Genomic DNA, 56961 nt, shown 5'->3' with positions numbered 1-56961 from the left:
TGCTCTCTTCGGCGCCAGCACTTTTCTGTTGGACCCAAGGGAACCGTCGAAGCTCGATTTGGCAAGATTCCAGTGGCACTTCCGGGGCCAATCGCGGCGCTCGTGTTGCAACACCTCGGCATCGAGGAACGGCGTCGCGGTCGACCGCTAGTTGACGAGGACTACCTGTTCCCTGGCAGGATGAGCGGCCAACCCTTGCATCCTGGTTCCTTGCGCCCGTTCACCATCCGCGAAGGGGTATCCGCGCGGTCGCTCTATACGACCTCCCTCGCGAGCTACTACCGTGAGGGGCTTCGCTTGCCGTCCATCCTGTCGCAGACGCTTGGCATCACCAAGACCACGGCGATTCGGTACTACCAAGCATTCGCACCAGAGCAGACCGAGGAGGCGCTGTTCCATGCTGGGCGACGTTAGGCCTTGCAGGCCGTGCTGCCTCTACCTTCTCATCTGTCAGAGTGGCAGGAGCTACATCGGCATTTCGGAGTTCCCGGCCGTTCGCCTACAGGCGCATCAAGCGGGTCGAGGGAGCTTCTTCACGCGGCTCAATAGACCGGCCGCTCTGCACCATCTGGTGTGGTTGCCCAGTCGGAAGATTGCCGCTCACCTTGAGTGGCGTCTCAAGCGCAAGCGCCGCTCAGCTAAGTTGGCTTGGTTCGCTGCGATGGCCGATACCAGCCCCTCTCAGCCAGCCAGTCTTGAAGCTGCTTGCGAAGCGTTGGAGCGCTGTAGTCGAACGCTGCGTGGCGATGGCTGAGTCGGTCAATTAGTTTCAGACCGATGGTCGGCGTCATGTCGCCCACGCCTTCCTTGAGCTGCACCCATGCACAAATACTGCCGTCGGCGTCCAACAAGAGGAAGTCGCTAAGCTCATTCATCGTGCCGCCACAACACTCAGCAGATGCAAGCCGAACGCCTTCCGCCTCGAAGAGGAAGCGCACCGCCTCCACGGCGGCTTCAAGGCCGAAGGACGGAGACGTCGATGCACTGAGTCGACCTTCGAAGCAGTTCGCCCTGCCGTCGCCCGCCGGTAGAAGTACTGGCGGGTCGGCATCCTCCAGCCACGCTCGAATCTCGGTCATGCCTGCACCGGCATCGACAAGTACGGCTAGGTGAGTCACCCACTCCGCAAAGACACCCACCTGGTCTGCATCTTCAGGAAACATCGCCACGAATGGCCGAGGGTCGACCAGTTGCCCACCCTCGATTCCAAGACCCCGTATATGCGCGTCACTCGAGGTATTGATTTCCAGCACCGGCTCAACACCTTCGCCTCGGAGAGGCACGTACGCCAAAGACAGCGAGCTCATCTTGAACCTCCGCTTCCTTGTAAAACGGCGCGACACAACCCACGCAGGTGCCCGAGCCGATGGCTCAACGCATAAGCGATTGCGCCTTGCATCCACAGCTCCGCGCCATTCACGGAATGCCCAACGACGCAACAGCGAACGAGGTCTGCACGCAATGCCTGCGCTTTTGCAATCCAGGGCTCCAGCGTGGACTCGAGAAGGTAGGCGCCAAACAGATGGCGATGAAGGATAGGGCTACCCTCCGCCGCAAGCAAACCCACGCTTTGAAGCGGCTCCTCGCCCGCCATCAGCAACGAGTTCGCATGGTCAAAACCAAGAATGAAGCCAGGCACATGTGCACGTAGCCCAGCTTTCACATTGCCATATCGGTCCCAGTTTCCAATCAAGACATCGAACACTAGCAACCCGGCGCACTCCGCCGGATAGCGGTCAACGACGGCTTGGGCTTGACCACCTTCTACATGCGGAAAGCGGGCGCCAGGTTGGCCTATGAGGAGGCTTGCGAATGCGAGGCTGTCTGGGAGTTCGCATAGGGCTCCCGGAGCCACCGGCACACCCAGAAGGGCTCCAATCCGAGCGGCAGCGAGCTCGCAGTACACGGCGAAGGGAGCTTCCGACGAGTCGAACTTCAGGACCGCGGCCACGCTACCGAGCCGCGCCCCTGTAGCCCCTCGGGCCATCGCCGGGCCAATTCTCGTAGCCCGTGCCGGCGACGACAGGACTTGCGCCCGCCGCGACGTGGAGCACATGTCCGGTTCATCCAGGTGTTTCAATTCTTCAGGCACATCATTCTTCGAGCGGAACGTCACATGCACGCGGCGGCAGCGACCAGCGGTGCCCCAGAGCCCAGTTAGCACCTTCAAAGAGCTCGCTGTCACGGCCCCATTTCGCCGCTCGAGCGACGTACTTCAGCCGTTTCTCGCATCAGAGAAGAGGGGTCGATTCAAGCAACTAGCCGACCGTTCTCCCCGCCAAATGCAGGAGGCCTCGGTGATGCAGGACCCAGCGTTGCAACCAGTCGTCGATATAGAGGAAGTCGGCCAGCGGGTCTTGCAATAGGCGGTGATACCCACGGGCGAGCACGAGCGCCCGATACTCCCCACCAGACAGAACACCCACCCCATCCGGTGGTTCCTCTGCGTCGTGCCAGGCACGCCCGAGTTCCTCCAGCCGCTGGTAGGTGTAGGCATGCCAGCCCTCCGTGCCCAAGAGAGGAGCCCTCATTGCTCATCCCTACTAGTCGCACGACTCGCCGGCGGCCGCGCATGGCGGAGGCGAGCAGTTGGAGTCACTTCTAGCCCGCAGGGAGCGGAGGTCGGACTGGAACGGCGCCAGCTCGTAGGCTTGCTATCGCCGGTCATTGGTCCGCGGCCCCAGTCAGCCCGCCGTCTTCGAGCTTAGTGGTGGGAACACGGTGCAACTTCTCGCTAGCAGAGCGTTCCGCGACTTGGGTCCCGACTGCGTGAGGGCAAGCATGAACGAGGAGCGCATCGTCGACCAAGTCGCTGCAGTGATAGTTCACCATCGTCAGCAGCTTGAGTGCGTTGACTTCTTCGCTCGTAGATGGTGGACGCCCGTGCATCTTGATGACGACGTCGACCACCTGGGCAAGGCCAGAGAACCCTAGGCGCCACGCCTCATCATCGAACCCCCACGGCCAGAACTCGCTAGGCTTCGAATCCATGCCCTGGTCCGACCCGGCTGTACTTTGCTCAATCTTGAGCGCGTCAGCGGCGGGCAACGCTGACGCTTCAAGCTCACGCCAGCTGTTGAACCCCTCGGCGAGGGCAACTAAATTCAGCGCCTCCCCGTGCGTGAAATTTCGCTCAGTGGCGCCTTTCTTCAGGCGGCCTGCATTGCGCCGAAGCTGCTCCACCCGTCCCTGAGTCAGTGCCATCTTGACCTCATCTGGTTCAACTGCTCGTCGCGCTCACAGAGCAATCCATCACCAGCCTGGAGCTGGCAAATGGAAGATGAACCGCTGCCGAGAATCCGGCTTCGCCAACATGAGCGTATGAAGCCTACGGGACGGCTTCATCCGAAAGCTAACGTCCCAACCAAGTGCCGTCAACTGTCGCCAACATGGTGTTGTTTTCCGCTTCTTTGTCGCAAATTGCCACAAAGCCTCAGTAGTTCCGAGTGCGTCATAGGGCGTGCCGGAGCTACGGTTTGGTCAAGCCATGGCATCGAGTGCTTCAATGAGCCGACGTACCTCGGGACTGTTCACGGAAGAGGGCGGCGGCGCCTCCCTCGCTTCTGGCGGCATCGGCCAGAGCCATAGGACCTGCACGTAGGCGGTCCGCTGCTTCCGGTTCCAGACCTCTTCGTGGCCACCGATGAGGATGCCGCGGTCTTCAATCCGGAGAACCCTCGCGGAGAACAGTTCGACTATGGGAACTACACCGCCCGTCGTCGGCATGAGAAGGCACACCTGCTTGCCACGGCCGTCCCGTCCCTGGTAGGCGCTGTCTCGCATGCGAAGCAGGCCTGTGAGCGGTACCGCCGCTCGCAGTTCGGCTTCAGAGAGCCGGACGCCCCGCCGCCGAAGTCGAAGTGCCTGAACCAACATGAGCAATACTGTATGCGCATACAGTATAGTTGGTGACCAACTTCAAGGGGCGTGCATGCTTCTCGACTTGAATGACGCATCGACCATCGTTGAATGGTGGGCGGTCTATCCTGAGCGCCATGGGGCGTTGCTTGCAGATTGGTCGCATCGCAGGCCGGAGCACCGCGGGGCCATCATGGAAGCCGGCAGCCGCATCAAGGCTGACCCTTCGAAGCGACTCCTGCTTGAGAACTCGCGGGCCGAACAGAACCTGGAAGTTCACCTGCCGCTGCCGCCCACGCATGATGAGCAGGCCGCTGGTGAGGTCAGCTTGGTAACGGGGCAATGAGTCAGCTCGAGCGTTCGCCGGAGGACCTGCTAGTGGGCGCCGCAGCACAGCTCGAGTTCGAGTTCACGCTCCAGATGGAGCTAGCCGAGCATGACCCACTCCTTGAATCGCTGCTGCAGCGGCTTGATGATGCTGGTTGTTCAGAGTCGCTGGTTGGCGCCGGCGCCATCTGCTCTGTGGAACTTCAGTTCATCACCGCAGCCCGGACAGCCGAGGAAGCCCTGCAGGTGTCGTCAGAGGCTGTTGAGCGAGCGTTCCAAGGTGCGAGAGTCACTCGCATCGTTGCAGCGCCAGATACGCCGGTGGCGACAGTTCCTGCACCAGGTGTAAGGACGACGCTCTAGTCATCGCGCCGTGGGGCCTATCCTTGATGAGAGGGAATACTCGAAGGAGCGCCCGCATGAATGAGTGGGATGCCGACATTGATGTCGAGCTGCTGCCTAATGGCAAATATGGGGCCGTCCTCGTGCTCATCCCGCCGGCGTCGGTCGGCCGACCGATTCGCCGAAGGCTAGAGGGCGAATACGAGCATGAGGAGCTTGCCCGCATCGCGGTCCTCGATGCCATGGTTGCCATGGCGCACGCGCCGCCAGGCCCGTAGCGCGACCCGCGCCCGCCCGGGTGTCCCAAGTCCTCAAACGCACCCGCGCCTACGCGTCCTGGCTCGTTGTCTGCAGCAGGTTCGTTGCCCAAGCATCTGTAGCGTCACGCAAGCGTTGGGACAGCGTCGACAGCAACAGAGTTGCAGCGCGCGTGGTCATGTCCAATCGGCTTTTCTCGCACCGTAGCTTCAGGTCTCCACAGGCCCGGGCTAGGCTCCGCGCAGCATCCGAGATGGATGCTGCGTCGTGCTCAAGAGAGATTGCAAGACGCATCGCTTGGCAAAGCGCATCCACATCTTTACCCAGTTCTCGAATCGAGGCCGTCTTGGACCGCGTCAGCGCCGGCCGTAATCCGGTCGCAAGAGAGTCGACCTCGAGCAAAAGTAGCACTAGCCGCTCGCTTGCGTCAACGCCGACCGCATGGGCTGGGGCATCGGCATTTTGGGGTTGGATGACCGGCGACATATCAAATCTTGGGCAGGCTAGGACGTTGATTGACTTCCGCCGTCTTGGTCGACTCCTGGACGCGCCAACTGCTCCGATTCATCAATGGCGGCGCTGATACCTCGCCCTAGCTCCACTTCCAACAGCGCCTTGTTCACGCGATGGAATCCGCCCATCCAACCACGGGGAACGGGGTCGCCGAACAGGTCGGCAGCCTCCCCGGCCGCTACTGCGGCCTCCTGGTCAGGCGCTGGCGTTGCAGGGAAGAACGGACGGTCCTCCAGGAGAAGCGGCAAGCCTAGGACGTGGGCCACGTCTTCCAGCCGCAGTCGGTAGAGGTTATGCCGGTAGAAGAGGCATTTGAGCGCCAACGCATACACGAACGCACCAGCCAAGAGGTGGTCATGTTGCAGCCAATCCTTCGGCGCCGAATCCCCGGGCTTTCCATGTCCGGTATGGCCGCGCAGCTTATAGAGCCCTGCAAGCCATGCGCGGACGGTGTCCTGCTCAGCGTCAATCTGCAGTCGCTGAAGCACCTCATTCGAGGCCGGATGAGCCAACGCGGCCGAAAGGATGTCGGCCACCTTCGCCTGAAGGTCCGGGAGCTTCTGGGACGCACCCGACAGCCGCTCGAGGGCTGCATAGGTCGCAAGGCTTTCCGCGTCTGAGGGGATGTCTGGTGAGTCGCTGTTCGCGACCAAGAACTGGGCAACAGAGTCGCGCACGCGTTCCTTTAGGTCACCGCGCAGTGTCCCAACGTTCTGAAGCGCATGAAGCAGCCCAATGTCGACTGGCGCATGAGTCCGGTCCACTAGGTGCGGAGGCAGAAAGAACTTCGCCGCCTCGCCGGACATCATGACGTTTATCCAACTGCCCTTGCGCCGATACGCGATGGATGTGCCTCCGGTGTACGGTTCCGTGAAGGACTGGATGATGAGCTGGTAATGGCCTCCGCATGAAGGCCGGTCCAGGATGTTGCTGGTGAAGCGTCGGCTGGCAAGCGAACTGACGGCGAGGTTCTGCGCGAAGGCGAACAGCTCGATGCGGGTCTGCTCATCAAGGTCCGTGCCGATGGGGTGCCCATCAACCTCCACGAGCGTGTGGACGGCAATGCCCGTTGTCGGCGAGACCCTGTACTGAGCAAGGACCTTCGTGATGGCGTTGAGCTCTACGCATCGCAAGACCCCATCGGGCATCTCGTGGCCATGTCCAACCGGGAAGACATGGAACCGCCCCTCGCGCAGCGGCGTACGAAGCTGCATCCACGGGAAGAAGGCAATCATCGGCATGCCGGAACTGTATCGGGCATCCGCAACCGGTGGCCGCACCTGCGGCCCGATGCGGGCCGCGTCGGCCTCGCTTCATTTCGTGCTGCGTGCCCGCCTGACCTTCCAGAGGAAGTAGTAGGGGTCCATAGCAACCTCATCGCGCTTGGCAAGGTAGTCAGCGCCTTGGTTGGCGAGAATACCCACACCACTGGCTGAAGCCAGCGTGAGTAAACCGGACACGAGCTCCGCGCTCCTGAACGCGGAGAAGGCCAAGGCGAAGGTACCCACGGCGGCGCCAGCCACTTTCAAGCCATGCACGCGCCGCAAGGACTTCAACTTCCGGTCAATCTGAGCGACCTTCGGCTGAACTACGTCCGCAACGACTTCGGCGGCCGTCAACGACGATTTCTTGCTCTCGCGAATCGCGGCTCGGATGGCGGCTCGGAAGGCTAGGATGAGGTCTTGCTCCTCTTGGTGCATGCCGTGCAGATGACGCAGCGGAATGCCGGACAGGAACGGCAGCGTGACCTCGAAAAGCGTCTCTACATCCGTGCCGGGCCCCTCTATCTCCATGCGAGGAGGTCGAGCCGCGGCCACACCAGTTGCTTCAGGGTCTGGTTCCCAAACGTCAAGCGGCTGCTTCGCGTCGACACCCATAACATGCCAAGAGTTCGGCGCGGCCTTCTTCGACACTAGTCCGCGGCTCGGTTGGAACATGACGTTGCCGGACTCGATGAATTCTGCGGTCGCCGTCATCAGCGGTCGCTGGGCAGAACTTCCGGAGTAGAGGAAGCAAGGACCCAACATCGGGTTCTCCAAGTCCAGAGCGTTCGCTTCCATCACCTCCCGGCTGACGTTGAAACGCAGCTGCTCTGTTCCGAACATATCGAGGTACCGCTGCGGCTCAGGGAGGGTGACCTTCCAATCGCCAGGGCCGTTGAATCCGACGCTGGTGTAGTCGTTCAAGATGACGGACACACGAAGCAGGTCCTTGAGCCTCGCCACGTCGCCTCCGTAAATCCGCGCGGCTAGCTTGTCCGGTGCCGTGAGCCGGGCGTGTATTTCCCTCGTCGCTTCGATAACCGCCGGGTAGTAGGCGGCAGGCCCAGAACGCGCAGCCTGTGCAAGTCGTTCGTCAACGGCACTCGACGTCATAGGAACTTCATCCCCAAGCCAACCACGGTGAGGAAGGTTCCAGCCGCCCAGATGAGGAACTTGTTCCGGTCGTACCACGCTTCGTATGAAGGGCGCGGTTTCCACATCTCAAGTTCCGCTTGGACGTGGCGGTCCAAGAACGCCTGCACTTGCGCGAGCTCCTTTTCTACCGGGCGTAGTTGGACTTGCGATGGATAGCCGCCACCTCGAAGGCGCTGGTCGACATCGGCCATCTTGGCGAACACCCGGTGGAGCGCCGAAGTCAGCAGGCCTTTTACCTCGACCAGGACTTCGCTTCCATTGACCTCCCGTTCCTTGGCCAACGTCCGCGCCTCTTTCAGCTCCTGTAAGACCAAGTCCTGCAGAAACGGTTCGATGTATCCGCCCCAGAAGACCATTCGGGGAGAGCCGTCGAAATGGACACCACTGTAGGCAATCGTGCGGCCGTCGTGACGCTGAACGGCCAAGCCTTGGTTCATGAAGAGCCAAGGCTCGACTTGCCGGGTAACGATGCGGGTGGTCGCGTCGTCTATCCGCTTCTCAAAGGTCGGATAAAGAGGGGTCGTCATGCAGCGATTACACCTAATGAGGACGTCTCTGAAGAGGTAGCGGCGGCGGGGGCCAGCCAAGAGTTCAACGCCTCCCAACTTGGCCCCGTCGCAACGGTCAGCAAGCCATGCTTGTCGTCACGCCCCCCAACATTGGGGGCCTAACACAGCGTCGATATCTCGTAAGTCTCCCATCTCGCGCGTGTCATGTACATTCGAACAAAGAACGAAGAACATGCAATGAACTGGGAGGAGTTATGGCAGCGGAAGAGTCCGCAATTAGCGTCGAACACATCAGCCGGGAGGCGGGTGACAAGACCAAAGGCTTTCGCTTTCAGAAGCTTCGAGCAGCAATCCGCTTCCTCCAGCGTGTGCAGGAGAATAGGGATGGTCAAGTCTATTGCGCGATGGAGTTACTGGAAGACTCGGTCCTGTATGACGGAAGTAGCGATTCGCCAATCACGGCGGAAGAGAATAAGTACTACGGCTCGCGTATTAGCCTTAACTCAAAAGCCGTAAAGAATACGCTGGTCGCGTTCCTAGACTTGTACTTCTCGTTCATGCGCTCTAACGACGTCAGGCTCGGCATCTATGCTTCGGCCGAGGTCGCTCAAGAACGCATATCTGCCGAACTCAGGAAACAGCTTGGCCTCGACGCCACGCAAAAACATTACGACATCCTAAGCCACCTGAGTTTTGGCATTCAGCTAGACGACGAAGAGACGTTGGTAGCTTTCGGAATCGTGAAGAACGAATATTTTGAACAGTATCCCGACACGAGCAAGGGATACAAAGCACTCGTGGAAGCGATGACCCTCTCGGAATTTTCAAAATTCTTAGAATCAATCGACTGGACCATTACCAACGAGTCAAACGAAAGCCTTGAAGATACAGCCCTCCACCAAATTCGAAGCTGTCGCCTGTTCAACCACCGTCATACCGGACTTGAACGATTCATCCTTTCGGCGCTTCTTGACGAATTAGAGAGACGCTCAGGCGCAAAGAAAAGCATTGACCGCCTTATCAGCACCGATTCTCTCAAAACCATATTTCAGCAAATTCTCCTCTCCCCCGCCCAGGACGAACGCTACGAAGACCCGGTGTGGAAACAATGGGACGAACTAGACACCGAAGATTTCCGTAATCTTGCTGAGAAAATAACAACTGTTTGCCCCGACTTCGACCCCCGGCTTTTGAAGGCTCTCGCGCGCAGTTGCAGCCTAGCTAGAGCTGTGGAGCCAGAAGGCGAGCGCGAGATGAAGAGTCTATTGCGCCGGATTCTAGGAGTATGTGAAGACCATCTGTTGATGAAGCATCCGCCCTCAGCGTCGCTAACCCAACTGCAGATAACAGACATACTCGGCGAACTAACAAAATTGGCAGAAGACCATATCTCCTCTTTGAGAGGTCGGTATCGATACGCTCTTCGTGACGCCCACTCAATCAAGGGTTCAGTGCTCACCCTTTTTGACGACTGCTTCCTAGCATTCGACGAGGCAAAAAGTGTCGAACCATAACGAACCAACATCATCTGAGGGGCGCCCAGGTCCGCACAAGAGTAAGCGCCCCTTATTCTTCATCTCGGGTGAGGACTTCTACTTCGTCGCGTACTCCATTCTTCTAGTACTTGAATACCTCGGCGGCACCGCGCGGCGCGTGAAGGACCACCGCAAGATTGCATATTTGATTCAGTTTCTTGGCGACCCTCGGCTAATCGACCTCTTGGAACGGACCAATGGGGCGAAAGTGGCCAATCCTGTTGACCGCGAACTTCTATTCTCAAGCTATGCGAATGCAGAACTGCATAAGCGGGAAGTATTCAAAATCATCTTCTCGATGGAGCGCCGGGGGTTTCTAAAGATGCAGCGAACAGATAACGCGCAAATCTTGGATATTTCCCTCACCAATAATCAGATTCCACAGAGCTTCTTCAGCAACGACGCATTTTCCGAAGAGAAGGCTAACGCTGAAAGACTCAAGAAACTGCTGCCACGGTTATCCATGTTGACGTTCGACACACTCTTGGAACGCCTTTACCAAGATAGAGGGGTACGCGTATGGGCTTCCTGAGCATCCGAAAGGTTGAATACATCGGCGACCGATATTACTTTGAGTCTCCGACGTTTGCAGACGGCATATCGATTATTGAGGGCCCCAACGGGACGGGGAAGTCGACATTTTTCAATCTTATCTATTACGGACTCGGCGGAAGAGTCGAGGAATTTGACCCAGCTTCGACCGAGGTTCACAAAGAAGTCGTGAACGACTCGAACAATCTGGTTCGACTAGTAATCGGCATTGGAGGTCAAACATTTACCCTTAGCCGGCGCTTAGGTGATAATTCCATTACAGTTATTAAGTCAACTCAAGAAGTAGATGGGGTCTCAGAAGAACTGCAGGCACAGACTTTCCCCATCTTCCGTCGCGAAGAGGCTGCAACTTTCTCCGACTGGCTGCTTGCTGCTCTGAACATTCCGGTAGTGGACATCTTTCAGGGAGGTAAGCAGTTCAAACTAAACTTCACTGACCTCGCACGCCTTGTCTATCACAACCAGAGCCCGGACCCCAACGGAATCTATAAACCCGCGGATACCGCAAGCTTCGTCTCTGATTCACTAGAAATTCGTCGGGCTATCTTTCAAATTCTTGTCGGCAAGACTCTGATGGAACTATATGCCGCTATTGGCGTGCAAAAGAATGCCGAGCGAGACCATTTGGCCGCAAGGGCGGTTCATCAAGAATACAAAGACATAGTTGACCATTTACTCCGCGCCAGCGGTGCGAAAGAAATATCAAACTCCAAAGCATTGACCGAGCGTATTGCGGAGCTGGAAAACCAAATCTCATCATTACTTGATACTCGCAAAGCATTCTCACGTGGACACCTCGGAAACGAGCAAGCTCAACAAACACTCGCGGCGGAACTGCAGCAGGTTCGCGAGCTGGAGGTGCAGCGACGAGATATCGATGAGCAACGAGAGCAGTTGTTTAACGAAGCGGGCCGGCTTGTTGATGTCGAACGAGCGCTAGAGGCTGACATTCAGAGAATCAATAAAGTCATCTACGCTCATGGCCAGCTCAACCTATTCTCACGCGACACCTGCCCCTACTGCCTGAACGATGTTTCCCGGACTCCAGGGCATTGTGTTTGCGGCCATGCCGTAGAAGAGTTGGACTATCAAAGATTCTTTTATAGTCCCGCGGAGTACCTAGAAATTCTGAAGGGCAAAACAAAAGCTTTGGGGACGCTCCGCCTGGCAATTCGTGGAGTCCGAGACGAACACGCACATTGGAACCAGGAGCGTGAAGGTATCCTCCGCAAAATTTCCGACAGGCGGGAAAGAATTTCAGACGCGGGAGCCGGCCCTGAGCGCGTTGAGGCGGCACTTGAAGAACTCGACGACAGGCTTCTGGAGGTGCGGGAACAACTCGCCAAGTGCCAAGAAGCTCTTCGATTGGAGAATAAACTTGGCACGTTACTGAACCGCGTTAGCGATAAGAAGAAAGCGCTCGATATCGCGAAGCTGGAGGTTCAGCGCCTAGACAGCGCCTCAAAGGTCGAATTGCAGAATCAGATTTCCCAGTTCGACCGCGTGTACAACAATTTCATGACCTCAGCAGTTGCTGACTGCAGAAGTGCCGTCATCGACACGCAAACCTATCTGCCAATCATCAATGAGGGGCAATACCGCGAGCATAGTGCCAAGGTGCCAAAGCGCTTCCTTTACTACCTTGCCCTGCTGCAGCTCGCATTATTGTCGGACATTCCCTTCCCCCGCCTGCTCTTAGTTGACACGCCCGAGACGGCGGGCATCGACCTTGAGGCCTTGGTAAAAGTGCTGCGGCAGATTAATGAACTCGAAAACCCATTGGATAAGCCCTTCCAAATCATCTTCTCTACCGGTGTCGGCAAGTTCCCCCCTGAGTTCGCTTCGAATGTAGTTCTCAGGCTGTCCAAGGACGAGCGTCTCCTGATTGCGAAAGACTTAAGTACTCCTTCTTCTTGATACTTCTCCATGAGGAACGAAAAGAGTCGTTTTCGATTCGATTTAAGCACCAAGCGCATCAATTAAAGGGGCGAGCCCCTGCCCGCATTTGAATCGCCAGTCTGGGAGTGAACCATATGAAATGTTACAAGGGGGCTGTTCTTTTCATCGACATGCTCGGATTCAGCGCACTCACGAGAGGGCGGGTTAAGCTCACTAGCGAAGCCTGCGAGCCTTGGGAAGTGGACTTCGCCAAGCCTTCACCTCATCAGATACTCGCGGCCCGGCTTCTAATGAAACTTCGAGCCGTTCTGATTGAGGCCGGGAAGACCTTCCCGGCGGTAAAGATTGCCCAGCTCTCCGACTGTGCGTTCCTATGGAGTGAGGACGTCGGAGCAGTGACGGACTGCGGCCGGTTGTTGCTGGAGGAGTCAGTAGCTCAAGGCCTATTGGTGAGGGGCGGCTTAGCATACGGAGACATTGTGGAGCCCGACAGGACCCGAAAGTCGCTCGGGGCATTCGTGGCGGGCGATGCGGTGACTCGAGCAGCCACGTATGAGACGGCTGGCAAAGGTATGCGCGTGTTCACCGACGTGGAAACTGCGGCGGAGGTTATGGAAGCGAGAAGCGGTGAATGCTTCAGGGAGCTCCGCAATCCGCTTGATGGGAAGTCTGTCGACGAGTGGTGTTGGTACCTCCCGAACAGAAAACTGGACGACGAAAGAAGGGCTGCCGTTGTGAGGGACTCCCTAGGGGGCGCAGCTCTTCGCCTCGCCATGCTTTGGCGTTCGCCCAAATACGAGTGGAACGCGAGCTCAGACGAAGGGAGAGCCCAACTAGCACTAGCTGCGGAAGCCGTGTCCGAAGCACTGTTCCAGTTGGCGAAACAGGACAACAACTACAAATTCAAGGCGGCTCAGTTCGAGCAACAGAGCAAGCGCTCAGACAAGGCGGTCACCAGGCTCACTGACGAATATCAACGCGAGTTGTTGAGGCTGTATCCCCGGGCCAACAAGTAGCGGTTCGCATCGCCCAAGCCCAAGCCGAGCAGGGACAGACTACTTCGCTCCAATGCGCCGCGCCACCTTCTGAGCGTCGAGCATCTTGAATTCAGCGCTCGGGCAGACTGCTTCGAAGAAGGCTTCAGCAGAACGCGACCTTGCACCGGACGAGCTGGCTTTTAGCGCTCGAATGGCTCTTCTGCAGGCGCCTTGGGTTCAACCCGAGTTCCGAGCCAGCGGAGCACCAGTTCCACAGCGTCCGGCGGCCCCAAGTCGTCCAACGCCGAACGCGCAATTACGGCCGGCTCTGGTAGGAAGAGCTGGAGACAGGAATGCTGTGCAGGCAGCAGTGAGCAGACGGCCTCGCGCAGGGCTGCGCGCTTACCCGTTGCCAGAGCAAGAAGGACCAGAAAAACACGGCGGCGCGGCGATGACCCCAAGGAAACTGCCAACTCTTCAACCGCTTCCGAAGTCCCGTGTACTCCCACTAGAAGCACGAGAGCACTTGCGATGTGCAAAGGCTGAGCCGCGATAAAGGGAGGCGTCAATCCGACGACGAGCGCTGGACTAAAGCGCTGATGGAACTCGACGCATAGCTTTGCCGTCGCTGCCCCGAGCCCTTGCGGAGTACGTTCGCTGACGAGGGCAAGAACCGCGGCTAAATCCTCATCCCGCCCCCACTCGAGGTTGAGCTTCAGCAACCTACTTCTTAGGTCATAGTCCTCCGTCGACTTCGCAATCTCCAGAAGTTCCTTCGTTCGACCGGCGACAGCCGCACCTAGCTGCGCAAGGAGCCTAGCTGCTCGACGCGCGTAGGGATAGTAGAAGTCGTTGTTTGGGTCGACCTCCTCCCATTTATCGCCTGCCAGCGCGACAAGGTCATCGAGATAGCGCGGCTCTATACGGCTCTCGATTGCATCGAGAAGCGCCGACTTCACGAACCGACTCCGACTCGACCTTAGCGCTAATACGCCGGCAGACAGCTCGTCGCTGTCGCGGCTCGCAATAGCCTTTATTGCAGTCGCTTGGGCTTTGGAGTACGGATGCGACAACGCTTCTTCAACCACTACCCACTCGCCTGCTCGGGCTGCAAGCTCGACGCATCTGGTCACCTGCGCGTTTGACGAAGCGAATTCGAGCGCGTTACGGAAGTCGGCCGCACTGCTGCACCCATTCTGCGTCGCGGTCTCAAGCCTCCAAAGTCGCCCTTGCTCTGAGCCGAGGCGCAAGGTTCGCAGCAACTCCCGAGCTTCCTCGGAGAGTGTTCGTCCTGGTCCGGGCGGAGCAACGACCGCGCGAAGGAGTTCGGCCACAACAGCCTCGAATCCAGATAGCCACTGGCTCAGCAAAGCTCCGTCCAGCTCGCGCACCCGCTCCTTATCCTCCCAGTCCTCGTCAGAGTCGAACGAACGCCTAGCGTGGGGATGTTCTGGGTGACCCAGCACTTCATCGAGGGCAACCACGACCTCCACCAATTGGTTGTCGTTTCCTTCTTCCGTCAAACGCACCTTCAATCGTTCAAACAGATGTGGCGCGGCCTTTACCAAGCAACTAGCTGCGCTATGAAACAGCCGAACATCTTCGGGCGGCGAGTACAGCCGATGCAGCAAAGCGGTGTCGGCGGACGCATACCAAGCGCCACTCGCCATTTCCCAGAACGCTGATTCATGCGTCGTGTTAAGCGTTCGCTCCAAGAGAAAGTGGAACTCCTCCTCTCCAGGGTAGAGCAGACTTCCAGCTTTGATGCCGCTGGCGGACCTGAGCCACCAGTTGAGAACCTGCAGCGCATACGGCTTCTTGGCCAGCTCCCTCCAATCGCGATGGCTGCGCCATTCGCTTACGAACTGGTCTAGCCAAGCGGACAGCCCGTACCAGCTCTCTCCGGCAAATTGGTCGTGATACTCCTCATACTGTTCGTTGTAGAAGCCATTGCGAATCCCTTCTTGGTCGCCCCACTCTTTGAAGGACTGCGCTTCGGCTACAGCAACATGAACTACCTGCTCCGCGAGGTCCAGGTCCTTGACTGCTTCGGCAAACACATCACCTGACCCGTCGGTGTAGTCGCCGCCCTTAACGCAGGCGATGGCTGCGTTGATATAGGCGTTCGGTGTTGGGCCCGCCAAGTCCTGGAGGACTTTCGTCAACCCATCTCTGAAGGGCCCTCGGTCAACTGGGAGCACTTCTTCGATGTAGCGCTCGACAATTCGAGCCGTGGAGGGATGTTCTCGAAGAAGCGCGGCCTCCGACGGCTCCAGCGCGATTGGCGCTCTTGGCTTCTCAAACGGGTTGTACGTAGTCCGCTCCAACAAAAGCCGCGAAAGGTGCGATAGAACCGTATCCGGGGAACCAGCATCCACCATCAACTTGAGAGCCTCCGTCAGGTCGCCGTTTGCTGAAATCAGCTGACGTTCAAGTAGAGCATCGACGTTCGCTTGCACAGCGACAGGCAGACTGAATCTGAGCTTGTCCAAACGCCGAGCGGCCACTGCAAGTCGCGCTGCCGCAGACTCCCCCCAGGCCGCGCCCAGCTCTGGGTGGCTCGTGGCCATCAAGGCTTGCAAGAGGTCTACCAGCACCCCCTTGGCCGGCCGAGGGTTCTTCAGGACTACCTTCTGCAAACCAGACTCGACGCTCGGGTGATGGAAGTCCAGGACGTTCTCGACTTGCCTCAGTCGATGTCCTGCGGCAAGGAACGAAACAACATCCTCAACCTTCTCGTAGGCCTCGTCGCGCAACTCGCAAAGCGAGTCAACCACAGTACCCAGCTCTTCATACGTCAACGCCTTAAAGGCAATAAAGATGCCCCATACACAAATGGCTTCACGCACCTCATTACGCTGCTCCATCTGGCTGGCAATGAGCTCTTCAATCCGCTGTCGTTGGGAGGCCTTGATGGCGCCCTCCACGTGCTCTTTGTTCACTGAGCCTCGGGGGCTCGGTCTCACCTTGCGCAACTCATCGAAGAAGACCTGCATCTCAAACGGAGTTGTTAGCTTTTCAAGCGGGAGGTATTGGTAGGTGTGAGCGATTTCCTGAACGTCCCTCGGGAGCGTAGATAAGCGCCGTTGGTACATGTCGTCCCATTGGCCCTCCGAATATTGCTGCCGCTCGAGAGCAACCTGCCACTCACCTACAACCTGCGAAGCTCCTGCGGCGTACATGACATCGTCTCTACTGGTGACGATGAACTTGAGGTTCTCCCGCGCAGCGCGCAGCATGTGCGGCAGGTCTTCGTTCCAGGCTGCGGTGTGAGCCTCGAAGCCGTTCTTTCCCCAAGGGTCGTCTACGACGTAAAGCGTAGGAGCGCTCCGATGTAGGTCCACCTCATGAGCCTCGCGGACACGCCTCACCTCTAGAGCATCGCCCGCTACCCTTAGCTCCGCTTCAAGCGCGCGACTCGTGATGGACTTGCCCGTACCTGAAGGACCATGCAGAACAACGGCGTGCTGCACCTTAAGACGAGTAATCAATTGCGCCCAGTTGCTTGGGCGAACGTAGAGGTCAAGCTCGGCCGAGGGAGCAAGATACCCCTCGTGGCGATGTATGACCTCCTCGACTTCCTCCCGCGACCATCCTCTACCAATTGGCCTGGCCATGCGAGCCAGCACCTCATCGTTGAGTTCGTTGAAGCAAGCTTTCCAACGCGACCAAGGCACCTTACAAGTCTCGGTTAACAGGCGCTGGATAAAGGCGTCTAGCTTCTCCTCATCCATCATCTCGCGGATGGCGACTCGCCCGGAGACCGCCCTGTCGGGGTGACCTTGCAAAAGTCCCTTCGCGACCTCCGCACTGCCCGGCAGGCCGTCAAGTCGCCGCACAACGTTGCCCTTCGCCTCACCATTCACGGCGGCGTTCGTTATGAGCAGGTAGCTGACCGATGCGTCCTCAAGCAGCTTTGAGGCTGATGCGCGGTCCTTGCCATTTCGCAGCAGGGTGTTGAGCGAGGAGACGTTCCAGACTGTGGTGCTTCGCCACTTAATCTGAACCTGTAGAGTGCGAGATGCGACCTTGACCTTGCCACCCACCGCAGCCGGGGAGTCCTCATCTCCGAGGTCCGCACGGATATCCTCGTGGTTCGCTGGCTCAAGCTCAATGCTGTCCGTAGAACGAGTACGCAGCAGCAAATCCAGCGCTACCCAAACCGACACCTTCGCTTGGTAGAAATAGCCTACGAGCGAGGCACTTCCACCCGCCTCTGGCACATCCCGCCCAGCCCCATCTTCCGCAATCATGCCGTCTCCCCGTGGCGGATTACTGATGGCCGAGCTCGTGGTCGACCAATTTCGCCGTGGCTAATTCTTGCACCGGTGGTCCCAATGACCCGCCCGACTGCGAGGTGTGGGACTATCGATTTTGATTTGCCAACGATGCGCGGGTCATAGCCAGTTTCGCCTTCCGAGTGCGAGGCGGAGGGGCCTGTTGGACGTCGGCCGTAGACTGGGCCGCGCCTGGACAACGCGGCTACTTGAAGCGCTCGAGGTACCGCGAGAACACCCACCCTTGAAGTTCTGCTTTGCCGTCCTCGCTCTTCCAAACAATCAGCGTGAAGTCACGCTCCTTCTCAACCACGCGCACGACCTGGCCGAACCGAAGCTGACCGACGACGGCACCTCGGGCGCGTGCGCTCGCCATCACCTGCAGGCGCTTTGCGCCGACGAACCGCAGCTCCTTGAGCAGACGTACGTCTGACACGGCTTGTCGAGCCACAACTTGCACGCCCTTCTTGTTCTCGGGCTTCGTTGCCTCCAGCGCTTGTTTGAGATGAAAGTCCGCAACCGGCGCAAGTACGAGGTTGAACGCCATCAGAAGAATGGGAAGGAGAACGCCGACAAGGTACAGCTGGAGCCTAGGCTGCTGGTTCCGGTCGATAGCAGCAAGAATCTGATTCAAGGCATCTTGGAGAGTCGGCTGCGCTTCGACACTTGCCGTCAGTTCATGAACCGCTGCATCTTCGGTTTCTCGCTTCGCCTGGTCATCAGACGAGCCTTGTCCCTCCTCCAGCTTCTCGCTTAGACCTGCCACGCTCGGCGCGCGCACGAACATATCGAGTATCTGCCGAGCAGACGACCAATCGAGGGGCTCGCGAAACTGGCTGAGACTTCGCAGCAGGTCCTCATGCGAGGTGCTCCAGCGCGAAGCTTGCTCGGCGAACTGCTTGTGCACGGATTGACCGGCCAGCTCTCGAAGGAAACTCTGAGAGGTCCAGCCTCCCATCAACTGCTCCGTATCCAGCCCGGTAGCGGTCTTGAGGAACGAGGCCCGCACGTCGTCGGGGCGTCCCATGCCGCCGATGCTTTCCATCAGAGACTTCATCTGGCGACGGAAGGTTTCTCCAACGGCATCTTCGGAGAGTTTCCGGACGTTCATCCCGAAGTCTGCGCGCCAGTCGTGGACCAGCGTCTTCCGAATCTCTCGGAAGGGGTCGGAGTTCGCGACTTGCCTCATCATTTCTTCAGACCGAGTTGTCATCCCCCTCATCGCCTTGAGTAACTCTCCCTCGAACGCCGGCGGCTTTATCGCAGCCGCCGCCGCTCGGGCTCGCGCCGCCTCGAAGCTGGAGGATGTCATCTTGAGGATGGGCTGGTCTGTCATGAAAGCATTCTCCCCTCGGCCAGCGGTTCTGCGCGCTTGCGTTTTCCTTGAGGAGATGTCGACCGGCTGCCAACGAGGGAAGGTCAGCGGCGTCGAGGTGCATCGCGTCGAGCAGCCAAGCAGTGACATCGGCGACGACTTTCCACAAGGTTGCTCGACATGCCGCGCAAATCGACCATCTCAGCGCGAGGGTAGACGCGCCTGATGTCCTCCGCGACCTTCACGGACATTCGGTCTCTCGGGCTCGAACATCGGCTTCATCCTGCATGCGCCGTCGAAGGTCTTCGGGGATGAAGTGGCCGGCACTGACGCTCTGTCGGTTCTGTCGCACAGCTTCGTCGATAAGCTCACGCTGGTGCGCGTCCGGCACGAATCCGGAATCGTGCGCGTCGCCTGTCAGCTTGGTGTGGTCATCGGCTGATGTCACGAATGGTCTCCCTGAGGCGCTTCCCACGATGGCTCATCGCAGTCTGGGCGGCGGGTTCCAAACGCTCCGCGGACCGAAGGGCGTTCGAAATGCAGCGCGCGCAGCGTCTAGCAAGCCGTTGTGGAAACCCACGCCCTCCTGGCAGAGCAACACGTGACCCTGTCGCATCCAGGGCGTTTCCCTGAGTGTGGCGCCCGAGCAGTCGTCATCGAGGATGAGGACGTCTTCGCCCCGATAGTGCTTGGCGAGCCAACGCTGAATCGAGGCTCCTCGTCCAAGGCCGTAGATTTCTGGCGCTTCCCACACCGGATGAAGGTCATCAGCGCCGACATGGACGCCGCCATGCTCGAAGAGGGACAGAAAGCCATTCCTCTCTAGAAGCCGCAACCACGATGTCGTAAGGACCACCCGAGGACGGAATTCGGACAGCAGCTGGTTCAGGGCGGCAACGGCCCCACGTGCAAACAGACGCTCATGGAAATCCGGTGGCACCCTGGTGGGCTGATTGACCGCTCGTGCCGCATCGCGCCCGGTGTAATGCGTATTGAGCGCGATGACGTCATCCAAGTCCAAGAACAGGAGTGATGAGGAAGGCGTCTCTGGCGTAGCCCTGCCATCAGCTACTGAGCTCATCTCGTTGCCTCCAGAACCTTCTTGAGCCGCTTGATGATGCCGGGGTCGGACAAGCCCATTGCTGGGTCGCACTTCACCAGGCGCGAGCGCATGTACTTGTCGTGTTGCCAGCCGTCATCGTCATCGTCCAAGGCGGCCCACCATCGCAGTCCATGCTCCTTAACGTAAGTGCGGACCACGCCGCAGCTCGAGTTGAGCTTCCTCGATTCGTAGAGCGTGAGCCAGACGATGGTGTCGCCCGTCTTGCCAACAATCCGCTCCTGGAGCCAGGAAGGAGCCATTGCCTTCACCTTCTCGAAGCCCAAGACCATGGTCGCTGAGGTGCGGAGAACCACGTCAGCGTCCAGTTCGTCTGCCAGAGGCCGCAGAGCATGTACCCACTCGAAGGGCTTCGGCACCTCTGGCCCGGACACACCCATCGGCAGGAGGTAAGCCATTTCCGCTCGATGTGCGACGCCGTCAAGGTTCAGGAAGATGGTGGGACGTTCGCTTGCACTCATGACCTCGTCCATCAATCACCGGCTCGTCAAGTCTTCGCCCGATAGATGGACCGGGACCTCTTGAGCTGAAAGACATCGAGCGAGTTTTCACGCCCATCAACGGTCCCCGACGCACCGGCCTGCCGTGGATGCAGTGCTCCTCGTGGATTGATGAGGCAGGTCGGCAGCCGGTTATCGCTCATCGCGTCCGCCCTGGATAGATTCGGTAGAAAGGTTCGAAAGTAGCGCCCGGCATCGCCGCTCCGCAAGTTAGCGTCACTTCAGGAGCGCTGGCGAATCGGAGTGCGATGGCATCTGACGTCCGAGACTTCAAAGCTTCGACGACCAAGCCGTAAAACATCGCGTCTGTGCCGAGTCCGATTGGCGCAAGGAACGCGTTGAACAGAGCAGCCCGCCCATCGATGAACTCGACAGCGGCCTCGATGTCCGTGAACGCCCGTCGTTCAGGATTTGAGCCCGAGAGCCTGTCCACATTGACGTCAACGATGAACAAATTGTTCGACGTCAAACTAAGGCCCTCGGGGGGCAGTCCGTCGTGACTGGTCATGATTTCACGCGATAGAAGTTGAAGGCATCGCGAGACGTATGCAGCGACGGCGCACCACACGCAACGCGACCCGTAGAAATATAGCACTTTAAAATAACTAATTTATAGCATCTGTATTTCGGAGGGTCTTTTGGGAACACTCCGACGCTTTGTGTGAGCGAAGCGGGATGGACCCGGTAGACAGGCTAAAGATTGCTTTGGGACTCGTACTCGCCACGCGACGAGCTGCTGCAGGTTGGAGTCAACAGTCACTTGCGCTTCGCGCAGGCGTAAACCTGGCCTACCTGGGCAAGCTAGAACGGGGTGAGGCGAAGGTGTCCCTCGAACAGCTTTCGGCCATTGCCGCGCCGTTTGCTCTCTTTCCCGAGGAGCTCATCGGCGAGGCTCGTCGCAGACTTGGAGAAGTCGCCGACGACGGTTCGGTGGAACGTCCCGCAAAGCCAAGCGGGAGACCCAAAAAACATTCCTCGGCGCCCAGCTAATAGGTTGTTCACTACCAAGCCTTCCGGTTGTCCGGCCCCAGCCGCCGCCGGTGGATAAGTCGAAAGATTCCAGGCGCCAAAAGTCCAAACTTGCCCGCCCCTTCGACCTCACGATGCTTTCAAGTGGCTCGGCTCACTCTCAAAGGCCCGTCTCACGCACTCAAGGAACGTTGACCCATCAAACGTTCCTTTCGAACATCTGTTGTCGTTCGTTCGGAGCTGACTAGCTGCGAAAAAGGGGGACCTTCAGGCTTTCAACATGAAGATTGCTTCTTTCAACTGAGTTCTCGTCCGGTATCAAGCTTCCCAGTACGAGTTCCAGCGCATGTCGTTGGAAGCGCTGCGTGAGCCGCTGGAGACTGGTCGCGTGCACATCTCGCGTTCCGCTCACCAGGCCGAGTTCCCCGCGCGCTTCCAACTGATCGCCGCGATGAACCCCTGCCCCTGCGGACACCTCGGCAATCCGACCAAGGCCTGCCGGTGCTCGCCGGATCAGGTGACGCGATATCAGAACCGGCTGTCCGGACCGCTGCTCGATCGCATCGACCTGACGGTGGAGGTCCCGGTCCTGTCCCCGGCCATCCTGTCGGCCGTCGCGGACGGCGAGACCAGCGCCACCGTCGCCGCCCGCGTCGCGGCGGCGCGTGACCGCGCCGTCAGGCGCCAAGGATGCTCGAACGCGATGCTGGCTGCCGGACAGCTCGACGGCCATCTGAGCATGTCGCCCGAGGGCGAAGCCATGCTCCATCGCGCCGCGGCCCGGCTGGCCTGGTCCGCGCGCAGCTTCCATCGCGTCCTGCGCATCGCGCGTACCGTCGCCGACCTCGCGGGCAGTGACGTCATCACAGCCCTGCATGTCTCGGAAGCGATCCAGTGGCGCCGGGCGCTGCCGGGGCGCAATGACTGACCCTCGCGTCCGCTGGACTGAGCCCACCCAGAAACGACAACGCCGGCGATGCCGGCGTTGTCGATGAGCTCGCGCGAGACCGCGCCGCGCTTATTGACGGATCAACTGGCCTTCGCTGGCGCGCACGACGTCGCCGCTCTGCACGCCCGGGTCGTGGCTGAAGGTCATCGTGCGGTTGCTCTGGTCGGCGTTGCGCATCTTGACCACCCACACGGTGGTGCTGCGCTGGCGCTTCTCGATCTCGTTGCCGGCGTAGCCGCCCGCGACCGCGCCGCCAACGGTGGCGATCTTCTTGCCTGTACCGCCGCCGACCGCGCTACCCAGCAGGCCGCCGACCACCGCGCCGCCGACGACGCCGATGCCGGTGCCCTGGCCTTGACGGGCCTCGGTGTGGACCGACAGCACCGTCGCGCACGCCGAGCAGATCCGGGCTTCGCGGGGTTCGGACTGGGCGGAACCCGACGAACCGTAGTTGTCCGCGGAACCGGTCGAGCCGACGTCGCGCGGCGCCTGCTGCGCCACGCGGCGCGAATCGTTGCCCGAACGCTGGACGGCGTCATCGCCGGAACGACGGGCCGCGCGGGCCTCGTCCGCGGCGTTGGCGCCGTTGCGGTCGACCACGTTGCCCTGCTGCTCCATCGCCGCCGTCGGCGCATCGGGCAGGGACGGCGCGGCTTGACGCCCCGCGAAGAAGGCCGCCACGACCAGCACGGTCGCTCCCACGGCCCCAGCCGCGATCTTCTGATTGGTATTCAACGCCATGATTCACCTCTTATGGTTTTCCCCTAGCAACGGGGGATGGGCGAAGAATGCCACGCTGTTACAAGTCGCGGGGGCCGAAAACTGTCCCGTTTGTAAAGGGGTGAAACGCGGCCTGTAGGACAAGGCCGCGTGATGCGGTTTTCGTTGCGCCGGCGCGTCGCCGCAGCCTCGCGACAACGGGCTGTCGAGCCCGCCGGATCTGCCGGTTCAGCCCAGCAGCGGCGCCAACGCCCGCTGCGCGGCCTCGTGGTCCAGCGCCATGCGCGCCGCCCAGTCCGCCACCTGGTCGTCCCCGATGCGGCCGACGTTGAAATACGCCGCCTCCGGATGCGCCAGGTAGAAGCCGCTCACGCTGGCCGCCGGCGTCATCGCCATGCCTTCAGTGAGCGCCATGCCGATGTCCTCCGCCTGCAGCACCCGGAACATGTCCCGCTTCACCAGATGGTCCGGACAGGCCGGATACCCCGGCGCCGGACGGATGCCGCGGTACGACTCGGCGATGAGCTCCTCGTTGCTCAGCGTCTCGTCCGCCGCGTAGCCCCAGAGGTCCAGCCGCACGCGCTGGTGCAGCCGCTCGGCGAAGGCCTCGGCCAGGCGATCCGCCAGCGCCTTCAGCATGATCGCGGAGTAGTCGTCGAGGTCGTCGATGAACTGCTGCTCCTTCTTGTCCACGCCGAGCCCGGCGGTGACCGCGAACAGCCCGATGTAGTCCGGCACCGTGCCCTTGGGCGCGACGAAGTCCGCCAGCGCCCGGTTGGGCCGGCGCACGCCGTCCACGACCGGCCGCTCGGACTGCATGCGCAGGCCGCGCCAGGTCATCAGCACCTCGGTGCGCGATTCGTCGCTGTAGATCTCGATGTCGTCGTCGTTCACTTGCGCGGCAGGGTACAGGCCCATCACGCCGCTGGCGGTCAGCCAGCGGCCCTCGATCAGGCGCTGCAGCATGCGCTTGCCGTCGCTGAACACGCGCTGCGCCTCGGCGCCCACGACCTCGTCCTTGAGGATGGCCGGGAACGGCCCCGCCAGGTCCCAGGTCTGGAAGAACGGGCCCCAGTCGATGCACTGCGCCAGCTCGGCCAGGTCGTAGTTGCGGAACTGGCGCCGGCCGATGAAACGCGGCACCGCCGGCGTGTAGGTCGAGAAGTCGGCGCGGTGCTTGTTGGCGCGCGCCTGCGCCAGCGTCACCATCGGCGTCTGCTTCTTGTTGGCGTGCAGCACGCGGACCTTCTCGTAGTCGGACTTCAGCTCGTCGATGAAGCGCGTGGCGCGCTCGTCGGACAGCAGCTCCGAGCACACGCCCACCGAGCGCGACGCGTCAGGCACGTAGACCACCGGGCCTTCGTAATGCGGCGAGATCTTGACGGCCGTGTGCACCCGGCTGGTGGTCGCGCCGCCGATCAGCAGCGGGATCTTCTTCATGCGGAAGTAGTCGTCACGCTGCATCTCCGCGGCGACGTACTGCATCTCCTCCAGGCTGGGCGTGATCAGGCCCGACAGCCCGATGATGTCCGCGCCCTCGACCTTGGCCTTCGCGAGGATGTCCTGGCACGGGACCATCACGCCCATGTTGACGACCTCGAAGTTGTTGCACTGCAGGACCACCGTGACGATGTTCTTGCCGATGTCGTGCACGTCGCCCTTCACCGTCGCGATGACGATCTTGCCCTTGGAGCGCACGTCCTCGCCGGCTTCGGCCATCAGACGCTTCTCCTCCTCGATGTAGGGCACCAGGTGGGCGACGGCGGACTTCATCACCCGCGCGCTCTTCACCACCTGCGGCAGGAACATCTTGCCGGCGCCGAACAGGTCGCCGACCACGTTCATGCCGGCCATCAGCGGGCCTTCGATCACGTGCAGCGGGCGGCCGCCGCCGGCGCGGATGCCCTGCCAGGCTTCCTCGGTGTCCTCGACGATGAAGTCGGTGATGCCGTGGATCAGCGCATGCGACAGCCGCGCGGCGACGTCGCCCGCGCGCCAGGCCAGCTTGGCGCTGTCGTCCTTGGCGGCGCCCTTGACCGACTCGGCCACCTCCAGCAGTCGCTCGGTGGAATCCTCGCGGCGGTTCAGCACCACGTCCTCGACGCGCTCGCGCAGGTCGGCGGGGATCTCGTCGTAAACGCCGACCATGCCGGCGTTGACGATGCCCATGTCCATGCCGGCCTGGATCGCGTGGTACAGGAAGACGGTGTGGATGGCCTCGCGCACCGGCTCGTTGCCGCGGAAGCTGAACGACACGTTGGACACGCCGCCGCTGACCTTCGCGCCGGGCAGATTCTGCTTGATCCAGCGCGTCGCCTCGATGAAGTCGACGGCGTAGTTGTTGTGCTCCTCGATGCCGGTGGCGATCGCGAAGATGTTGGGGTCGAAGATGATGTCCTCGGGCGGGAAGCCGATCTCGTCGACCAGCATCCGATAGGCGCGCTCGCAGATCTGGGTCTTGCGCTCGTAGGTGTCGGCCTGGCCGGTCTCGTCGAAGGCCATCACCACCGTGGCCGCGCCGTAGCGGCGGATCAGCTTGGCCTGGCGGCGGAACTCCGCCTCACCTTCCTTCAGCGAGATCGAGTTGACGATGCCCTTGCCCTGGATGCACTTCAGGCCGGCTTCGATCACCTCCCACTTGGACGAGTCGATCATGATCGGCACGCGGGCGATCTCGGGCTCCGAGGCGATCAGGTTGAGGAAGCGCACCATCGCGGCCTTGCTGTCCAGCATGGCCTCGTCCATGTTGATGTCGATGACCTGGGCGCCGTTCTCGACCTGCTGGCGGGCGACGCTCAGGGCGGCCTCGAACTCGCCGTTCAGGATCAGCCGGGCGAAGGCCTTCGAGCCGGTGACGTTGGTGCGCTCGCCGATGTTCACGAACAGCGTGCCGGCGCCGATGTTCACCGGCTCCAGGCCGGAGAGCTTCATCGGAGGCACGGCGACCGGTACGACGGGCGCGGGGGGTCTGTCGGAGGCGTCGGAAGCGGAATGGGTGGCGGACATGGCGGCGGCGCTTTTCGGAGCTGGACGTGAGCTGAAACGAAAGACGGGGCCGCGCAACTCACCGCAACCCCGCGGAACGCGGGTCGGTGAGCGCCGTTGTGAGGCGGTGTCCGGGAGTCCGACACCGCCGTTCCGAGCCTGGCGGGCACCCGGGTGACGGGACCTGTCGCAACGCTCCTCGGAAACCACCGCCGCCGCAAGGGGCGCGGGTGCGGCCTTGCTGGGAGCGGGAACAGCGTGCATTCTACCGGTCCGACCCCGCTTTGTTCGTGCCGTATTGCCTTGTCCCGCCCGCGGCGCCCCTATCCTCCCCGGGCGTCGAGACGAGAGCGACGACACAACAACGACAAGACGACGACACGTCGAAGGGAAGGCACCGTGGATCTGGTCCAACTGCCACCAAACAGCCTGCGCGTGGGACAGGTGCTGACGTTCTCGCTGCGCGACGCGGCGGGTCATCTGCTGTTCGCCTCCGGGCATCCGCTGCCGGACACGCCACAGGTCCGCGACCTGCTGGCCCGCGGGCCGTGGGTGCAGGCGCACGAGACGCGCGAGTACCAGCGCGCCCTGGCCCACAAGCTCGACACGATGATGCTGCAGGGCGCGTCGATGTCGGCGCTGGCCAATGCGACCGCCGAGTACAAGCCCACCCGGCCGATGCCGATGCCGCAGCAGACGGCGCCGGCGCACACCGCCATCTGGGCCGACCTGCAGTGGCATGCGCAGCAGGTGCTGCGCGATGCGCGCCGGCCGGACTTCCTGATGCGCCTGACCGAGCTGCTCGACAAGGTGCTGACGCGGCTCACGCAGCAGCCGGACGCCTCGCTGGCGATGCTGGTGCACGACGCCGGCCAGGAGCCGCTGCAGTACAGCGCGCGGCATGCGCTGCTGTCGCTGGCGCTGGTGGAGATGACGACGCGACAGCTCGGTTGGGGCGAAGGCCGGCGCCGCACGCTGGGCCTGGCGGCGCTGACGATGAACCTGGACAGCGGCGCGCAGCAGGATCAGCACGCGATGCGTCCGGAAGCGCTGGGCGAGGCGCAGCGCGAGCAGCTCGCCGGCCACGGCGATCGCGCGGCGGCGACGCTGCTGGCGATCGGCGTCGATGACGACGATTGGCTGACGGCCGTGCGCCTCCACCACGACGCAGGCCCCGGACCGCTGGCCGGCCGTTCCGACGGCGAGCTGATGGCGCGACTGCTGCGGCGCGCCGACGTCTACGGCGCCCGCCTGAGCCCGCGGCGCAGCCGCCGGCCGCTGTCCGCGGCACAGGCGGCGCGGGCGGTCTACCTCGACGAACTCCAGCAGCCCGACGAAGCGGGTGCCGCGCTGATCAAGGCGATCGGCCTCTATCCGCCGGGCTCGCTGGTGCGGCTGGCCAATGGCGAGGAAGGCATGGTGCTCAAACGCGGGCACAGCGCCAACGCGCCGCTGGTGGCCTCGCTGCTGGGCCGCAGCGGCACGCCGCTGACCTCGCCCGTCCTGCGCGACACGCGCCTGCAGGCCCAGGCCATCACGGCCAGCCTCGCGCCGCATGAGATCCGCCTGCGGATCAACATGGACGCGATGTTGAAGCTCTACGGAACCTGACGTCCGTCGGGCGTCGGGCGTCGGGCGTCGTGGTCGGCCCAGGCCGCTGGCCCTCACCCCTGCCCTCTCCCGCAAGCGGGAGAGGGAGTTCTTGCTCCGCCGTGGGGCGGTGCTTCAGACCTCTTCGGCGACCAGCCCGCTGAACAGCTTGCTGCCCCAGCGGCGCGGCTGGTAGGCGGAGACCTTCTGGGCGATCGCGCGGATGTGGTCCGGCGTCGTGCCGCAGCAGCCGCCCGCGATGTTCAGGAAGCCCGCAGCGGCGAACTCGCCGACCAGACGGCCGGTGACGTCCGGCGTCTCGTCGAAGCCGGTGTCGCTCATCGGGTTGGGCAGTCCGGCGTTCGGGTAGCAGGAGATCGGCGTGTCGCCGGCGGCCTTCGAGAGCTCCTCGATGTAGGGCCGCATCAGCGCCGCGCCCAGCGCGCAGTTCAGGCCGATGGCGATCGGCTGTGCGTGCCGCACCGAGTGCCAGAACGCCGTCACCGTCTGGCCCGACAGGATGCGGCCCGACGCGTCGGTCACCGTGCCGGAGATGATCACCGGCAGGCGTTCGCCGGTGTCGTCCATCAGTTCGTCGACGGCGAAGATCGCGGCCTTGGCGTTCAGCGTGTCGAAGATGGTCTCGATCAGGAACAGGTCGACGCCGCCTTCCAGCATCGCCTTGGCCTGGTCGTAGTAGGCCTGGCGCAGGGTGTCGAAGTCGACGTTGCGGGCGCCGGGGTCGTTGACGTCCGGGCTGATCGAGGCGGTGCGCGGCGTCGGGCCGAGCGCCCCCGCCGCGAAGCGCGGCTTGTCCGGCGTGCTGAACGCGTCGCAGGCCTCGCGCGCCAGGCGCGCGGCAGCGACGTTCATCTCGTAGGCGTAGTCCTGGAGGCCGTAGTCCTCCTGCGCGACGGTGGTCGTGCCGAAGGTGTTGGTCTCGATGATGTCGGCGCCGGCGTCCAGGTACTGGCGGTGGATCTCGCTGATGACCTCGGGCTTGGTCAGTACCAGCAGGTCGTTGTTGCCCTTGAGGTCCTTGGGATGATCGGCGAAGCGCTCGCCGCGGAAGTCGGCTTCCGTCAGCTTGTAGCGCTGGATCATCGTGCCCATCGCGCCGTCCAGGACGGCGATGCGTTGCGCCAGGATGCCGGGCAAGGCGGCGCCGCGGGTGTAGGCCACGGCGGGGCGGGCGACGGCGGGACGGGCGGGGGTCGGGGCGTTCATGGGCTCCGATTGTAGGAAGCCCGGCCCCGGCCCACCGTTCTCATCCGCCGAAGACCTTCTTCAGGATGGCGCTTCCGGTGCCGACCGGATCCTGGCGGATCTTCTTCTCTTCCTGGCCGATCATGAAGTACAGGCCGTCCAGCGCCTTGTCGGTGACGTAGCCCTGGAGGTTGGCGTCCTCCTTGCGGATGAGCCCGAAGCCCGAGGCCTTGCCGGCCACCGCGTTGTACTTCTCGCTCAGCGACTGGCGTTCGGTCGCCTTGGTCACGATGGGCAGGAACTTCGTCGTGAGCGGCGAGCGGGTCTTGTCCTCGAAGAACTGCGTCACCGCGTTGTCGCCGCCGCGCACGATCCTCACCGCGTCCTCGACGCTGATGTTGCGCACGGTGGAGACCAGCAGCTGGCGCGCTTCCGGCATCGCCTGCTCGGCGGCGCGGTTCATCGAGGTGATCAGGTCGTCGATGCGCTTGCCCTGGCCGGTCGTGCGCAGCAGGCGCGCGGCGTCCTTGAGCGCGCCCGGGAGTTCGATCTTCACTTGCGGATTGCCGAGGAAGCCGTCGGTCCGCCCCAGGTCGGCCAGCGCCGCCTGGGCGCCGCGTTCGAGCGCCGCGCGCACGCCGGAGGCGGCGTCGCCCTCGCTCAGGCTCAGCGCCATCGCCCACGGCGAGGCGCAGCCCGCGCCCAGCAGCGCGATCAGGTCACGGCGAAACAGGTTCATCGGTGTCTCCTTCTTGAACGTCAGGGATGGCCGTCTCAGCGGCCTCAGCGGTCTCAGCAGCCTCGACGCCTTCGGCATCAGCCGCGGCAGCACGCGCCGGGGGGTCTCCCTCGGTATCGTCGTCGGTGCCGGCGACGTCCGATGCCGCATCTTCCGACTCCGCGAGGTCCATGTCGATGGCGCCGAACGGGCCGGGGCCGTCGCCGAGCTTGAACTCGATGCGCAGGCTGTCGCCGGACTCCAGCACCACCGGCTTGCCGAGCACCGGCGAACCCGCGCCGACCAGCGTGCCGGCGCGCAGCGGCCGGTTGAGGGCCGCTTCCGCGAGCAGGTCGCCGAGCGACCACTTCATGCCGGTCTTCGCATCGACGACCGCCTGCTTGCGCCCGTTGCGCATGACCTGCAGCTGCAGCGCCGCGCGGCCGAGGTACCAGGCGCCGGGCAGCTCATCCGGCGTGACGGCGACCGGCGCGAACTGCAGCGCCGGGCGGCTGTGCAGCGCCGGCCACCCGTTGGCGAGTTCCTCCTGCTGCACCGGCCGCAGCACCCAGTCGCTGACCAGCATCAGCAGCCGGATGGCCTCCAGCGCCTGCGACGGCACGGCACCTTGCCCGAGGTCTCCGATGAGTGCGGCGAGCTGCGGTTCGGGCTCCAGGCCCGGCGTGCGCAGGTCGAGCAGCTCAGTGGGACCGAGCAGCGCCTCCGCGCCGCCGGCGCGCAGCAGCGGCGCGCTGAGGCGCTCCGGCCACGCGAGGCCTCGGTCGCGCAAGGCCTGACCCTGGTCGGGGTAGGCCTCGCCCGCGATCCAGCCCGCCAGTCGCGGCAGCGGCGCCAGGCATTGCTTCGGGTCGAACGCGAACGCATGCCGCGCACGGCCCTGGTTCAGCGACTGCGACAGCGTCTCCAGCTGGGGCGCCATGAAATTCCAGTCGTCGAGCACCTGTTGCAGGCGCGTGGCGATGCCGTTGGCATAGCATGCCTGGCTCAGGTCGCGCGACACGACCACCAGTTGGCCGTCGCGGGATCCATCGCGGTAGGTGGCGAGTTTCATTGTTGTGAGCGGACAGTCATTCGTCGGACGATCGGTGGCGGCATTTTCACCTCAGGAGCGCATCGCCTTCGCGGCGGCGCTCGCGGGGGCCCTGGTGCTGCATGCGGGCGCCATCCTCGCGCTGTCGGACCGGCCCTTGCCGCGGGCGGTCGACAGCCTGGCGGTCGCGACACGGCTCATCGAGGCGCCCCCTCCGCCCGCACCCGAACCTGTTGTGAAGCAGACGGTGCAACCTGTCGCGCAGCCCGTCGTTCCCCGCGCCGCTCGGCGTGCGACGCCCGTGCGCAAACCGGACACCCGACCTGTGCCCGCGCTGCTCGCGTTACCGCTGCACGGCGAAGGCTCGCTGGCCTACGCCTTCGTCATCGACGGCCAGCCGGGTGAAGCGGCGCTGAGCTTCCACATCGGCGCCGAGCGCTTCGAGATGACCCTCGAACGCCGCGCGGGCGATCGCGAACTGCCGGTCTGGCGGAGCGAAGGGCGCGTTGGCCCGCAAGGTTTGCAGCCCGAACGACATCGCGTGACGCGCCAGGGTCGCGACCGTGAGCTGCTGATCTTCGACCGGGATGCCGCGCGACCGGTTCTGCTTGTAGGCGCACGAGCGTTTCCGCTGTCGGCGGGCACTCAGGATCGGCTGTCCTGGTGGCTGCAGCTGGCTGCGATGCTGGCGGCGGAACCGGCGCCCTCCATCGGCCAGCGCCTGCGCGTGCCGGTCGCCGGTCCGACGGGCGTCAACGACTGGGATTTCGAGGTCGCGGCGCGCGACGGCGACCGCTGGCTGCTGCGGCGCGACCTGGTACGCGGGGCCGGTCGACCGGCCCTGCAATGGTCGGCCTGGCTGGACGGGCGTCGGGGTTTCCTGCCGGTGGACCTGCGCTTCAGCCTGGACGACGACGAGCAGTGGGCGCTCCGATTGCTGGAGTGAACCTGTCCGTCCGCGTGCATGGCCACTGGGTGAACTTCCTGTGCGTGCGCGTTGCGGTTCGTCAATCCGTGACGCCCTGTGCGGTTGGCACCACAAATGCTTGAGACACGGTGCAGCGTGTTCCGCAAGTTCTGCCACCATGGGTCATGGCCTGGTTGGGAGCGACGGGTCTTGAATCCGTCGCAACAGGCCATAACTCCTCCAACCAAGGAGTCCTTCATGCACATGCTCTACGACTCACCGAGTTACATCGTCGTCCAGTTCGATGTCCCGGTCGCTCCGTCTGCCGGGGATGCTGCGCACGCGGCGCAGGTGGACCACACCAACCTGCCCGCGTTGCAGCGTGACGGCTTCGAGATCGTCGACAAGTTCACCCGCAAGGAAATCTTCATCGAGGGCGCGCTCGCCCAGACCTTCCAGGAGGGCGTCGAGGCGCTCATCGAACAGGGTCCCGACGTCGACGACCTCGACGCCTTCATCGCCCAGTACGCCAACCTGGGCCAGCAGACCGTGATCATGCATTGATCCGGCGGGGGCTTGTCCTCCCCCCTTCCCTGCGCCAAGATCGTGCGGACACGCCCCGTTCAGGGGTGTTCCCCCCGCACGCACCATGGCCAAGCGCTCGCAGCTTCCGCTGGACTCTCCAGGCCTGTCCGACAGCCCGGTGCTGGACCGCATGTGCTCGCACTTCGTGCTGACGCTGACGGTGCGCCATGCCAACCGATTCAATCCCCGACGCGACCTCAGCGGCCTGCTCGCGCTGACGGCGCGCCACCTCGTCTGGCCGCCGCAGGTGCTCTCGCGCGTGCGCGGCTATCTGGCGCGGCGTTGCCAGGGGCATTCGCTGTGGGCCGGTCATGAGCGCTTGGGCGATGCGGCCTTCCTCGCCCGCCACGGCGTGTGGCGAGGCCCGTTCGCCGAAGGCACGGTGTTCTTCTACCTCGACGAGTACATCAAGGACGCGCCCAAGGACTTGCTCGCGCTGCTGTCCTGCACCTGCGATGCGCTGGACGGCCGGCTGAGGAGCCCCTCCACGCTGGTCGAGCAGAACATCGACGTCCTCGGTCGCCTGCTGCAGCTGAACGCGGCCGAGCGGGCGCTGCTGCTCTACGGCACGCTGGCGCGTTATCAGCGCGAGCTGCGAGGCGCCCTCGTCGAGTTCAAGGTCAACACCGCGCAGGAGGCCTTCGCCGCGATCGCGGAGGTGGCCGGCGTCGATCCGCACGAGGTGGCCGACGCGCTGCGCGCCGGCTCGCGGCTGGAGCGGGTCGGCATGATCGAGAACCTGATCGCCGAACACAACATCACCGATCTCTCCGACCTGATGAAGGTCAGCGAGCAGTTGCCGCCGGTGCTGATGCGGGCCTACGACGGCCCGCAGGACCTGATGGCGGTGTTCACGCGCCCGGTGACGCCCAGCCCGTTGCAGCGTGCCGACTTCGACTTCATCGCCGAGGACGTGACCCTGCTCGCCACCCTGCTGCGCCAGGCGGTGGCGCAGGGGCAGGCGGGCGTGAACGTGCTGCTCTACGGGCCGCCGGGCACCGGCAAGACGGAGCTGGCGAAGGTCGCCGCGCGCGAGGCCGGTCTCGCCCTCTACGAGGTCGAGTACGCCGACCGCGACGGCAACGCGCTCAGCGGTCGCGACCGCTACCGCTCGCTGCAGATCAGCCAAGTATTCCTGAAGGCGAGCCGCGACGTGGCGCTGCTGTTCGACGAGGTCGAGGACGTCTTTCCCCACCTGAGCGGCGACGCCGCGCACCTGATGGCCCGGCTGGACGCGGCGCTGGAGGTGCCCGCGACCATGACCGTCAACGGCAAGGCCTGGGTCAACCAGATCCTGGAGAGCAACCCCGTGCCGGTGCTGTGGATCACCAACCGCATCGAGCACATCGACCCCGCGTTCCGGCGCCGCTTCCAGTACCACCTGGAACTGACTTCGCCGCCGCCGGGCGCGCGCCTGGGGCTGGTGCGCAAGGCCCTGGAGGAACTGCCGGTGCCGGAGGGCTTCGCCGAACGGCTGTCCGAACGCCGCGGCCTGACGCCGGCGCAGGTCCGCACCGCGGTGCGCTTCGCGCGGCTGGCGGGAAGCGCGGCGGAGGTCGGCGCGTCCGCCCCGGACGGCGCGATCGATGCCGCCGCCCGCGCCGCCGCGCAGGCCGCCGCCAACGAGCACCTCGTCAGCCGGCAACTGCGGCACGCCGACAAGGCGCTCGGCCTGATCGACGCCTCGCCCCAGGCGCGGCCGTCGGCGACGCGCTACTCGCTCGACCTGATCCACTGCGAATGCCGCTTCGCCCTGCCGCGCCTGATCGAGGCGCTGCGCCGCCGCGGCATGGGCACGCTGTGTTTCCACGGCCCGCCGGGCAGCGGCAAGACCGCCCTGGCGGCGCACATCGCCTCGGAACTGCAACGGCCGCTGATGGTGCGGCTGGCCAGCGACCTGATGTCCAAGTACGTCGGCGAGACGGAGCAGAACATGGCCCGCATGTTCGAGACCGCGGCCGCCGAAGGCGCGCTCCTGCTGCTGGACGAGGCCGACAGCTTCCTGCGCAGCCGCCGCAGCGCCGAGCGGCATTACGAGGTCAGCGAGGTCAACGAGATGCTGGCCGGCATGGAGCGCCACGCCGGGCTCTTCATCTGCACGACCAATGCCTTCGAGGATCTGGACGAGGCCGCGCTGCGCCGCTTCAGCTTCAAGATCCGCTTCAAGGCGCTGCGGCCGGACCAGCGGCTGACGATGTTCGAGCGCGAAGTCGGCGCCGCGCCGGACCCGGCGCATGCGGACCGGCTGAGCCTGCTGGACGCGTTGACGCTGGGCGACTTCGCCGCCGTGCGGCAGCAGGCGGAGATCCTTGGCGAGACGCTGTCGCCCGACGAGTTCCTGACGCTGCTGGAAGCCGAGCACCGGGTGAAGCCGGAGGTGCGCCAGCGCCGCCCGATGGGCTTCCGGGCGCGCGAGACCTGACCCCGCTCGCCTCCCCGAGCGCCCGTGCGTCTTGTCCTCGCTTCCTTCCCCCTTTCCTTCCCCCTTCGTCCCCTTTTTGGTCTCCCTCTTCGGCGGGAGCTTCGCCGGCCTTGGAGGCGGCCGGTTCTATGGCATCGTGCCGTCCATGCTGAATCCGTTCCCGTCGACTCTCCTGAAGCGCGCCTCGCGCGCGCTCGCCGCCGGCTCGCTCGCCTTGCTGGCCGCGCTGACCGGCAACGGCGCGTCCGCCGCGCCGGCCAAGCCGTCCTGCGCGCCCGAGCCCGCGCCGCTGTCCGCCGACCGCCTGGCCGCACAGGCCAAGGACCGCGGCCTGATGTGGACGCTCAAGCGCGACGGGCGGACCTCCTACCTGTACGCCAGCCTGCACGTCGGCAAGCCCAGCTGGGCTGCCCCCGGCCCCCGGCTGCGCAAGGCGCTGGAGGAGGTCGACGCCGTCGCGCTGGAGCTCGATCCGCTGGACCGCGACGCCTGGAAGATGCCGCCCATGCCCGAACTGCCGCTGGACGCCTCGCTGCGCCGGCGCCTGGACGCGCAGGCGGCGTCGGTCTGCCTGGAGCCGCAGGCGCTGGCGGCGATCCATCCGTTGCTGCAGACCAGCACCTACATGCTGCTGCGCGCCCGGTCGCTCGGGCTGGACGTGCGCTACGGCCAGGAGATGCTGCTGAGCCAGTGGGCCCGCGACCGCGGCCTGCCGGTGCTGGCGCTGGAGACCTTGCAGGGGCAGCTCGACGCGCTGCTGCCTTCGGACGTCGACGCGGCGCGACATGAGCTGCGTTCCAACCTCCAGCAGCTCGAACGCCCGAAGTCGCTGCTGCGCACGCTGGACACGATGGTGACGGTCTACGACCGCGGCGACCTCGCCCGTCTGAACCGCTACGCCGAATGGTGCGACTGCGTGACCGACGCCGCCGACCGCGCCGCGCTGCAGCGCATCAACGACGGGCGCAATCCGGCCCTCGCCGAGCGCATCTCCGAACTGCACCAGCGCGGCCAGTCGCTGCTGGTGGCCGTCGGCGCGATGCACATGACCGGACCGCGCGCCCTCACCGCCCTGCTCAAGGACCAGGGCTTCGAGGTAACCCTGATGCCGCGGACCGGGTTGCGTTGACCGAGTTGCGGCACACTGGGCCGCGCGCCGTTCCGGCGCTTTCCCTTCCCCTGACTTTCCCTCCTGGAGTCCCCATCTTGGACCCCCTGCCGTCCTTCCTCCAATCGCTGTTCCTGGTGCCGCTGACGCTGCTGCCCATCATCAACCCGGTGGGCGTGGCGCCTATCGTCATCGGCGCGGCCGGCGGCGACGACAAGGTCCTCAAGCGGCTGGCGCGCCAGGTCGCGATCAACGGCTGGGTGGTGATCATGGTGTCGCTGCTGGTGGGCACCTACGTGCTGGACCTGTTCGGCATCTCGCTGCCGGTCGTGCGCGTGGGCGGCGGCCTGCTGGTGGCCTACAGCGCCTGGGTGATGCTCACCCGCAACGAGACCGACGACGTCCAGACCGCCGTCGTGCACGCCTCGCCCGGCGACATCACCGAGGCCGAGATCGTCCGCCGCAGCTTCTTCCCGATCACCTTCCCGCTGACCACCGGCCCGGGCAGCATCGCCGCGGCGATCGCGCTGGGCGCGCAGATCCCCAGATCGCCGGTGCCCTACGTGATGGGCGCGGGCGTGGCCGCCATCGGCGCGGCCTTCACGGCCGCCGTGGTCTACCTGGTCTACCGCAACGGCGGCCGGCTGCTCATGAAGATGGGCGAAGTCGGCACCCTGGTCATGATGCGACTGATGGCCTTCGTGCTGCTGTGCATCGGCATCCAGATCCTGTGGACGGGCTGGGCCGACCTGAACCACATTCCGACCTGACGCGGACACCGCCCTTCCCGACACCGGACGGTCGCCGCCAGGACGTAGGATAGTGCGCAAGGCCGCCCCCGGCCTCTCCGCCGTGCGCGGGGAGTTCCGGCGAGGACGGCGTCGAGGAGACACCATGGCGGACACCGACTTCAGCAAATTCGTTCCGGGCTTCGACTTCATGCAGGGGTTGATGAAGAACGCCGGCGCGGCGATCCCCGGCTTCGGCCAGTGGGTCGCGCCGACGCTGGATCCGGAGGAGCTGGACAAGCGCATCAACGAGCTGCGCACCGTGCAGTTCTGGCTCGAGAACAACGCCCGCATGCTCACGGCGACCATCCAGGCGCTGGAGGTGCAGCGGATGACGCTGTCGACGCTGCATGCGATGAACGTGCCGATGGCGGACCTGAAGGACGTGCTGAAGACGCCGCCCATGCCGCCGATGCCGTCAGCGCCTCCCGGCGCGGACGCTTCGCGAGGCGGGGCGACGGCAGATGCCACGTCCAGGTCGAGCGCCGACGCTGAACCGGGAACGAAGCCCGATGCGAAGGCTGAGGCGAAGCCCGGCGACGCCGCCGGCCCCAGACCCGCCGGCGCCGACCCGATGCAATGGTGGAACGCGCTGACGCAGCAGTTCACGCAGGTCGCGTCCAACGCGATGAAGACGGCCCAGACCGCGGCGGCGGCCTCGACGACGGCGCCCAGGCCGGCGGCCGGGTCGACGGCGAAAGCGGCGCCCAAGGCGCCCGCCAGATCCGCAGCCAAGCCGGCCGCCAGGAAGGCGGCGCCCGCGCGCAAGACCGCCGCCAAACGCAAGGCTCCTTGAGCCCGCCAGCCTCCCGAGGGCCGTTCATGCCTCGCTTTCTCCAGGCGCACGCCACCCATCCCGATCCCCACATGGCGCTGGCCCTCGCCGGCGCCCAGCTGGAGGGTCAGCGCGCCGGCATGACACCGACGCTGGGGTTCCTCTACCTCACGCATCCGTACGTGCCGCATGCGCAGGCGCTGCTGGACGAAGTCCGCGAACGCTGGCCGGGTTGCGGCTGGGTCGGCGCGTCCGCGCTGGCGGTCAGCGCCAGCGGCGTCGAGTACTTCGACGAGCCGGCGCTGGTCGTCATGCTGTGCGACCTGCCGCCGGAACAGTGGCGCATCTTCTCGGGGCTGAAGCCGCTGACCCCGGACTGCGAATCCCGCAGCCTGCTGCTGCACGCCGACGGCGGCACGCCCGACCTGCAGGAGTTGATCGGCGAACTCTCCCAGCGCTGCAGCAGCGGCTACCTCTTCGGCGGCCTGGTCAGCGGCGGCGACAACGCCGTGCAGATCGCGGACGGCATCTTCGCGGGCGGCCTGTCGGGGCTGGCCCTCGGCCCGGACGTGCGCTGGATCTCGCGCGTCAGCCAGGGCTGCCAGCCGCTCGGCCGCGAGCGCCGCGTCACCGCCTGCGACGGACCGCTGGTCACCGGACTCGACGGGCAACCGGCGCTGGACGCGCTGCTCGAGGACCTGAAACTGCCCGCCTACACCGGCGAGTCCGGATCGCTGCGGCAGGCGATGCCGCTGTTCCGGCGCACGCTGGTCGGCCTCAGCGACGAACCGGGCGCCCGGCGCGAGTACGGCGCCGAGGTCCGCGTCCGCCATCTGGTCGGGCTCGATCCCGGCCGGCGCGGCATCGCCGTCGCCGAGCAGATGCGCGAGGGCGAACTGCTGAGCTTCTGCGAACGCCATCCCGACGCCGCGCGCCGCGACCTCGTCCGCATCTGCACCGAGATCCGCGCCGAAGCCGAGGAACGCGGCGCCCGCATGGCCGGCGCGCTGTACTTCAGCTGCACCGGCCGGGGCGGCCCGCACTTCGGCTCGCCGTCGGCGGAGCTGCAGTGGGTGCAGCACGCGCTGGGCGAGGTGCCGCTCGCCGGGTTCTTCGCCAACGGGGAGATCGCCCACGCGCGGCTGCATGGCTACACCGGCGTGCTGACGGTCTTCCTGGACGCCTGATGGCCGGCCGCCGCGACCTGCTGCAGGCCGCCGCGGCCTCGGTCCTTTCCAGCGCCCTGCCCGCACTGGCCTTGCTGCCGGACGTGGCGACGGCCGCCCGGTCCGCTCCCGGCACCTCGTCCGGCTCAGCGCCGCCGGAACCGACCACCGTCGTCTATCCGCGCCATCTGCCGCAGCAGGACAAGCAGGTCGACTACTTCATCAGCCTGCTGCACGCCGCGCTGCAGCGCAGCGGCACGCGCTACGCGCTGGTCCAGACGAAGTCCGAGATGGTGCAGAGCCGCGCGCTGCTGGAGATGGCTAGCGACGATCCCGGCATCGACGTGTTCTGGACGATGACCGATCCGCAGCGCGAGAAGACCCTGCTGCCGATCCGCGTGCCGCTGGACCGGGGGCTGATCGGCTGGCGCCTCTGCCTGACCCGCGCCGCCGACTGGGACCGCCTGCGCGACATCCGCGACCTGAAGGACCTGGCCCGGCTCACCGCCGGTCAGATGCACGACTGGCCCGACACCGCCGTGCTGCGCGCCAACGGCCTGCCGGTGCAGGTCAGCACGCATTACCAGGGCCTGTTCCAGATGCTGTCGGCGGGCCGCTTCGACTACTTCCCGCGCTCGATCTTCGAGATCGATTCGGAACTGGCCAGCTTCTCCGAGCAGCAGCTCGTCATCGATCCTTACCTGCTGTTGCACTATCCCGCGGCGCTCTACATGTTCGTCCGACCGGGCCGTCCGCGACTCGCGGCGGACCTGACGCGCGGCATGAACGCGCTGGTGGTCGACGGCACCTTCGAGCGCCTGTCGCGCCAGATCTTCGGCGATCTGCTGCAGCGCCACCGCATCGACCAGCGCCGCGTGCTGCGCCTGAGCAACCCGCTGCTGCCGGCGCAGACGCCGCTGGACCGCAAGGCCTTGTGGTGGCCGCTGCCGGGTTCGCGCTGAACGGCTCCCGCCAACGGGGGGGCCGGCGTCCGGGCGGGGTTCAGTCCGGGGTCAGCGCGCGGGGCTACAGTTCGACGCCATGACCGCCGTCCTTCCTTCCACCCACGAGCCGCCCGGCGACCAGGCCGCCGAGCTGGCCGGTTTCCGCGCCGGGCGCCGCGCGCAACTGGTCCAGGCCCTGCGCGCCGAGCTGCCCGCACACGCGCTGCTGTGGCAGGACGAGCAGACGCGCCCCTACGAATGCGACGGCCTGACCGCGTACCGCGAGCGCCCGCTGGCCGTCGCGCTGCCCGAGACCGAGGCCCAGGTCGCCGGCGTGCTGAAGGCCTGCCACGCGCTGGACGTGCCGGTGGTGGCGCGCGGTGCGGGCACCGGCCTGTCCGGCGGCGCCATGCCGCACGCCGAAGGCCTGACGCTGGCGCTGGCCAAGTTCAACCGCATCGTCGCGATCGATCCGCTGGCGCGCACCGCCCGGGTCCAGTGCGGCGTGCGCAACCTGGCGATCTCGGAAGCGGCGGCCGCGCACGGCCTGTACTACGCGCCGGACCCGAGCAGCCAGATCGCCTGCACGATAGGCGGCAACGTCGCGGAGAACTCCGGCGGCGTGCATTGCCTGAAGTACGGCCTGACGCTGCACAACGTGCTCAAGGTGCGCGGCTTCACCGTCGAGGGCGAGCCGGTCGAATTCGGTTCCGAGGCGCTGGACGCGGCCGGCCTGGACCTGCTGAGCGTCGTGATCGGCAGCGAGGGCATGCTGGCGGTGGTGACGGAGGTGGTCGTCAAGCTGACGCCCAAGCCGCAACTGGCGCGCTGCATCATGGCCAGCTTCGACGACCTGCGCCGCGCCGGCGACGCGGTGGCCGCGATCATCGCGGCGGGCATCATCCCGGCCGGGCTGGAGATGATGGACAAGCCGATGACGGCGGCGGTGGAGGACTTCGTCCACGCCGGCTACGACCTGGACGCCGAGGCGATCCTGCTGTGCGAGAGCGACGGCACGCCGGAGGAGGTCGAGGAAGAGATCGCCCGCATGAGTGCGTTGCTGCAGGCCAGCGGCGCGACGCGGATCGAGGTCAGCGAGACCGAGGCGCAGCGGCTGCGTTTCTGGAGCGGCCGCAAGAACGCCTTCCCGGCGTCCGGGCGCATCAGCCCGGACTACATGTGCATGGACTCGACGATCCCGCGCAAGCGGCTGGCCGACATCCTGCTGGCGATCCAGGAGATGGAACGCAAGTACGACCTGCGCTGCGCCAACGTCTTCCACGCCGGCGACGGCAACCTGCATCCGCTGATCCTGTTCGACGCGAACGATCCCGACCAGCTGCACCGCTGCGAGCGCTTCGGCGCGGACATCCTGGAGACCAGCGTCGCGATGGGCGGCACGGTGACCGGGGAGCACGGCGTCGGCGTGGAGAAACTCAACAGCATGTGCGTGCAGTTCTCGCCGCAGGAGCGCGAACGCATGCTGGCCCTGAAGCGGGCCTTCGATCCGAAGGGGTTGCTGAACCCCGGCAAGGTGATCCCGACGCTGCAGCGCTGCGCCGAATACGGCCGCATGCATGTGAAGCGCGGTGCACTTTCATTCCCAGAACTGGAGCGATTCTGATGGCAGTGCAAGCAGCAGGCGCCGCGGCGGCGGACCCGGAGCCGGGCGCCGGCTTCGTCCCCTCGACGCAACTGATGGCGACCCTGGAGGCGATGGCGGCGCGTTTCCAGGAGGGCCGGCCGGTGCGGCTGACCGGTCACGGCAGCAAGGATTTCTACGGCGGCCCGCTGGGCGACGCCGAGCCGATCTCGACGCTGTCGCTCAACGGCGTGATGGCCTATGAGCCGAGCGAGCTCTACGTGACCGCGGCGGCCGGCACGCCGGTGGCGGACGTGGAGGCGCTGCTGGCGCAGCACGGGCAGCACCTGGCCTTCGAGCCGCCGCGTTTCGTCGGCGCGGCCTCGGGCGGCACGGGCACGATAGGCGGCATGGTCGCGAGCGGGCTGTCCGGTCCGGCGCGCGCGACCGCCGGCGCGGTGCGCGATCACGTGCTCGGGCTGACGATGCTCGACGCGAAGGGCGAGCTGCTGCACTTCGGCGGCACGGTGATGAAGAACGTCGCCGGCTACGACGTGTCGCGGCTGATGGCGGGATCGATGGGCGTGCTCGGGCTGATCGCGCAGGTCACGCTGAAGGTGCTGCCGCGGCCGGTCGCGACCGCGACGCTGCGCTTCGAGGCCTCGCAGGACAAGGCGCTGCTGCGGATGAACCGCTGGGGCGGGCAGCCGCTGCCGATCTCGGCGAGCGCCTGGTGGGACGGCGCGCTGGTGGTGCGCCTGTCCGGCGCCGAGGCGGCGGTCCGCGCGGCGATCCAGAAGCTCGGCGGCTCGGTGATCCCGGAGCCGATGGCAGCGCCGTTCTGGCTGGGACTGCGCGACCAGTGCGACGAGTTCTTCCTCGGCGCGCGCCGCGCGGTGCAGGGCGGCGCGACGTTGTGGCGCATCGCGGTGCCGTCCACGACGCCGCCGATGGCGCTGCACGGCGAGCAGCTCGTGGAATGGGGCGGCGCACAGCGCTGGGTCGTGACGCCGATGGCGCCCGCGCAGGTGCGCGAGGTGGTGGCCGCGGCGGGCGGGCACGCGACGATGTTCTACGCGAGCGACAAGTCGGCGGGCACTTTCTCGCCGCTCGGCCCGCAGCTGACGCGCATCCACAAGGAGCTGAAGCGGCAGTTCGATCCGGCGGGGATCTTCAATCCGGGGCGTCTTTACACTGATCTCTGACTCGCCTAGAACGGCTCACTGCCTGACTGCCATGTATCTCAAGTCCCTCCACATCGAAAACTTCCGACGCTTCGAACGCTACGACTGCGGGTTCGATCCGAGGTTGACCTTGCTGATGGGCGTGAATGGAGCGGGGAAGTCTTCTCTGCTCAAGGCCATTTCCATTCCCTTTTCTACGGCGCTCGGACAACTGGGTTTTCCTAAGGGAAACGAGTTTGAAGTTGAGGACGTGCGGGCGTCCTACTCCACTGATCCCTCTAGCGAATCCTGGATGACGGTCGGCTATCCGCCTATCCTGAGGGTCGTCTTCGATGTGGAAGGGTCGCCCCAGGCGCTTTCACTTCTGCGGACGCCTGCTTCTTGGGTTTGGCAGCAGAACCCCCGTGCGGATATGGATCCACCGGTGGATCTCGATCAATTTGGCCATTCGGTACGAACTTGGCTATTTGGGCAAACCTCGAAGGCCGTTCCAGTGCTTGCGCGATTTGGGGTGAGCGCTTTTGCTGGAACCGCGAGGCCTCTTGATCTCGGCCGCCCGTTCGAGCAGAAGCGGGAGCTGTGGGACCGTTTTCAAAGCGACCAGATTGATGTCTCGACGCTAGCTCAATGGTTCCAACACAACGAGTTCAGGTCACTGCAAGAAGGTCAGGAGCCTCTGATTTTCCGGGTGGCAAAGCAGGCAGTCCTGAAAGCCATCCATGCGACGGATATCAAGTACGTCGTGCGCGAATCACGCCTGATGGTGCGTCACGAGGACACCGGCTGGCGCCCCTTCGACCGACTGAGTGACGGACAGAAACGGATCGCTGCGCTCTTCCTCGAGATCGCGGTCCGAGCTGCTTCGCTCAACTCGCATTTGGGCGAACGCTGTCTCCAGGACGCGCCTGGCTTCGTCTTGATCGATGAACTCGACATGCATCTGCACCCGCAGTGGCAGCGTGCTGTGATCGACGATCTGCTGGAGACCTTCCCAAGACTCCAATTCGTCGTGGCCTCACATTCGCCGTTCTTGATTCAATCGGCGCTGGAGCGCGGGATCGTGATCGATGCTTGCACCGGAGATCGTGTCGACGCCATGGACCACAGCATCGAGGACATTGCTGAGACGGTGATGGGTGTCGATCAGCCCCAGCGAAGTCAGCGGTTCCTTGAGAAGCGACAGCTTGCGCAGGAGTACCTGGAGTTGATGGAGAGCCCGACTTCAACGCCCGAGGAACGAGAGGCGCTCAAACACCGTCTAGACGGCGCGCTGGCGGAGTTCGCCGACGATCCCGCATCGGCGGCCTGGCTGAAGATGCAGAGCTTATCGAAGGGACTTTGATCCATGCGTTCGGTGCAAAAGGGCGACCACCCGGTCCAAGAGAACGGCGAACGTTTCGTTTTCCGGCCGTATATCAATGCTGCCCCGCACCTCAAAGAACGCCTCGGTCGCTATTGCAGTTTCTGCGAGCGCTTCGTTCCGACTGCTCTTGCGGTCGAGCACAAGCTGCCGAAGCTTCACTACGGACACCTCGAATTCGAGTGGACCAACTTTCTGCTCGCCTGCCCGAACTGCAACAGCACCAAGCTGACGCACGAGGTCACGGGCGTGGAGTCGATGTTTCCGGACACTCACGACACTTTTCGTGCCATCGAGTATTTGCGATCCGGACGCATCCAGGCCCGAGATACGCTCGCGGCGAATGATCTGGCGGCAGCGAAGGCGCTGCTGCATCTGGTCGGCCTGTCAAAAGAACCGCGGGAGCTCAGCGTCGCCGACGATCGCTGGAAGGATCGAATGGAGCTTTGGCGCTTGGCTGAGGACAGCCTTCGCTGTCTTCGGAAGATGGACACGCCCGAAATGCGCGAGCTGATCGTCGGTTACGCCAAAGGCAAGGGGGGCTTCTCGATCTGGATGGCGGTCTTCGCAGAGGAGCCAGCGATGCAAGCTGCATTCGTCGAAGCATTCCCTGGAACCCATCTCCATAGGCTCGCAGCCTGACCATGCAAACCCACCTCGCCCCCGAATTCCAAGGCACCCCGGAAGGCAGCACCGCCGAGGCCATCCTGCGGCGCTGCGTGCACTGCGGCTTCTGCACCGCCACCTGCCCGACCTACCAGCTGCTGGGCGACGAACTGGACGGGCCGCGCGGCCGCATCTACCTGATCAAGCAGGTGCTGGAAGGCGAGCCGCCGACCGCCGCCACGCAGCAGCACCTGGACCGCTGCCTCACCTGCCGCAACTGCGAGAGCACCTGTCCCTCCGGCGTCCAATACGGCCAGCTCGTGGAGATCGGCCGGCAGATCGTCGACGCGAAGGTCGAACGCACGCGCGAGGAGCGCGTCAAGCGCTGGCTGCTGAAGGAGGGCCTGACCTCGCCGCTGTTCAAGCCGGCGCTGCGGATCGGGCAGGCGCTGCGTCCGCTGGTGCCGGGCGCGCTGAAGGACAAGGTCCCGCCCAAGCCCGACGCGCGCGCCCACCAGTGGCCCCAGCGCAGCCACCCGCGCAAGGTGCTGATGCTGCTCGGCTGCGTGCAGCCGGCGATGATGCCCAACATCAACGCGGCCACCGCCCGCGTGCTCGACGCCGCCGGCGTGCAGACGCTGGTGGCCGACGAGGCCGGCTGCTGCGGCGCGATCCGCGCGCACCTGGACGACCACCACGGCGGCCTGGACGACGCCCGGCGCAACATCGACGCCTGGTGGCCGATGGTGGACGGCCACGGCGAGCAGGTCGAAGCCATCGTGATGAACGCCTCCGGCTGCGGCGTCCAGGTCAAGGATTACGGCCGGCTGCTCGCGCACGACCCGGACTACGCGGAGAAGGCCGTGCGCATCGCCTCGCTCACCCGCGACCTCAGCGAGTACCTGCCGGAACTGGTCCAGCCCCTGCGCTCGCGACTCGGCAAACCCGGCGCCACGATGTCGCGACCCAAGCTCGCCTACCACCCGCCCTGCACGCTCCAGCACGGCCAGCAATTGCGCGGCGGCGTCGAACGCCTGATGCGCGAGCTCGGTTTCGAGATCTCGATCGCCCCCAGCGAGAGCCACCTCTGCTGCGGCTCGGCCGGCACGTATTCGGTGCTGCAACCGCTGCTGTCCAAGCAGCTGCGGGACCGCAAGCTCGCCGCCCTGGCGCCGCTGGCCGCCGAGGCCATCGTCTCGGCCAACATCGGCTGCATCCAGCACCTCCAAAGCGGTAGCGACCTGCCCGTGCGGCACTGGGTCGAAGTCCTGGACGACGCCATCACGCACGGATGAGTCATTGACTCGCACGCCAGAACTCTTTCGGAAGCGTCGCGTCGACGCATCATTTCCGGCCGAAACCCTCCCCACTTGAGGAGGAGTTCTCAGATCGAAGGCCCCACCTGGGGCAAACCCGGGCATGCCCATTGCCTGCGGCCCGCAGAATCGCCTCCCATAACAGGAGGGGAGCGCGCAAGCGATCCAACCAGAAAGTGAAATAGGCCGGTCACCGCGTGGTGTCCGGCCTTTTTTCCGTCCGGACCGTCCCCGGACGGCGGCGGCCCGCCAGGGTTTGCCCGTCGCGCAGAGCGAGCAGACGTACCGGCGGACGCTCCCGCCGGGCGGGAGGAGGCGGATACTCCGCTGTCATATTTGTTTCAGCGGCTTCGTCCCGGAGCCCGATCCGCCATGACCCTGACCCGTCGCACCTGGCTGCTGGTGCCCGTCCTGGCCGCGCTGGCCGCCTGCGCCAACGCACCGTCCTCCTCATCCCCCGCCGGCGCCGCCGCCGCCGCGGCAACACCTGGCCCCGCGGCGTCCGCCTTCGCGGCGAAGAAACCGCCCAGACTGGTCGTCTTCATGGTCGTCGACGGATTGCCGATCCGGCAGGTGCTCGGCTACCGCGACCAGTTGCAGCCGGACGGCTTCAAGCGCTTCCTCGATCGCGGCGCGTGGTTCGCCAATGCGTACTACGGCCACGGCTACACCGTCACGGCGGCCGGCCACTCGATCATGCTGAGCGGCGCCTACCCGCAGCGCAGCAGCATCATCGGCAACGAGTGGCGCGACCCGATGACCGGCGCCCCGCAGTACAACACCGCCGACGCGCGCTACCAGTACATCGGCAACAAGACCGAGCCGCTGGCCGGCACCAGCCCGAACAACTACAAGGTCGAGACCGTCGGCGACGTGCTGCGCACGCTGCAGCCGGGATCCAAGGTGATCGGCATCTCGGGCAAGGACCGCGGCGCGATCCTGCCGGCCGGCCACAAGGGCACCGCCTACATGTACATGGGCGGCAGCGGCGAATTCGCCTCGTCGACCTATTACATGGACAAGCACCCCGCCTGGGTCGACGCCTTCAACGCGGCCAAGCCGGCGGACAAGTTCTTCGGCAAGACCTGGTCCCCGATGCTGCCGGAGACGGCCTACGCCCGCAGCGTGCCGGACGGCCAGCCCTGGCAGGCCAACAGCGGCAACGGCAACAAGCTGCCGGCCGTGCTGGGCGCCGGCATGGACGGCCCGGGACCGCGCTTCTACGGCAACATCCTGCCCTCCCCGTTCGGCGACGAACTGACGCTGGCCTTCGCCAAGGCCGCCATCGAGGGCGAACGCCTGGGCGCCGACGACCAGACCGACCTCCTGTCCGTCAGCCTGTCCAGCCACGACTACATCAACCACGCCTTCGGTCCGGAGTCGCGTCTGTCGCACGACCATTTCCTGCACCTGGACGCCTACCTGCAGGACTGGTTCAAGTACCTCGACGCCAAGGTCGGGCGCGACAACTACGTCGCCGTGCTGACCGCCGACCACGGGTTCACCGACACCCCCGAGTGGGCGAAGTCGCAAGGCCGGGACGCCGGACGCATCAATCCGACGCAGGCCGTGGGCTTCGTCAACGCCGGGCTCGCGAAGCAGTTCGGCGAGGGCCGCTGGGTGATCGGCATGTCCGGCAGCGGCTTCATCTTCGACGAGGCGGCGATCAAGGCCAAGGGCCTGTCCGCCGACACCGTCTACGCCGCCGCCAAGGCGCTGGTCGTGCAGGTCGACGGCGTGCAGACGGCCTTCACCCGCGAGCAACTGGCCGGAACGGACACCACGACGCCCTACCTCGAGCAGTTCCGTCGCTCCTGGTATCCGGGCGTCGCCGCGCCGCTGCAGGTGGTGCCGAAGGCGGGCTGGATGTTCGGCTCGCGCGTGACGGGCACCACCCACGGCAGCCCCTATGAGAACGACACCCACGTCCCGCTGCTGACCTGGGGGCCGGCGTGGGTCGGCCAGGGCCGCATCGAGCAGCGCGTCGAGATCGTCGACCTCGCGCCGACCCTGTCGGCCCTGCTGCACATCCCCGCACCGAAGCAGGCGCAGGGCGTGCTGCTGCCGCTGCCCGCCAAATAAGCGGAGCCTCCCCCAACGGGGGCCGTCCGCGCGCGGATTCCCCCCGTTCGCCCCACCCACCCGCCACCGGCGCGGGGGTGGGGTGCGCCTGACACCCGGCTCCTGTAGGCTCACCGGTCTCGCAGAAGTGACAGGGAGACCGCCGTGTTTGGCTGGTTCGAAAAACTCGTCGATCCGTTTCCGCAGACCCCGGCGCCGCAACCGCCGCAGGGCTTCTTCGCCTTCGTCTGGGCCGGCTCGCACGGCATGCGCGGGCTGGTGGCGGTGCTCATCGTCCTGACCGCCGCCATCGGCGCCTTCGAGGCGCTGCTGTTCTCCATGCTGGGCTCCGTCGTGGACTGGCTCGGCCAGGTCCCGCCCGCGCAGTGGTGGTCCACCCAGCAGGACAAGCTGCTGTTGCTGCTCGGCATCCTGCTGGCCAGCCCGCTGCTGATCGCGCTGCAGTCGCTCAGCAAGTACCAGGGCCTATCCAGCAACTTCCCGATGCGGCTGCGCTGGAACTTCCACCGGCACCTGCTGGCGCAGAGCATGAGCTTCTACCAGGACGAGTTCGCCGGCCGCGTCTCCGCCAAGCTGATGCAGACGGCGCTGGCCGTGCGCGAATGCTGGCTGATCGTCACCGACATCCTGGTCTTCATCACGATCTACTTCGTGACCATGCTGGGCGTCGTCGGCAGCTTCGACGCGACGCTGCTGATCCCCTTCCTGGGCTGGCTGGCCTGCTACGTCGTGGCGCTGAGCTACTTCGTCCCGCGCCTGAGCAAGGCCGCCACCGCCCAGGCCGACGCCCGCAGCCTGATGACCGGCCGCATCACCGACGCGTACACCAACATCAGCACGGTCAAGCTGTTCTCGCACTCGCACCGGGAAGCCGGTTTCGCGCGCGGCGCGATGCAGGACTTCCTGAACACCGCCTACCGCCAGATGCGGCTGATCAGCGGCTTCGAGATCGTCAACCACGCGCTGTCGATGGGCCTGATCGCCTCGACCGCCGGCATGACGGTCTGGCTGTGGACGCAGGGGCAGGTCGGCATCGGCGCGGTCGCGGCCGCCACGGCGATGGCGCTGCGGCTGAACGGGATCTCGCACTGGATCATGTGGGAGATGGCCAGCCTGTTCGAGAACATCGGCACCGTGCAGGACGGCATCACCACCCTGTCGCGCCCGATCGCGATCCGGGACGCGGCCGACGCGAAAGCGCTGGCCGTGACCCGCGGCGAGGTGCGCTTCGAGCACGTCGACTTCAGCTACGGCGGCCGCAAGACCGTGCTGCACGACCTGACCCTGACGATCCGTCCGGGCGAGAAGATCGGCGTGGTGGGTCGCTCGGGCGCGGGCAAGTCGACGCTGGTCAACCTGCTGCTGCGCTTCTACGACGTGGACAAAGGCCGGGTGCTGATCGACGGTCAGGACATCGCCACCGCCACCCAGGACAGCCTGAGACGCCAGGTCGGCATGGTGACCCAGGACACCAGCCTGCTGCACCGCTCGGTCCGCGACAACCTGATGTACGGCCGCCCCGACGCGACGGAGGAGGAGATGCGCGCCGCCGCCGAACGCGCCGAGGCGACGGACTTCATCGACGGCCTGAGCGACCCCAAGGGCCGCCAGGGCTACGACGCCCACGTCGGCGAGCGCGGGGTGAAGCTGTCCGGCGGCCAGCGCCAGCGGATCGCGATCGCCCGGGTGATGCTCAAGGACGCGCCCATCCTGCTGCTCGACGAGGCGACCAGCGCGCTGGATTCCGAGGTCGAGGCCGCGATCCAGCGCAGCCTGTACCGGCTGATGGAAGGCAAGACGGTGGTGGCGATCGCGCACCGGCTGTCGACGATCGCGGCCATGGACCGGCTGATCGTGATGGACCAGGGTCGCATCGTCGAGCAGGGCGACCACGCGTCGCTGCTGGCCCAGGGCGGCCTGTACGCCAAGCTGTGGGCGCACCAGAGCGGCGGCTTCCTGGTCGAGGACGATCTGGACACTCCGGACGAGGCCGGCGCGGGGAAGGACGGTGCGGCACCGCCGCTGTCGCCTGAAGGCGTCACCGGCATGAGCCGACCGCCTCATGCCGCCGGATCCATCGGCGGACACATGGATACAACTTCAACAACGGCGAAGGATTCCGTGTAAGCCGGCGCTGACTTATCTGGCGTGTGACGGACGCCGCACGCCACCCGTTCAAGGGGTTGGGCGGGGTATCCCGGGGCAGGCTTGTATGGAACACTGCGATCGCAGGTCGGACGGGAGCGCCGATCCGCTTGAACGTCCGCAGGAATCAGGACGACGTAGCACCACGAAAGCTGAGCATATGGACAACAGCAGCGACAACACCCCGCAGTCTTCGGCCACCCCGACCCCGGTCAGCCCGGTCAAGGGATCCGTCGTCTCGCAACGCCGTCGCCGCTTCATCCAGGCCGGCGTGGTGCCGGTCGGTCTGACGCTGGCCAGCCGTCCCGCGATGGCCTGGCACTGCAACTCCACCTCGGCCTGGGGCTCGGCGATCCTGCGCAACGGCGGCGCCAGCGTGCAGGCGCGCGCCAACGCGGCGGTGCTCAAAGACACGGAGTGCTGGGGCGTTTCCAACTTCGTCAACAACACCGGACGGTCGGTGGTGCAGGGCAACACGCCTCCCTGGAACTACATCGTCAAGACCTGGTTCAAGGGCAAGACCGTCAAGTTCGCCCGCGAGAACTTCACGGTCGGCCAGCTGTTCGGAACGCTCCGGAACTGCCCCGGCGTGACGACGAGTTCCAACTTCGACAATCTGATCAAGACCAAGCCCGGCGCCCTGGGCACCCTGATGGCGATGGCACGGCTGAACACGCTGTTCGCCGGCAACGGCGTCGCGCAATGCGTGATTTCGTCTACCGGGCAGGACATGCTGGTGAAGATGGCGAGCGACGGCCCGGGCATGTTCAAGCCGCCCAACTCCAGCGGACCGGCCTGGAACGCCGACGATTTCACCCGGTACCTCAGGGAAAACTGGCTCGTCGCTGACTGATGGCCGGTCCCGCCTGGCAATGCAGGCCAGCGATCGCTGACGTGCTGCTCGCCTGGGAGGGCGAACAGCACGCGGTCTTTTTCAACCCCGAGAGCGGGGACACCCACTTGATCGCCGCGCTCGGCGTGCAACTGGCCGAATGGCTGGTCGACGGGCCGTTGCGCCGCGACCAGTTGCTGACGCGCCTGGCGCGGGAAGTCGATTGGGACGAGATCCCCACGCCTGAGGCGCTCGCGGAACTGCTGGATCTCCATTTGCGCCGTCTGGTCGCCATCCAACTGCTGACACCGGTGGACGTCGAGGACCTAGCGCAGGAGCCGGTCGCTTGAGATTGCAGGACCTCGACACCGCCGGGCTGCGGGCCCGGATGCGCGACGGCGGCGTAACGCTGCGGCTGTCGCCCTTCACCGTGCGCATCCGGTCGGACATCCCCCACCTGGCCGGCGACGTCGCGGCGATGTACCGCGACTTCGAGCTCGTCGACGAGAACGATTTCGTCGACTTCCACGTGGCCGTGCTGCGCAGCCCGCACTGGTTGAGCAGGCTCCAGGGCCGCGCCGAGTTCTGGTTCGACGGGCAGCGTTCCTTCACGCCGCTGCCGGCCGCACAGGCGCTGGCGATGCTCGAATGGGGCATCAACTGGTGCATCGCGGCGCACGCCCATCAATACCTGCTGATCCACGCGGCCGTGCTGGAGCGCGGCGGCCGCGCGCTGCTGATGCCCGCGCCTCCGGGCTCCGGCAAGAGCACGCTGTGCGCGGCGCTGGCGCATCGCGGCTGGCGTCTGCTGTCGGACGAGCTCGGTTTGCTGGACATGTCGACCGGACTGGTCCACGGCATGGCGCGGCCGATCAATCTGAAGAATGCGTCGATCCCGGTCATCCGCGCGTTCGCGCCGGATGCGCACTTCAGCGCGTCCATGCCCAACACCTCGAAGGGCACGGTCGCGCTGGTGCGCGCGCCGCAGGACGCGATCGAGCACCGGCTCTCGCCCGCGCAACCCGCGTGGGTGGTGCTCCCCGCCTGGCGCGCCGATGCGCCTGCGCAACTGATGCCGATCGAACGGGCGCGCGCGTTCATGGACCTCGCCGAGCAGTCCTTCAACTACGACGTCCACGGCCAGGCCGGTTTCCAAGCCGTGGGACGGCTGGTCGAGGCGTGCGAGTGCTACCGCTTCGAATACAGCCAGCTCGACGAAGCCGTGGCGCATTTCGAAACGCTCCTGGAGGCTTCGCCGTGAGCGCGCGTCATGATCATGGCCCCGGTCACGCTCACGGCGAACGCCGTCGTCCGCTGCTGGTCCGCGTGCTGCTGCATCCCGCGATCGCCGCCGGGCTGAGCCTGACCGACTGGGACCTGCTGCTGCGACAGGCGCGTCGGTCCAACCTCGCCGGAAAACTGGCCGAGCTGATGGAGGTTGGCGGTTGGCTGGCCGCCTTGCCGGCGCCGGTGCAGCCGCATCTGCGCTCGGCGCTGCTGCTGTCGCGACGGCAGGTCCAGATGCTTAGGCGCGAGGTCGACCTGCTGCGCCAGACCCTGGACGAACTGGCCGGGCCGCTGATCCTGCTCAAGGGCGCCGCCTACGCGCTCGGCGAGCATGCGCCTGCGCTGGGACGCATGTTCAGCGACATCGACCTGCTGATCCCGCCCGAACAGCTGCCGCGCTGCGAGACGCTGCTGCTGGTGCACGGCTGGGACTTCGACGAAGACCTGGACGCCTACGACCAGCGCTACTACCGCGAGTGGATGCATGAGCTGCCGCCGCTGCATCACAAGCGCCGGGGCACCTCGCTGGACGTGCACCACACGCTGCTGCCGCCGACGGCGCGCACGGCGCTGGACAGCCGGGCGCTGTTCGACGCGCCGCGGCCCTTGCCTGGCCTGCCCGGCGTTTTCGTCCTCCCGCCCGAGGACATGCTGCTCCACAGCGCCGCCCACCTGTTCCACGAGGGTGAGCTGCCCAACGGCCTGCGCGACCTGTTCGACCTCGACGCGCTGATGCGCGAGTTCGGGGCGATCGACGGCTTCTGGCCTCGGCTGGCGGAGCGCGCGCGGCGGATCGGCCTGTCCCGCCCGCTGTGGCTGGCGCTGCGCTACACGCGGGTGCTGCTGGACACGCCCTATCCGGACGCGCTGCCGGCGGAACTCGGTCCGCCGCCGGGTCCGCTGGCCCTGCGCCTGCTGGACGCCTGCTACCGCCGCGCGCTGCGCCCGGACCACGACAGCTGCCGGCTGCCCGGCCATGCCCTGGCCGAGAGCGCGCTGTACGTGCGCTCGCACTGGCTGCGGATGCCCTTCGGCCTGCTCGCCCTGCACCTCACACGCAAGGCCTGGGGCCGCCTGACGGCGGTGCCCGAAGCCCCCAAGGTCGACGCGCCCCGCGACGCCTGACCCCGGGCGCGGCCTTTGCCGCGAAGCGCAGAGCCTTCGCTTATGCTCGCTTCCCATGAACCGACCCAAGCCTTTCTCCATGATCCGCGAGTTCCATCTGGCGGACTGGTTCACCCTGGGCAACGCCTTCTGCGGCGTCGGCGCGCTGTTCTCGGTGATGACCTTCCTCCAGACCGGCACGGTGCAGCACCTGTACTACGCCTGCGCGCTGATCCCCGCGGCGCTGGTCTTCGACGTGCTCGACGGCCGCATCGCGCGCTGGCGCCAGAAGAGCTCCGCGATGGGGCGTGAGCTCGACTCGCTGGCGGACGTGATCTCCTTCGGCGTCGCGCCGGCGGTGATCGCCTACGGCTGCGGCATGCAGGGCCTGTGGGACCGCATCGTGCTGGGCTTCTTCGTCGCCTGCGGCGTGTCGCGCCTGGCCCGCTACAACATCACCGCCGAGACCCTGTCCGGCGGCAACGACAAGGTCGCCTACTTCGAAGGCACGCCCATCCCGACCTCGCTGCTGATCGTGGTCGTGCTGTGGGTCGCCGCCTGGCAGGGCGCCATCGGCGAGGCGCTGTGGTTCGGCGTCGTCAAGCTGGGCGGCTTCACGCTGCACCCGCTGGTGCTGCTGTTCGCGGTCTCGGGCTCGCTGATGATCAGCCGGATCCGCATTCCGAAGCTCTGACCCTCCGGCGGCCTCGACCGCCGCCTCCCGTCGGGAACAGGCGTCCTGATGCCCAGGACGCCCAGGACGCCAAGAAAAACGGCCACCCGAGGGTGGCCGTCGTCATGTCGGGGCGCGCTTCACACGCGCCGCCTGGGTGCCTCAGGGCCGTCCGCCGACGATCCGGTTGCTGCGCGCCGCGAGCTTCTTCAGGCTCAGCGCGACGGCGTCCTCGCCGGCCGCGCGCACGCCCATCGCCCGCGCCTGGCCGACCTCCGACGCACTCGCCGCCGGGCAGGTGCCGTTGCTGCGGTACTGCAGCGCCGCGGCCAGCATCGCCTCGCTGGTGTCGCCCAGGGCATGGTTGAAGTCGTCCGCGACCTGGCAACCCTTGACCCCCGTGGCGCCCGAACCCGCCGGCACGAAGCCGTCCGCGTAGTCGCCGAAGCCCTTGTTGTTGGTGCCGACGAACTCGATCGGGAAGTAGCTGTAGCCGCAGTTGTCCTTGGCCGTGAAGCCGTAGGGCTTGCCGCAGGTGGTGCCGCCGACGAGGACCACCTCGACGTCGACGCCGCGCAGTCCGTTGATCAGCGCCTCGCTGGCCGAGCAGGTGCCCGACTGCGCCAGCACGAACACGCGCTTGAGGTTGAGCGCCGGCAGCGGCTGCGCCGACGAGCACTTGTCGCCGGACGGCAGGCAGGACTCGCTGTAGAACGGCGTCTTCGAATCCGCGCTGCTGGTCTCCGCCGAGCGCTTGCTGTTGTAGCGCAGCTGCTCGAAGGTCTTGCCGGAGGTCGCCGTGCCGCCCGCGATCATGTAGGCCAGCTCGCTGGCGATGAACAGGTAGCCGCCGCCGTTGTAGCGCAGGTCCACGACCAGGTCGCTCACGTTGCTGGCGCGGAAGTTCTGCATCGCCGCAATCAGCTGCGACTCCGCCGTCAGGATATGGTCGTTGAAGACCATGTAGCCGACCTTCGCGCCGTCGGCGGCGGTCAGCACCTGGCTGGTGGGCACCGGCGTCTTGGTGACGTTGCCCGCGACCAGCGAGACGTCGCGCGTGGCGCCCGCCGTCGAGGTCAGCACCAGGCGGTGGCTGGACCCCGCCGCGTCCGGGAAGAGCGCGCCGTTGAGCGTGTTCACGCCCGTCGAGTCGCCCACGTCGGCCGCCGCGCCGTCCGCGGTCACCAGCGTGTCGCCGCGGCGCACGCCGGCCCGGTCGGCCACGCTGCCCGGCTCCACGAACGCCACGCGCAGGCCGCGCGGCGGCGTGGGCGACTTCATCGACCACTCGATGCCGTAGCCGACCTCCACGCCGCCCTGCGACAGCGCGTTCCATTCGCGCGTGCTCATGACGAAGCTGAACTGGTCCTTGCGCTTGCCGCTGCCGGTGAGCGCCGGCGACAGCAGGGCGTCGAAGTAGGCGTTCAGCGCGGCGCCGACGTCACCGCCGCTGTACGCGGCCGCGGAGGCGTCGATCGAGGGCACGTCCTCGCGCCACAGGTAGGCCTCGTCGAAGTAGGCGCGGATCCAGTTCTTCTCCGTGCCCAGCGACGCGGTGCGGAGGTTGGAGGCCGCTTCCGTGTTGCCCGGCGCGCATTGCTGGGCGTAGGTGGAACTGGCCTGGAGCGGGCCGCCGGTGTTCCCACCGGTGTTGCCACCGGTGTTGCCGCCGCCGACGGTGCCGCCGCTGTTGCCGCCACCACCGCTGCCGCCGCCGGCGTTGCTGCCGCCGTTCAGGGGCACGCCGCTTTCGCCGCCACCGCCGCCGCAGGCGGTCAGCAGCGTCGCTCCGACTGCGCCGGCCACGGCCAGGCGCGCCACCCGCAACATCGCGGATCGATTCATCGCAACTCCCTCGTGGGACTCGGGTCCCGTGTCTTTGTTTCACCGGCGACATCCTTCGATGTCATCCGGCAACCTACGAGGGCCGAGTTATAGCGAAAAACCGGGGACACGCCCTGGACTTAATCGATCGTCTCCGCCTTCAGGGTGACGAGTGATGCGCCCTCGCCACTGGCGAAGATCCGGGATCCGAACCAGCCGTCCGGCGCCGGCAGCGCCAAGGTCTGTCCGGGCACCAGCCAGTGGTCGTCCGGCAAGCCGTCGCAGGTGATCCAGGCCCGACCGCCGAAAACCAGCAGCCGCACAGGGCGTCGCAGGCGCAGCACGACCGGGCGGCCGTCGGTCGGCAGCACGATGGCGTCCGGTCCGGGACCGGGCGCGACGAAAGCCGGCGCGGGCCAGCCCATGGGCTGGCGTCGGAGCCGGAACGGCGGGGGAAGCAGGCGGAACGGTTGCATGCCGTCACGATAAAAAAACCGGCTGTCGCGCTCCATCCACAGCCGCTGACGGAGACGAGCCATACAGCCCGCGCACGACGCAGTCCTGTGCTGGCCGGCTTGCCGCCTTTCTGTATCGGTCCGCGCCCGCTGTGAGCACACAGAATCGACGCATGGACGCGCCGCTGTTACCGCTGTACATGCAACTCGCCGACCGGATGGCCCGGTCGATCCGCTCGGGCACCTTGAAGCGGGGCGAACGACTGCCTTCGGTGCGGGACCTGGCGGGACAGCACGGCGTGTCGCTGTCGACGGCGGTGCAGGCCTACCGCTGGCTCGAGGATGCCCGCCTGATCGAGGCCAGGCCGCGCTCCGGCTACTTCGTCGCGGCGCGCCCGCCCAGGCTCCCGGAACCACGCGTCTCCCGACCCGACACCTCGTCCCGGATGGTGCAGCTGGACCAGCTGGGCGTGCAGGTCATGGCGCTGTCGCAGGACCCGTCCTTCGTCTCCTTCGGCGCGGCCTGCCCGGGGCCGGAGCTGTTCGACCAGGACCGCGTGCGCCGGGCGATGGCGCGGGCGGTGATGCGCCACCGCGACCTGCTGTGCACCTACCCGCTCGGCCCCGGCATGGAAGAGGCGCGCCGGGCCGTCGCACGCCATGCGCTGGGACTGGGCTGCGTGCTGGACCCGGACGAGGTCGTGCTCACCAACAGCTGCATGGAGGCCATCAGCCTGTGCCTGCGCACCGTGTGCAGGCCCGGCGACGTGGTGGCGCTCGAATCGCCCACGTACTACGGCTTCCTGGAGATCCTCCAGAGCCTGCACCTGCGCGCGCTGGAGATCCCCACGCATCCGCGCCACGGCATGTCGCTGGACGCACTGCAGCTGGCCTTCGAGACGCAGCAGGTCAAGGCGGTGCTGACGGTGCCCACGCTGTCGAACCCGCTGGGCGCCTCGATGCCGGTGGCGGAACGCCGCCGGCTGGCGGCGCTGCTGGCGCAACATGACGTGGCGCTGATCGAGGACGTGCTCTACAACGACCTGTCGGAGCAGGAGGACAAGCGCCGCGCGGTGAAGTCCTTCGACACCACGGGGCACGTGATGATCTGCGGCTCGTTCTCGAAGACGATCGCGCCGGGGCTGCGGCTGGGCTGGGTCGAGGCCGGCCGCTGGGGCCAGGTGTTGCGGCGGACCAAGGCGGTGCAGTCCGGCGGCCAGACGAGCGTG

50 protein-coding genes, 1 pseudogene and 1 riboswitch (2 of these 52 cut by a window edge) are annotated in these 56961 nt (G+C 65.4%); of the genes and pseudogenes, 32 read left to right on the top strand and 19 right to left on the bottom strand.

Annotation, left to right across the window (positions count from 1 at the left end; genetic code table 11):
* Nucleotides 1-414, top strand: partial view of a hypothetical protein gene (locus tag ACQZ13_RS02305; protein WP_431049681.1) — the final stretch only. 777 nt of this gene lie to the left of the window's left edge; the window shows 414 of its 1191 coding nt (coding positions 778-1191); its start codon lies off the left edge, out of view; the stop codon is at nt 412-414.
* Nucleotides 398-754, top strand: coding sequence for a GIY-YIG nuclease family protein (locus ACQZ13_RS02300; protein ID WP_431049680.1), 357 nt, complete (start codon nt 398-400; stop codon nt 752-754). Before ACQZ13_RS02305 ends, ACQZ13_RS02300 begins: the two co-directional genes overlap by 17 nt.
* Here the strand turns inward: ACQZ13_RS02300 and ACQZ13_RS02295 are convergent.
* The 3 genes from ACQZ13_RS02295 to ACQZ13_RS02285 form a co-directional block, all read right to left on the bottom strand.
* Nucleotides 639-1307 (bottom strand): hypothetical protein, encoded by a 669-nt coding sequence (locus tag ACQZ13_RS02295; protein WP_431053448.1) that lies wholly within the window; start codon nt 1305-1307, stop codon nt 639-641. The genes ACQZ13_RS02300 and ACQZ13_RS02295 overlap by 116 nt on opposite strands.
* Entirely contained in the window at nt 1304-1951 is a 648-nt protein-coding gene (locus tag ACQZ13_RS02290; protein WP_431049679.1) for a hypothetical protein, read from the bottom strand. Before ACQZ13_RS02290 ends, ACQZ13_RS02295 begins: the two co-directional genes overlap by 4 nt.
* Nucleotides 1952-2664: 713 nt before the next feature.
* Nucleotides 2665-3204 (bottom strand): hypothetical protein, encoded by a 540-nt coding sequence (locus ACQZ13_RS02285; protein ID WP_431049678.1) that lies wholly within the window; start codon nt 3202-3204, stop codon nt 2665-2667.
* A 727-nt stretch (nt 3205-3931) separates the two neighbouring features.
* On the opposite strand from ACQZ13_RS02285, the gene ACQZ13_RS02280 reads away from it, so the two are divergent.
* Both ACQZ13_RS02280 and ACQZ13_RS02275 read left to right on the top strand, forming a co-directional pair.
* Nucleotides 3932-4204, top strand: a complete 273-nt coding sequence (locus ACQZ13_RS02280; protein WP_431049677.1) for a hypothetical protein — start codon at nt 3932-3934, stop codon at nt 4202-4204.
* Between the two features lie 400 nt (nt 4205-4604).
* Entirely contained in the window at nt 4605-4805 is a 201-nt protein-coding gene (locus ACQZ13_RS02275; RefSeq protein ID WP_431049676.1) for a hypothetical protein, read from the top strand.
* A gap of 483 nt (nt 4806-5288) precedes the next feature.
* On the opposite strand, the gene ACQZ13_RS02270 is transcribed toward ACQZ13_RS02275, so the two are convergent.
* The 3 genes from ACQZ13_RS02270 to ACQZ13_RS02260 form a co-directional block, all read right to left on the bottom strand.
* The gene (locus ACQZ13_RS02270) at nt 5289-6539 is read right to left on the bottom strand and encodes a hypothetical protein (protein ID WP_431049675.1); all 1251 of its coding nucleotides are present in this window, start codon (nt 6537-6539) and stop codon (nt 5289-5291) included.
* Nucleotides 6540-6611: 72 nt separating this feature from the next.
* On the bottom strand, nt 6612-7673 hold the full coding sequence (locus ACQZ13_RS02265; protein WP_431049674.1) for a hypothetical protein: 1062 nt from the start codon (nt 7671-7673) through the stop codon (nt 6612-6614).
* Nucleotides 7670-8242: a hypothetical protein gene (locus ACQZ13_RS02260; protein ID WP_431049673.1), complete on the bottom strand. Its 573-nt coding sequence runs from the start codon at nt 8240-8242 to the stop codon at nt 7670-7672. The genes ACQZ13_RS02265 and ACQZ13_RS02260 overlap by 4 nt, the downstream gene beginning before the upstream one ends.
* A gap of 236 nt (nt 8243-8478) precedes the next feature.
* Between ACQZ13_RS02260 and ACQZ13_RS02255 the strand changes: the two genes are divergently transcribed.
* From ACQZ13_RS02255 to ACQZ13_RS02240, 4 genes are all read left to right on the top strand, one after another.
* Nucleotides 8479-9738, top strand: coding sequence for a hypothetical protein (locus ACQZ13_RS02255; RefSeq protein ID WP_431049672.1), 1260 nt, complete (start codon nt 8479-8481; stop codon nt 9736-9738).
* Nucleotides 9725-10291 carry a hypothetical protein gene (locus tag ACQZ13_RS02250; RefSeq protein WP_431049671.1) on the top strand — a complete coding sequence of 189 codons (567 nt, stop codon included), beginning with the start codon at nt 9725-9727 and terminating at the stop codon, nt 10289-10291. The genes ACQZ13_RS02255 and ACQZ13_RS02250 overlap by 14 nt, the downstream gene beginning before the upstream one ends.
* The gene (locus tag ACQZ13_RS02245; RefSeq protein ID WP_431049670.1) at nt 10279-12228 is read left to right on the top strand and encodes an AAA family ATPase; all 1950 of its coding nucleotides are present in this window, start codon (nt 10279-10281) and stop codon (nt 12226-12228) included. The genes ACQZ13_RS02250 and ACQZ13_RS02245 overlap by 13 nt, the downstream gene beginning before the upstream one ends.
* A 116-nt stretch (nt 12229-12344) precedes the next feature.
* Complete coding sequence (locus ACQZ13_RS02240) at nt 12345-13226, top strand: hypothetical protein (protein ID WP_431049669.1); 882 nt, start codon at nt 12345-12347, stop codon at nt 13224-13226.
* 161 nt (nt 13227-13387) lie between these two features.
* On the opposite strand, the gene ACQZ13_RS02235 is transcribed toward ACQZ13_RS02240, so the two are convergent.
* From ACQZ13_RS02235 to ACQZ13_RS02210, 6 genes are all read right to left on the bottom strand, one after another.
* Nucleotides 13388-17440 carry a hypothetical protein gene (locus tag ACQZ13_RS02235; protein WP_431049668.1) on the bottom strand — a complete coding sequence of 1351 codons (4053 nt, stop codon included), beginning with the start codon at nt 17438-17440 and terminating at the stop codon, nt 13388-13390.
* A 229-nt stretch (nt 17441-17669) separates the two neighbouring features.
* Nucleotides 17670-18800, bottom strand: a complete 1131-nt coding sequence (locus ACQZ13_RS02230; protein WP_431049667.1) for an SH3 domain-containing protein — start codon at nt 18798-18800, stop codon at nt 17670-17672.
* Between the two features lie 220 nt (nt 18801-19020).
* Nucleotides 19021-19227: a hypothetical protein gene (locus ACQZ13_RS02225; RefSeq protein ID WP_431049666.1), complete on the bottom strand. Its 207-nt coding sequence runs from the start codon at nt 19225-19227 to the stop codon at nt 19021-19023.
* Nucleotides 19228-19260: 33 nt separating this feature from the next.
* On the bottom strand, nt 19261-19860 hold the full coding sequence (locus ACQZ13_RS02220) for an HAD domain-containing protein (protein ID WP_431049665.1): 600 nt from the start codon (nt 19858-19860) through the stop codon (nt 19261-19263).
* A complete protein-coding gene (locus ACQZ13_RS02215) occupies nt 19857-20372 on the bottom strand; it encodes an HAD domain-containing protein (protein ID WP_431049664.1) in 516 nt (171 codons plus the stop codon). Before ACQZ13_RS02215 ends, ACQZ13_RS02220 begins: the two co-directional genes overlap by 4 nt.
* Before the next feature lie 166 nt (nt 20373-20538).
* Complete coding sequence (locus ACQZ13_RS02210; protein WP_431049663.1) at nt 20539-20907, bottom strand: hypothetical protein; 369 nt, start codon at nt 20905-20907, stop codon at nt 20539-20541.
* 167 nt (nt 20908-21074) lie between these two features.
* Between ACQZ13_RS02210 and ACQZ13_RS02205 the strand changes: the two genes are divergently transcribed.
* On the top strand, nt 21075-21389 hold the full coding sequence (locus ACQZ13_RS02205) for a helix-turn-helix domain-containing protein (protein ID WP_431049662.1): 315 nt from the start codon (nt 21075-21077) through the stop codon (nt 21387-21389).
* 313 nt (nt 21390-21702) lie between these two features.
* Nucleotides 21703-22296, top strand: a pseudogene (locus ACQZ13_RS02200) (ATP-binding protein); the annotation flags it as partial.
* Between the two features lie 90 nt (nt 22297-22386).
* On the opposite strand, the gene ACQZ13_RS02195 reads toward ACQZ13_RS02200, so the two are convergent.
* On the bottom strand, nt 22387-23058 hold the full coding sequence (locus ACQZ13_RS02195) for a glycine zipper 2TM domain-containing protein (RefSeq protein WP_431049661.1): 672 nt from the start codon (nt 23056-23058) through the stop codon (nt 22387-22389).
* A gap of 207 nt (nt 23059-23265) precedes the next feature.
* Entirely contained in the window at nt 23266-26043 is a 2778-nt protein-coding gene (gene metH / locus ACQZ13_RS02190; RefSeq protein WP_431049660.1) for a methionine synthase, read from the bottom strand.
* Between the two features lie 81 nt (nt 26044-26124).
* A riboswitch (S-adenosyl-L-homocysteine riboswitch) is annotated at nt 26125-26229 on the bottom strand.
* 192 nt (nt 26230-26421) lie between these two features.
* Here metH and ACQZ13_RS02185 point away from each other — a divergent pair.
* The gene (locus tag ACQZ13_RS02185) at nt 26422-27633 is read left to right on the top strand and encodes an HD-GYP domain-containing protein (RefSeq protein ID WP_431049659.1); all 1212 of its coding nucleotides are present in this window, start codon (nt 26422-26424) and stop codon (nt 27631-27633) included.
* 114 nt (nt 27634-27747) lie between these two features.
* Here ACQZ13_RS02185 and ACQZ13_RS02180 read toward each other — a convergent pair whose 3' ends face one another.
* The 3 genes from ACQZ13_RS02180 to ACQZ13_RS02170 are packed head-to-tail and all read right to left on the bottom strand — an operon-like array spanning nt 27748 to nt 30608.
* Entirely contained in the window at nt 27748-28839 is a 1092-nt protein-coding gene (locus ACQZ13_RS02180) for a homocysteine S-methyltransferase family protein (protein ID WP_431049658.1), read from the bottom strand.
* Between the two features lie 40 nt (nt 28840-28879).
* Entirely contained in the window at nt 28880-29557 is a 678-nt protein-coding gene (locus tag ACQZ13_RS02175; protein WP_431049657.1) for a DUF4197 domain-containing protein, read from the bottom strand.
* Nucleotides 29538-30608 (bottom strand): fumarylacetoacetate hydrolase family protein, encoded by a 1071-nt coding sequence (locus ACQZ13_RS02170; protein WP_431049656.1) that lies wholly within the window; start codon nt 30606-30608, stop codon nt 29538-29540. Before ACQZ13_RS02170 ends, ACQZ13_RS02175 begins: the two co-directional genes overlap by 20 nt.
* Nucleotides 30609-30642: 34 nt before the next feature.
* On the opposite strand from ACQZ13_RS02170, the gene ACQZ13_RS02165 reads away from it, so the two are divergent.
* From ACQZ13_RS02165 to pssA, 20 genes are all read left to right on the top strand, one after another.
* On the top strand, nt 30643-31533 hold the full coding sequence (locus ACQZ13_RS02165; RefSeq protein ID WP_431049655.1) for a hypothetical protein: 891 nt from the start codon (nt 30643-30645) through the stop codon (nt 31531-31533).
* A 219-nt stretch (nt 31534-31752) separates the two neighbouring features.
* Complete coding sequence (locus ACQZ13_RS02160; protein WP_431049654.1) at nt 31753-32058, top strand: BTH_I0359 family protein; 306 nt, start codon at nt 31753-31755, stop codon at nt 32056-32058.
* 85 nt (nt 32059-32143) lie between these two features.
* The gene (locus tag ACQZ13_RS02155) at nt 32144-34501 is read left to right on the top strand and encodes an ATP-binding protein (protein ID WP_431049653.1); all 2358 of its coding nucleotides are present in this window, start codon (nt 32144-32146) and stop codon (nt 34499-34501) included.
* A gap of 145 nt (nt 34502-34646) precedes the next feature.
* Nucleotides 34647-35630, top strand: a complete 984-nt coding sequence (locus tag ACQZ13_RS02150) for a TraB/GumN family protein (protein ID WP_431049652.1) — start codon at nt 34647-34649, stop codon at nt 35628-35630.
* Nucleotides 35631-35707: 77 nt separating this feature from the next.
* Nucleotides 35708-36379 carry a MarC family protein gene (locus tag ACQZ13_RS02145; RefSeq protein ID WP_431049651.1) on the top strand — a complete coding sequence of 224 codons (672 nt, stop codon included), beginning with the start codon at nt 35708-35710 and terminating at the stop codon, nt 36377-36379.
* Between the two features lie 124 nt (nt 36380-36503).
* The gene (locus tag ACQZ13_RS02140) at nt 36504-37193 is read left to right on the top strand and encodes a PhaM family polyhydroxyalkanoate granule multifunctional regulatory protein (RefSeq protein WP_431049650.1); all 690 of its coding nucleotides are present in this window, start codon (nt 36504-36506) and stop codon (nt 37191-37193) included.
* A 26-nt stretch (nt 37194-37219) separates the two neighbouring features.
* Nucleotides 37220-38359, top strand: coding sequence for an FIST signal transduction protein (locus ACQZ13_RS02135; protein WP_431049649.1), 1140 nt, complete (start codon nt 37220-37222; stop codon nt 38357-38359).
* Nucleotides 38359-39300, top strand: a complete 942-nt coding sequence (locus ACQZ13_RS02130) for a substrate-binding periplasmic protein (protein ID WP_431049648.1) — start codon at nt 38359-38361, stop codon at nt 39298-39300. Before ACQZ13_RS02135 ends, ACQZ13_RS02130 begins: the two co-directional genes overlap by 1 nt.
* Before the next feature lie 79 nt (nt 39301-39379).
* Nucleotides 39380-40906, top strand: coding sequence for an FAD-linked oxidase C-terminal domain-containing protein (locus tag ACQZ13_RS02125; RefSeq protein ID WP_431049647.1), 1527 nt, complete (start codon nt 39380-39382; stop codon nt 40904-40906).
* A 74-nt stretch (nt 40907-40980) separates the two neighbouring features.
* The gene (gene glcE / locus ACQZ13_RS02120) at nt 40981-42069 is read left to right on the top strand and encodes a glycolate oxidase subunit GlcE (protein WP_431053095.1); all 1089 of its coding nucleotides are present in this window, start codon (nt 40981-40983) and stop codon (nt 42067-42069) included.
* 31 nt (nt 42070-42100) lie between these two features.
* Complete coding sequence (locus tag ACQZ13_RS02115) at nt 42101-43390, top strand: AAA family ATPase (RefSeq protein WP_431049646.1); 1290 nt, start codon at nt 42101-42103, stop codon at nt 43388-43390.
* 3 nt (nt 43391-43393) lie between these two features.
* Nucleotides 43394-44050 (top strand): HNH endonuclease, encoded by a 657-nt coding sequence (locus tag ACQZ13_RS02110; RefSeq protein ID WP_431049645.1) that lies wholly within the window; start codon nt 43394-43396, stop codon nt 44048-44050.
* Nucleotides 44051-44052: 2 nt separating this feature from the next.
* Complete coding sequence (gene glcF / locus ACQZ13_RS02105) at nt 44053-45309, top strand: glycolate oxidase subunit GlcF (protein WP_431049644.1); 1257 nt, start codon at nt 44053-44055, stop codon at nt 45307-45309.
* A 393-nt stretch (nt 45310-45702) separates the two neighbouring features.
* Nucleotides 45703-47412: an alkaline phosphatase family protein gene (locus tag ACQZ13_RS02100; protein ID WP_431049643.1), complete on the top strand. Its 1710-nt coding sequence runs from the start codon at nt 45703-45705 to the stop codon at nt 47410-47412.
* A 144-nt stretch (nt 47413-47556) separates the two neighbouring features.
* The gene (locus tag ACQZ13_RS02095; RefSeq protein WP_431049642.1) at nt 47557-49539 is read left to right on the top strand and encodes an ABC transporter ATP-binding protein; all 1983 of its coding nucleotides are present in this window, start codon (nt 47557-47559) and stop codon (nt 49537-49539) included.
* Between the two features lie 178 nt (nt 49540-49717).
* The gene (locus ACQZ13_RS02090) at nt 49718-50410 is read left to right on the top strand and encodes a hypothetical protein (protein ID WP_431049641.1); all 693 of its coding nucleotides are present in this window, start codon (nt 49718-49720) and stop codon (nt 50408-50410) included.
* Between the two features lie 41 nt (nt 50411-50451).
* Nucleotides 50452-50739: an HPr-rel-A system PqqD family peptide chaperone gene (locus tag ACQZ13_RS02085; RefSeq protein ID WP_431049640.1), complete on the top strand. Its 288-nt coding sequence runs from the start codon at nt 50452-50454 to the stop codon at nt 50737-50739.
* Nucleotides 50736-51650 (top strand): HprK-related kinase A, encoded by a 915-nt coding sequence (locus ACQZ13_RS02080; protein ID WP_431049639.1) that lies wholly within the window; start codon nt 50736-50738, stop codon nt 51648-51650. Before ACQZ13_RS02085 ends, ACQZ13_RS02080 begins: the two co-directional genes overlap by 4 nt.
* Nucleotides 51647-52801: a nucleotidyltransferase domain-containing protein gene (locus ACQZ13_RS02075; RefSeq protein ID WP_431049638.1), complete on the top strand. Its 1155-nt coding sequence runs from the start codon at nt 51647-51649 to the stop codon at nt 52799-52801. The genes ACQZ13_RS02080 and ACQZ13_RS02075 overlap by 4 nt, the downstream gene beginning before the upstream one ends.
* Nucleotides 52802-52856: 55 nt before the next feature.
* The gene (pssA, locus tag ACQZ13_RS02070; RefSeq protein ID WP_088405780.1) at nt 52857-53474 is read left to right on the top strand and encodes a CDP-diacylglycerol--serine O-phosphatidyltransferase; all 618 of its coding nucleotides are present in this window, start codon (nt 52857-52859) and stop codon (nt 53472-53474) included.
* A 141-nt stretch (nt 53475-53615) separates the two neighbouring features.
* On the opposite strand, the gene ACQZ13_RS02065 is transcribed toward pssA, so the two are convergent.
* Both ACQZ13_RS02065 and ACQZ13_RS02060 read right to left on the bottom strand, forming a co-directional pair.
* Complete coding sequence (locus ACQZ13_RS02065; RefSeq protein WP_431049636.1) at nt 53616-55298, bottom strand: S41 family peptidase; 1683 nt, start codon at nt 55296-55298, stop codon at nt 53616-53618.
* A 119-nt stretch (nt 55299-55417) separates the two neighbouring features.
* Nucleotides 55418-55753: a DUF2917 domain-containing protein gene (locus tag ACQZ13_RS02060; RefSeq protein ID WP_431049635.1), complete on the bottom strand. Its 336-nt coding sequence runs from the start codon at nt 55751-55753 to the stop codon at nt 55418-55420.
* A 152-nt stretch (nt 55754-55905) separates the two neighbouring features.
* Between ACQZ13_RS02060 and ACQZ13_RS02055 the strand changes: the two genes are divergently transcribed.
* A protein-coding gene (locus tag ACQZ13_RS02055; RefSeq protein ID WP_431049634.1) for a PLP-dependent aminotransferase family protein crosses the window boundary here: on the top strand, nt 55906-56961 show its 5' portion. 426 nt of this gene lie beyond the right edge of the window; the window shows 1056 of its 1482 coding nt (coding positions 1-1056); the start codon lies at nt 55906-55908; the stop codon falls past the right edge of the window.

The organism is Roseateles sp. L2-2 (assembly GCF_050613215.1).
In the GTDB taxonomy this organism is placed as follows: domain Bacteria; phylum Pseudomonadota; class Gammaproteobacteria; order Burkholderiales; family Burkholderiaceae_C; genus Roseateles; species Roseateles noduli.
This window is presented reverse-complemented; position numbering and strand designations above follow the sequence as displayed.

What these genes read in the sequence shown, in the direction of transcription:
- ACQZ13_RS02300 (WP_431049680.1), top strand. Translation starts at nt 398, where the DNA reads ATGCTGGGCGACGTTAGGCCTTGCAGGCCGTGCTGCCTCTACCTTCTC.
- ACQZ13_RS02295 (WP_431053448.1), bottom strand. Translation starts at nt 1,307, where the DNA reads ATGAGCTCGCTGTCTTTGGCGTACGTGCCTCTCCGAGGCGAAGGTGTT.
- ACQZ13_RS02285 (WP_431049678.1), bottom strand. Translation starts at nt 3,204, where the DNA reads ATGGCACTGACTCAGGGACGGGTGGAGCAGCTTCGGCGCAATGCAGGC.
- ACQZ13_RS02280 (WP_431049677.1), top strand. Translation starts at nt 3,932, where the DNA reads ATGCTTCTCGACTTGAATGACGCATCGACCATCGTTGAATGGTGGGCG.
- ACQZ13_RS02275 (WP_431049676.1), top strand. Translation starts at nt 4,605, where the DNA reads ATGAATGAGTGGGATGCCGACATTGATGTCGAGCTGCTGCCTAATGGC.
- ACQZ13_RS02270 (WP_431049675.1), bottom strand. Translation starts at nt 6,539, where the DNA reads ATGCCGATGATTGCCTTCTTCCCGTGGATGCAGCTTCGTACGCCGCTG.
- ACQZ13_RS02265 (WP_431049674.1), bottom strand. Translation starts at nt 7,673, where the DNA reads ATGACGTCGAGTGCCGTTGACGAACGACTTGCACAGGCTGCGCGTTCT.
- ACQZ13_RS02260 (WP_431049673.1), bottom strand. Translation starts at nt 8,242, where the DNA reads ATGACGACCCCTCTTTATCCGACCTTTGAGAAGCGGATAGACGACGCG.
- ACQZ13_RS02255 (WP_431049672.1), top strand. Translation starts at nt 8,479, where the DNA reads ATGGCAGCGGAAGAGTCCGCAATTAGCGTCGAACACATCAGCCGGGAG.
- ACQZ13_RS02245 (WP_431049670.1), top strand. Translation starts at nt 10,279, where the DNA reads ATGGGCTTCCTGAGCATCCGAAAGGTTGAATACATCGGCGACCGATAT.
- ACQZ13_RS02240 (WP_431049669.1), top strand. Translation starts at nt 12,345, where the DNA reads ATGAAATGTTACAAGGGGGCTGTTCTTTTCATCGACATGCTCGGATTC.
- ACQZ13_RS02235 (WP_431049668.1), bottom strand. Translation starts at nt 17,440, where the DNA reads ATGATTGCGGAAGATGGGGCTGGGCGGGATGTGCCAGAGGCGGGTGGA.
- ACQZ13_RS02230 (WP_431049667.1), bottom strand. Translation starts at nt 18,800, where the DNA reads ATGACAGACCAGCCCATCCTCAAGATGACATCCTCCAGCTTCGAGGCG.
- ACQZ13_RS02220 (WP_431049665.1), bottom strand. Translation starts at nt 19,860, where the DNA reads ATGAGCTCAGTAGCTGATGGCAGGGCTACGCCAGAGACGCCTTCCTCA.
- ACQZ13_RS02215 (WP_431049664.1), bottom strand. Translation starts at nt 20,372, where the DNA reads ATGGACGAGGTCATGAGTGCAAGCGAACGTCCCACCATCTTCCTGAAC.
- ACQZ13_RS02210 (WP_431049663.1), bottom strand. Translation starts at nt 20,907, where the DNA reads ATGACCAGTCACGACGGACTGCCCCCCGAGGGCCTTAGTTTGACGTCG.
- ACQZ13_RS02205 (WP_431049662.1), top strand. Translation starts at nt 21,075, where the DNA reads ATGGACCCGGTAGACAGGCTAAAGATTGCTTTGGGACTCGTACTCGCC.
- ACQZ13_RS02195 (WP_431049661.1), bottom strand. Translation starts at nt 23,058, where the DNA reads ATGGCGTTGAATACCAATCAGAAGATCGCGGCTGGGGCCGTGGGAGCG.
- metH (WP_431049660.1), bottom strand. Translation starts at nt 26,043, where the DNA reads ATGTCCGCCACCCATTCCGCTTCCGACGCCTCCGACAGACCCCCCGCG.
- ACQZ13_RS02180 (WP_431049658.1), bottom strand. Translation starts at nt 28,839, where the DNA reads ATGAACGCCCCGACCCCCGCCCGTCCCGCCGTCGCCCGCCCCGCCGTG.
- ACQZ13_RS02175 (WP_431049657.1), bottom strand. Translation starts at nt 29,557, where the DNA reads ATGAACCTGTTTCGCCGTGACCTGATCGCGCTGCTGGGCGCGGGCTGC.
- ACQZ13_RS02170 (WP_431049656.1), bottom strand. Translation starts at nt 30,608, where the DNA reads ATGAAACTCGCCACCTACCGCGATGGATCCCGCGACGGCCAACTGGTG.
- ACQZ13_RS02160 (WP_431049654.1), top strand. Translation starts at nt 31,753, where the DNA reads ATGCACATGCTCTACGACTCACCGAGTTACATCGTCGTCCAGTTCGAT.
- ACQZ13_RS02155 (WP_431049653.1), top strand. Translation starts at nt 32,144, where the DNA reads ATGGCCAAGCGCTCGCAGCTTCCGCTGGACTCTCCAGGCCTGTCCGAC.
- ACQZ13_RS02150 (WP_431049652.1), top strand. Translation starts at nt 34,647, where the DNA reads ATGCTGAATCCGTTCCCGTCGACTCTCCTGAAGCGCGCCTCGCGCGCG.
- ACQZ13_RS02140 (WP_431049650.1), top strand. Translation starts at nt 36,504, where the DNA reads ATGGCGGACACCGACTTCAGCAAATTCGTTCCGGGCTTCGACTTCATG.
- ACQZ13_RS02135 (WP_431049649.1), top strand. Translation starts at nt 37,220, where the DNA reads ATGCCTCGCTTTCTCCAGGCGCACGCCACCCATCCCGATCCCCACATG.
- ACQZ13_RS02130 (WP_431049648.1), top strand. Translation starts at nt 38,359, where the DNA reads ATGGCCGGCCGCCGCGACCTGCTGCAGGCCGCCGCGGCCTCGGTCCTT.
- ACQZ13_RS02125 (WP_431049647.1), top strand. Translation starts at nt 39,380, where the DNA reads ATGACCGCCGTCCTTCCTTCCACCCACGAGCCGCCCGGCGACCAGGCC.
- glcE (WP_431053095.1), top strand. Translation starts at nt 40,981, where the DNA reads ATGGCGACCCTGGAGGCGATGGCGGCGCGTTTCCAGGAGGGCCGGCCG.
- ACQZ13_RS02115 (WP_431049646.1), top strand. Translation starts at nt 42,101, where the DNA reads ATGTATCTCAAGTCCCTCCACATCGAAAACTTCCGACGCTTCGAACGC.
- ACQZ13_RS02110 (WP_431049645.1), top strand. Translation starts at nt 43,394, where the DNA reads ATGCGTTCGGTGCAAAAGGGCGACCACCCGGTCCAAGAGAACGGCGAA.
- glcF (WP_431049644.1), top strand. Translation starts at nt 44,053, where the DNA reads ATGCAAACCCACCTCGCCCCCGAATTCCAAGGCACCCCGGAAGGCAGC.
- ACQZ13_RS02100 (WP_431049643.1), top strand. Translation starts at nt 45,703, where the DNA reads ATGACCCTGACCCGTCGCACCTGGCTGCTGGTGCCCGTCCTGGCCGCG.
- ACQZ13_RS02090 (WP_431049641.1), top strand. Translation starts at nt 49,718, where the DNA reads ATGGACAACAGCAGCGACAACACCCCGCAGTCTTCGGCCACCCCGACC.
- pssA (WP_088405780.1), top strand. Translation starts at nt 52,857, where the DNA reads ATGAACCGACCCAAGCCTTTCTCCATGATCCGCGAGTTCCATCTGGCG.
- ACQZ13_RS02065 (WP_431049636.1), bottom strand. Translation starts at nt 55,298, where the DNA reads ATGAATCGATCCGCGATGTTGCGGGTGGCGCGCCTGGCCGTGGCCGGC.
- ACQZ13_RS02060 (WP_431049635.1), bottom strand. Translation starts at nt 55,753, where the DNA reads ATGCAACCGTTCCGCCTGCTTCCCCCGCCGTTCCGGCTCCGACGCCAG.